Annotated in this window: 40 protein-coding genes, 1 tRNA gene and 1 pseudogene (1 of these 42 only partly in view); 15 read left to right on the top strand and 27 right to left on the bottom strand. The window is 63.9% G+C overall.

Translation table 11 applies throughout. The features are described 5' to 3' along the window. Positions 1 to 10: 10 nt before the first annotated feature. Entirely contained in the window at positions 11 to 1,591 is a 1,581-nt protein-coding gene (locus XH80_RS09420) for an ATP-dependent acyl-CoA ligase (RefSeq protein WP_271598354.1), read from the bottom strand. Positions 1,592 to 1,796: 205 nt separating this feature from the next. Between XH80_RS09420 and XH80_RS09415 the strand changes: the two genes are divergently transcribed. The 4 genes from XH80_RS09415 to XH80_RS09400 all read left to right on the top strand — a co-directional run bounded on the left by XH80_RS09415 (position 1,797) and on the right by XH80_RS09400 (position 4,427). Continuing rightward, on the top strand, positions 1,797 to 2,771 hold the full coding sequence (locus tag XH80_RS09415; protein WP_271598353.1) for a Bug family tripartite tricarboxylate transporter substrate binding protein: 975 nt from the start codon (positions 1,797 to 1,799) through the stop codon (positions 2,769 to 2,771). Between the two features lie 103 nt (positions 2,772 to 2,874). Further along, complete coding sequence (locus tag XH80_RS09410) at positions 2,875 to 3,327, top strand: ArsR/SmtB family transcription factor (RefSeq protein ID WP_271598352.1); 453 nt, start codon at positions 2,875 to 2,877, stop codon at positions 3,325 to 3,327. Continuing rightward, on the top strand, positions 3,327 to 3,671 hold the full coding sequence (locus tag XH80_RS09405; protein ID WP_245317233.1) for an SRPBCC family protein: 345 nt from the start codon (positions 3,327 to 3,329) through the stop codon (positions 3,669 to 3,671). The genes XH80_RS09410 and XH80_RS09405 overlap by 1 nt, the downstream gene beginning before the upstream one ends. Before the next feature lie 21 nt (positions 3,672 to 3,692). Beyond that, positions 3,693 to 4,427 carry a DUF899 domain-containing protein gene (locus XH80_RS09400; RefSeq protein WP_271598351.1) on the top strand — a complete coding sequence of 245 codons (735 nt, stop codon included), beginning with the start codon at positions 3,693 to 3,695 and terminating at the stop codon, positions 4,425 to 4,427. Positions 4,428 to 4,615: 188 nt separating this feature from the next. On the opposite strand, the gene XH80_RS09395 is transcribed toward XH80_RS09400, so the two are convergent. Then, positions 4,616 to 5,866, bottom strand: coding sequence for a S1C family serine protease (locus XH80_RS09395; RefSeq protein ID WP_271598350.1), 1,251 nt, complete (start codon positions 5,864 to 5,866; stop codon positions 4,616 to 4,618). A gap of 201 nt (positions 5,867 to 6,067) precedes the next feature. Between XH80_RS09395 and XH80_RS09390 the strand changes: the two genes are divergently transcribed. The 4 genes from XH80_RS09390 to XH80_RS09375 all read left to right on the top strand — a co-directional run bounded on the left by XH80_RS09390 (position 6,068) and on the right by XH80_RS09375 (position 8,409). Beyond that, on the top strand, positions 6,068 to 6,685 hold the full coding sequence (locus tag XH80_RS09390; RefSeq protein ID WP_057753989.1) for a hypothetical protein: 618 nt from the start codon (positions 6,068 to 6,070) through the stop codon (positions 6,683 to 6,685). Beyond that, positions 6,672 to 7,046 (top strand): transcriptional regulator, encoded by a 375-nt coding sequence (locus tag XH80_RS09385; protein ID WP_057754138.1) that lies wholly within the window; start codon positions 6,672 to 6,674, stop codon positions 7,044 to 7,046. The genes XH80_RS09390 and XH80_RS09385 overlap by 14 nt, the downstream gene beginning before the upstream one ends. A gap of 30 nt (positions 7,047 to 7,076) precedes the next feature. Then, positions 7,077 to 7,817 carry a di-trans,poly-cis-decaprenylcistransferase gene (locus tag XH80_RS09380; RefSeq protein WP_271598349.1) on the top strand — a complete coding sequence of 247 codons (741 nt, stop codon included), beginning with the start codon at positions 7,077 to 7,079 and terminating at the stop codon, positions 7,815 to 7,817. Between the two features lie 106 nt (positions 7,818 to 7,923). Further along, the gene (locus tag XH80_RS09375) at positions 7,924 to 8,409 is read left to right on the top strand and encodes a Crp/Fnr family transcriptional regulator (RefSeq protein WP_271598348.1); all 486 of its coding nucleotides are present in this window, start codon (positions 7,924 to 7,926) and stop codon (positions 8,407 to 8,409) included. Here XH80_RS09375 and XH80_RS09370 read toward each other — a convergent pair. After that, positions 8,348 to 9,175 (bottom strand): metallophosphoesterase family protein, encoded by an 828-nt coding sequence (locus tag XH80_RS09370; RefSeq protein WP_271598347.1) that lies wholly within the window; start codon positions 9,173 to 9,175, stop codon positions 8,348 to 8,350. The two genes, XH80_RS09375 and XH80_RS09370, sit on opposite strands and share 62 nt — an antisense overlap. Positions 9,176 to 9,377: 202 nt before the next feature. Between XH80_RS09370 and XH80_RS09365 the strand changes: the two are divergent. Continuing rightward, positions 9,378 to 10,065, top strand: a pseudogene (locus XH80_RS09365) (DNA-3-methyladenine glycosylase I). A 234-nt stretch (positions 10,066 to 10,299) separates the two neighbouring features. Further along, positions 10,300 to 10,593, top strand: a complete 294-nt coding sequence (locus tag XH80_RS09360; protein WP_057753974.1) for a hypothetical protein — start codon at positions 10,300 to 10,302, stop codon at positions 10,591 to 10,593. Positions 10,594 to 10,686: 93 nt separating this feature from the next. Here XH80_RS09360 and XH80_RS09355 read toward each other — a convergent pair whose 3' ends face one another. The 4 genes from XH80_RS09355 to XH80_RS09340 form a co-directional block, all read right to left on the bottom strand. After that, complete coding sequence (locus XH80_RS09355) at positions 10,687 to 11,280, bottom strand: TadE/TadG family type IV pilus assembly protein (RefSeq protein ID WP_271598346.1); 594 nt, start codon at positions 11,278 to 11,280, stop codon at positions 10,687 to 10,689. After that, positions 11,277 to 11,837 (bottom strand): TadE/TadG family type IV pilus assembly protein, encoded by a 561-nt coding sequence (locus XH80_RS09350; RefSeq protein WP_271598345.1) that lies wholly within the window; start codon positions 11,835 to 11,837, stop codon positions 11,277 to 11,279. The genes XH80_RS09355 and XH80_RS09350 overlap by 4 nt, the downstream gene beginning before the upstream one ends. 9 nt (positions 11,838 to 11,846) lie before the next feature. After that, positions 11,847 to 13,229: a TadE/TadG family type IV pilus assembly protein gene (locus XH80_RS09345; protein WP_271598344.1), complete on the bottom strand. Its 1,383-nt coding sequence runs from the start codon at positions 13,227 to 13,229 to the stop codon at positions 11,847 to 11,849. A gap of 336 nt (positions 13,230 to 13,565) precedes the next feature. Further along, positions 13,566 to 14,105: a DinB family protein gene (locus tag XH80_RS09340; RefSeq protein WP_271598343.1), complete on the bottom strand. Its 540-nt coding sequence runs from the start codon at positions 14,103 to 14,105 to the stop codon at positions 13,566 to 13,568. Between the two features lie 92 nt (positions 14,106 to 14,197). Here XH80_RS09340 and XH80_RS09335 point away from each other — a divergent pair, with 92 nt between their 5' ends. After that, positions 14,198 to 15,073, top strand: a complete 876-nt coding sequence (locus XH80_RS09335) for a LysR substrate-binding domain-containing protein (protein WP_271598342.1) — start codon at positions 14,198 to 14,200, stop codon at positions 15,071 to 15,073. 13 nt (positions 15,074 to 15,086) lie between these two features. Here XH80_RS09335 and XH80_RS09330 read toward each other — a convergent pair whose 3' ends face one another. The 3 genes from XH80_RS09330 to XH80_RS09320 are packed head-to-tail and all read right to left on the bottom strand — an operon-like array spanning position 15,087 to position 17,521. Next, positions 15,087 to 15,893 carry an ABC transporter permease gene (locus tag XH80_RS09330; RefSeq protein ID WP_271598341.1) on the bottom strand — a complete coding sequence of 269 codons (807 nt, stop codon included), beginning with the start codon at positions 15,891 to 15,893 and terminating at the stop codon, positions 15,087 to 15,089. Continuing rightward, entirely contained in the window at positions 15,890 to 16,486 is a 597-nt protein-coding gene (locus XH80_RS09325; RefSeq protein WP_271598340.1) for an ABC transporter ATP-binding protein, read from the bottom strand. Before XH80_RS09325 ends, XH80_RS09330 begins: the two co-directional genes overlap by 4 nt. 3 nt (positions 16,487 to 16,489) lie before the next feature. Next, a complete protein-coding gene (locus XH80_RS09320; protein ID WP_271598339.1) occupies positions 16,490 to 17,521 on the bottom strand; it encodes a Cj0069 family protein in 1,032 nt (343 codons plus the stop codon). Between the two features lie 279 nt (positions 17,522 to 17,800). Between XH80_RS09320 and XH80_RS09315 the strand changes: the two genes are divergently transcribed. Beyond that, entirely contained in the window at positions 17,801 to 18,205 is a 405-nt protein-coding gene (locus XH80_RS09315) for an ester cyclase (protein WP_271598338.1), read from the top strand. Beyond that, on the top strand, positions 18,202 to 18,672 hold the full coding sequence (locus XH80_RS09310; RefSeq protein WP_333931755.1) for a MarR family winged helix-turn-helix transcriptional regulator: 471 nt from the start codon (positions 18,202 to 18,204) through the stop codon (positions 18,670 to 18,672). Before XH80_RS09315 ends, XH80_RS09310 begins: the two co-directional genes overlap by 4 nt. 213 nt (positions 18,673 to 18,885) lie before the next feature. On the opposite strand, the gene XH80_RS09305 is transcribed toward XH80_RS09310, so the two are convergent. The 16 genes from XH80_RS09305 to sthA all read right to left on the bottom strand — a co-directional run bounded on the left by XH80_RS09305 (position 18,886) and on the right by sthA (position 41,957). After that, positions 18,886 to 18,962 (bottom strand) — tRNA-Arg (locus XH80_RS09305). A gap of 66 nt (positions 18,963 to 19,028) precedes the next feature. After that, the gene (locus tag XH80_RS09300) at positions 19,029 to 20,096 is read right to left on the bottom strand and encodes a sensor domain-containing diguanylate cyclase (protein WP_271598337.1); all 1,068 of its coding nucleotides are present in this window, start codon (positions 20,094 to 20,096) and stop codon (positions 19,029 to 19,031) included. 1 nt (position 20,097) lies between these two features. Further along, entirely contained in the window at positions 20,098 to 23,208 is a 3,111-nt protein-coding gene (locus tag XH80_RS09295; protein WP_271598336.1) for a bifunctional diguanylate cyclase/phosphodiesterase, read from the bottom strand. A 184-nt stretch (positions 23,209 to 23,392) separates the two neighbouring features. Then, a complete protein-coding gene (locus XH80_RS09290) occupies positions 23,393 to 24,478 on the bottom strand; it encodes a branched-chain amino acid ABC transporter permease (protein ID WP_271598335.1) in 1,086 nt (361 codons plus the stop codon). After that, a complete protein-coding gene (locus tag XH80_RS09285) occupies positions 24,475 to 25,485 on the bottom strand; it encodes a branched-chain amino acid ABC transporter permease (RefSeq protein WP_057753931.1) in 1,011 nt (336 codons plus the stop codon). Before XH80_RS09285 ends, XH80_RS09290 begins: the two co-directional genes overlap by 4 nt. Beyond that, the gene (locus XH80_RS09280) at positions 25,482 to 26,204 is read right to left on the bottom strand and encodes an ABC transporter ATP-binding protein (protein WP_271598334.1); all 723 of its coding nucleotides are present in this window, start codon (positions 26,202 to 26,204) and stop codon (positions 25,482 to 25,484) included. The genes XH80_RS09285 and XH80_RS09280 overlap by 4 nt, the downstream gene beginning before the upstream one ends. After that, the gene (locus XH80_RS09275; protein ID WP_271598333.1) at positions 26,201 to 26,977 is read right to left on the bottom strand and encodes an ABC transporter ATP-binding protein; all 777 of its coding nucleotides are present in this window, start codon (positions 26,975 to 26,977) and stop codon (positions 26,201 to 26,203) included. Before XH80_RS09275 ends, XH80_RS09280 begins: the two co-directional genes overlap by 4 nt. Positions 26,978 to 27,145: 168 nt before the next feature. Then, positions 27,146 to 28,330: a substrate-binding domain-containing protein gene (locus XH80_RS09270; protein WP_271598332.1), complete on the bottom strand. Its 1,185-nt coding sequence runs from the start codon at positions 28,328 to 28,330 to the stop codon at positions 27,146 to 27,148. A 111-nt stretch (positions 28,331 to 28,441) separates the two neighbouring features. Further along, positions 28,442 to 30,469 (bottom strand): acyl CoA:acetate/3-ketoacid CoA transferase, encoded by a 2,028-nt coding sequence (locus tag XH80_RS09265; RefSeq protein WP_271598331.1) that lies wholly within the window; start codon positions 30,467 to 30,469, stop codon positions 28,442 to 28,444. Positions 30,470 to 30,587: 118 nt separating this feature from the next. Then, a complete protein-coding gene (locus XH80_RS09260) occupies positions 30,588 to 31,889 on the bottom strand; it encodes an MFS transporter (protein ID WP_271598330.1) in 1,302 nt (433 codons plus the stop codon). Positions 31,890 to 32,084: 195 nt separating this feature from the next. Beyond that, positions 32,085 to 33,527, bottom strand: a complete 1,443-nt coding sequence (locus XH80_RS09255; RefSeq protein ID WP_271598329.1) for a sigma-54 interaction domain-containing protein — start codon at positions 33,525 to 33,527, stop codon at positions 32,085 to 32,087. Positions 33,528 to 33,743: 216 nt separating this feature from the next. Then, positions 33,744 to 35,480 carry a putative bifunctional diguanylate cyclase/phosphodiesterase gene (locus XH80_RS09250; protein WP_271598328.1) on the bottom strand — a complete coding sequence of 579 codons (1,737 nt, stop codon included), beginning with the start codon at positions 35,478 to 35,480 and terminating at the stop codon, positions 33,744 to 33,746. Positions 35,481 to 35,783: 303 nt separating this feature from the next. Continuing rightward, positions 35,784 to 36,749, bottom strand: coding sequence for a sensor histidine kinase (locus XH80_RS09245; protein ID WP_271598327.1), 966 nt, complete (start codon positions 36,747 to 36,749; stop codon positions 35,784 to 35,786). Between the two features lie 559 nt (positions 36,750 to 37,308). Further along, entirely contained in the window at positions 37,309 to 38,685 is a 1,377-nt protein-coding gene (locus tag XH80_RS09240) for a cytochrome P450 (RefSeq protein WP_271598326.1), read from the bottom strand. Between the two features lie 240 nt (positions 38,686 to 38,925). Continuing rightward, the gene (locus tag XH80_RS09235) at positions 38,926 to 40,161 is read right to left on the bottom strand and encodes an LLM class flavin-dependent oxidoreductase (RefSeq protein WP_057750066.1); all 1,236 of its coding nucleotides are present in this window, start codon (positions 40,159 to 40,161) and stop codon (positions 38,926 to 38,928) included. A gap of 404 nt (positions 40,162 to 40,565) precedes the next feature. Further along, a complete protein-coding gene (gene sthA, locus XH80_RS09230; protein WP_271598325.1) occupies positions 40,566 to 41,957 on the bottom strand; it encodes a Si-specific NAD(P)(+) transhydrogenase in 1,392 nt (463 codons plus the stop codon). Positions 41,958 to 42,144: 187 nt separating this feature from the next. On the opposite strand from sthA, the gene XH80_RS09225 reads away from it, so the two are divergent. Further along, positions 42,145 to 43,557 (top strand): MFS transporter, encoded by a 1,413-nt coding sequence (locus XH80_RS09225; protein ID WP_271598324.1) that lies wholly within the window; start codon positions 42,145 to 42,147, stop codon positions 43,555 to 43,557. 140 nt (positions 43,558 to 43,697) lie between these two features. Next, entirely contained in the window at positions 43,698 to 44,894 is a 1,197-nt protein-coding gene (locus XH80_RS09220) for an extracellular catalytic domain type 1 short-chain-length polyhydroxyalkanoate depolymerase (RefSeq protein WP_271598323.1), read from the top strand. A gap of 12 nt (positions 44,895 to 44,906) precedes the next feature. On the opposite strand, the gene XH80_RS09215 is transcribed toward XH80_RS09220, so the two are convergent. After that, positions 44,907 to 45,569: the 3' portion of an MBL fold metallo-hydrolase gene (locus XH80_RS09215; protein ID WP_271598322.1), read on the bottom strand. The gene runs 21 nt beyond the window's last position; only the last 663 of its 684 coding nucleotides appear in the window; its start codon lies beyond the right edge, outside the window — the gene reads right to left on this strand; the stop codon is at positions 44,907 to 44,909.

Genomic DNA, 45,569 nt, shown 5'->3' with positions numbered 1-45,569 from the left:
ACCTACGACCTCACTCCACCAGCTTCCTCAGCTCCGCCTTCGCCACCTTCTCCAGGGTCGAGCGCGGCATGTCGTCGACGAGCCTGATCTCGCGCGGCACCTTGAAGTCGGCAAGGCTGTTGCGGCAGGCGGCCATCACGCGGTCCTGCAGATCCGGCGGCGCAGCCGCGACGCCGCCATGCGGGATGATGAAGACGACTGGCACCTCGTCCAGCATCGGATGCTTCTTCGCCACCACCGCGGCCTCGCGCACGCCTGATACAATTGCGATGACCTGCTCGATCTCGGAGGCCGCGACGTTCTCGCCGCCGACTTTCAGCATGTCCTTGGCGCGGTCGCCGAACCTGATGAAGCCGTTCACCAGCCGCGTGACGCGATCGCCGGTGAGGAAGAAGCCGTGCTTGTCAAAGCTCTCGCGCGTCGCCTTCTCGTTGTGCAGATATTCGGCGAACAGCGACAGGCCGGGGATGCCCTTGATTGCGAGGTTACCGGTGTCGCCGACTTCGGTCGGCCGTCCGTCGTCGTCGGTGATGCGGATCTGATATTCGGGCGCGGCGCGGCCGATCGACATCGGAATGTTGGGCTGGTCGACCTCGCCGATGATGCCGTGGGTGATGGTCTCGGTCATGCCCCACCAGCCGATGATCTTGACGCCGAACGCGGCAAAGGCCGGTGGCTCGTTCACCGCCGTGCCCCATAGGCGGAATCTATGGTCGCGCGGAATCTCCTGCTCGAGCAGCGCCTTCATGCAGAAGGGAATGGTCGAGGTCCAGGTCGAACCATGCTCGCGCGCAACGTTCCAGAACCGGCTCGCGGAGAAGCGCGGTTGGATCACGCAGGTCGCCCCGACCCACAACGTCGCCAGCATGGAATAGGCCAGCGCATTGGTGTGGAATAGCGGCAGATAGGTCTGGTGCACGTCGCTGGCGTGAAGGTCCTCATGCGCCGCATTGATCTTGGCACCCCACAGCGCATTGGCGTGGGTCCACAGCACGGCCTTCGGCCGCGATGTCGTGCCCGAGGTGTACTGCACACTGCACGGCGCCAGCGGATCGGTCGCGCGCTTCGGCCGATCGGCGCTGTCGGAAAACAGCGCCTCAAAACCGTCGCTGCGTGAAACGGCCTGTGCAGGCGCCGCGCCCGCATCGTGCGACGTCACCGCCATCCAGCTGACGTTGCGGCAATTCTGCGCGACCATCTCCGCATAAGCCGGTTGCGTGATCGCAGCGACCGCGCCGCAATGATCGGCGAAATATTCCATCTCCGCCGGCGCCGAGCGGGTGTTGGTGGTGACCGCAATGGCCCCGAGTTCGACGCAGGCAAACCAGGCCAGCAGCGCCTCGATGCAATTGTCCAGGTGAATGAGCACATACTCGCCCGGCTTCACGCCGCGCTTGGCAAGCCCGGCCGCGAGCGCGCCGACCCGCTCGTGAAACTCGCCATAGCTCCAATGCCGCGCCGGCGCATCGAACGGCGCCCAGATCAGGAACGGATGATCCCGGCGCACCTCGGCGCGCATCCTCAGCAGCCAGGGCACATCGAGCCCGTCGAACGGGGTCACGATACCGGCCGCGGTTTGTTGGATAGCCATGAAACCTCCCGTGCAGCCTGCATCTTGATGGCGGCTGCCTCTTTATGATTGCGTCTTCCTGCCATCGGACAGCACCGGCATGCCTTATCCTTTCGTCGCCGAGGACCTTGCGTACTTTCCGCAGCAGATGAGCTTTGTTACAACGCCGCCGCCGCCGTCTTCAAGACGTCAGGCCTTCAAGAACAACACTGGGAGAACCCTCGAAATGATCACTCGCCGTACCGCGCTGGGCCTGCTCGCCGCGACTCCGCTTGCAGCCAGCCCGCTGTCGAAGGCTCTTGCGGCGGATTATCCGTCCCGGCCGGTGAAGTTCGTGGTGGGTTATCCGCCCGGAGGCGCCACCGACATTCTGGCGCGGCTGATCGGGCAGCGGCTGTCAGAACGGCTCGGCCAGCAATTCGTGGTCGAGAACAAGCCGGGCGCCGGCAACAATATCGGGACCGAATCCGTCGTGAATGCCGAGCCCGACGGCTACACCGTGCTGCTGGTCAATCCGGCGAACTACATCAACGCGACGCTCTACGCCAATCTCAAGTTCAACTTCATTCGTGACATCGCGCCGATCGCCGCGTTCCAGCGCGTGCCGAACGTGATGACCGTCAACAAGGACGTGCCGGCCAAAACCGTCGCCGAGTTCATCGACTATGTGAAGGCCAATCCCGGCAAGGTGAACATGGCTTCCTCCGGCAACGGCACCTCGGTGCATCTGTCCGGCGAGATGTTCATGGCCATGACCGGCTGCAAGATGCAGCACGTGCCCTATCGCGGCGCCGCGCCCGCGATCACCGACATGCTCGGCGGCCAGGTGCAGGTGATCTTCGACAACATGCCCTCGATCATCCAGCACATCCGTTCCGGAAGCTTGCGTGCGCTCGGCGTCACCACGGCGCAGCGCTCGCCGCAACTACCTGATGTGCCCGCGATCGGCGAGACCGTGAAGGATTACGAGGCGAGCGCACTGTTCGGCATGGGTGCGCCGAAGAACATGCCCAAGGACCTGATCGCCAGGCTCAACAACGAGATCAACACGATCATGAAGGAGCCCGAGATGACCAAGCGCCTGGTCGAACTCGGCGGCGATCCGCTGGTGGAGACGCCGGAGGCGTTCGGCAAGGAGATCGAGGCCGAGACCGCCAAGTGGAAGAAGGTCGTCGAGTTCGCCGGCCTCAAGGTCGAATAGTGATCGCGTAATTGCGTGCGCATGAAGCCCCGCCGAAACGCGGGGCTTTTTTCTTGCGTGGTTCCAGCTTGACGAGCCGCCGTTTGCGCCTATACTAAACCTTATGGTTAAGTATCTTGACGAGACGCTCGATCGCACCTTTGCGGCACTGTCCGATCCGACACGGCGCGCGCTGCTGGCGCGTCTCGGCGAAAAGGATGGCCTATCGGTGAGCGAGCTCGCCGCACCGTTCCCGATCTCGCTGCCGGCAATCATGAAGCATCTCGACGTGCTTGACGATGCGGGCCTGATCGTGCGCGAGAAGACCGGGCGTACGGTGTCCTGCCGGCTCACCGCGCAGCCGATGGAGCAGGCGATGAACTGGCTCAATCGCTACGCACAATTCTGGTCCGAGAGCTTCGACCGCCTTGCCGCCTTTGTGGAGGACAAACCATGGTCAACGCAGTCGCCGGCGCCGCCGAACGCGCAAACGAAGGTCCAAGCCTCACGCTCACGCGCCGGCTCCGCGCGCGGCCGGAAAAGGTCTTCGCCGCCTGGACGCAAGCACCGCAGCTAGTGCAATGGTTCGGGCCGCCGAACATGAAGCCCGCGACCTTGAATGCGGAACTCGACGTGCGCACCGGTGGGCGCTACCGCATCTCATTCACCCGCGACGACGGCGAATATTTCGAGGCCGGCGGCATCTACCGGGAGGTGGTGCCGAACGAGCGGCTGGTTTTCACCTGGGCCTGGCACTCGACGCCGGAGCGCGAATCGCTGGTGACGATCACGTTGAAGCCTGACAGCGCCGGCACGCTGATGATCTTCCATCATGCCCAGTTCTTCGACGAGACCGCGCGCGATAACCATCAGCGTGGCTGGAATTCGTTCTTCGACAAGCTCGACAGCTTCGTCGCCTGATCTCTGTCAAAGGAGGATACCATGCAGCAACATCAGATCGTCTCCCGCGAGCAATGGGTCGCAGCCCGTAAAGCGCATCTGGCGCATGAAAAGGAATTGTCGAGGGCGCGCGAGCGTCTGGCCGAGGAGCGTCGGGCCTTGCCCTGGGTGAAGGTCGACAAGACCTACATATTCGACGGGCCGAACGGCAAGGTAACGCTTGGCGATCTGTTCAAGGGGCGCCCGCAGCTCGTGGTCCAGCACGTGATGTTCGCGCCGGATTGGGAGGCTGCCTGCAAGAGTTGTTCGTTCTGGGCCGACGGCTTCGAGCGCATGGTGCCGCATCTGGCGGCGCGCGACACCACGATGGTCGCGATCTCACTGGCACCCAGCGCAAAGCTCGAAGCGTTCAAGAAGCGCATGGGCTGGACATTCGACTGGGTATCGTCTGGCAATAGCGACTTCAACCACGATTACGAAGTCTCGTTCACGCGTGAAGAGATCGACAGAGGTGTGCCAAAGTACAATTTCGGCACCACGCCGTTCTATGGCCCGGAGCTACCTGGCATCAGCGTGTTCTTCCGCAACGAGGCCGGCGAGATCTTTCATACCTATTCCTGTTTCGCCCGCGGCCTCGACATGATGAACGCGGCCTATCAATATCTCGACCTCACCCCGCTTGGCCGTCACGAGGAGGGCCTGCCCTATCCGATGGACTGGGTCCGTTTGCGCGACCAGTACGAGCCGGAGGCGAAGGGCGCGTGCTGCCACGGGTGAGGGGGCGGCGCTTCGCGCTCGTTTGCCAAGAGTTATCCCCGTCACCCTGAGGTGCTCGCCTTCGGCGAGTCTCGAAGGGCGACGGCCCCGGCTGCATCTCGGCCGTTCATCCTTCGAGGCTCCCCGCATGGCGCGTTGCGCCGCGCGGCTCGCACCTCAGGATGACGGGATCGAGCTGAGTCGATTTGCTATTTCTTCGCGTCGGCCTGCTCCGTGCCCTTGCACGAGATCAACATCGTGTAGGCCCGCGCGTTGCCGGCGATCTCGGGGGTCTTGAGCTCGCCCTTCGGTTCGGCGGTCTGATACGGCACCACCGAATTGTCGAGGAAGTCGCGCAGCGCGCCGGTCTTGATCGCGAAGTTGATGTTTTCGGGAATGCTGCCGGTGGCTGCGGCGACTCGCAACCCATCGAGCTTCCCGGTGACGACGCCGACAAGCTGACCGGTCGTGTCGAACAGTGGACCTCCGCTGTTGCCGGGCTGCACGGGCGCACTGATTTGCAGGAAACGCGAATCGTTGCGCATGCCGCTGAGCGAACTCACAATGCCGGTCGTCACGGTGAAGTCCGAGGTCAGCAATCCGTGAAATGGAAAGCCGATCGCGACGACGGAATCGCCTGACCGGATCGGGCGGTCACGGATCCGGGCAAACTCCTTGAACGACGCCGTCGACGGTGTCTGCAAAAGGGCCAGATCGTTGTTCGCATCAGCAGACACGACACGCAGCACCATCGCGGCTTCGCCAGTGAGATTGCCCTTGAGCTCGCTGCAGCCCTCGATCACGTGGTTGTTGGTGACGATGTGTCCGGCAGCGCTGACCACAAAACCGGTGCCGAAGCCACTCTTGGCACCTTTGCCGGGCTTGCTTGCCGGCGGCGCGCCTTGCTTGTCTGCCGTGGCGGCCGGCTTCGCCGCGCCCTTGGTGAAATCGCCGGCCTTGTCGAGCCCGTCGGCCTTCACTTTGGTCACGCAATTGGCCAACGCGGCGATCACTGGTCCGGTCGATCTCAGGTCGAAGTTCAGGACAGCGGGGCCGGCCGTCGCGACCATCAGGCTTGCCTTCTGAAACGTACGCACGACATTGAGCGGCATGACGGCCGTGAGCATGTCGGGCCGGTACGCCGTGGCGTACAGCCTGGCTTGCTCCTGCCCGTCAAAGGTCACGTCGATTGCGGCGTTCTCGCTCTTGTTGAAGTGATAGTTGGGACTCGCAAAGGCGAGCGACCATATGCCGGCGGCATTCTGGCTCACGACGAGGATGACGCCGTTCGCATAAGGCGCCGTCGCCGCGCAATGGGAGAATGCGCCCGTCTCGTCGTTGCTGAAGGCGCCGCCGACCCAGCCGCCGACATTGACGGTGCCGAATGGTCCTTTCGCATGCGCTGTCCCAACAAGACACACCTGCAGCAGAGCTGCAGCGACGAACGACCTTGACCGCATGACTTCCCCCAAGGGCAACCTTGGCCGCATCTTAGTCGGGCTGGTGGCCGGTGTGCAACCGGTAGTTGTCCGCGCGGCGCTCGTCCCTGGCAGGCGATTTCCCGGCTTGCGTTTACTTTGTAGCGCGGTATACTTTGCAGTACAAAGTGACCGGACAAGCCGGTCCGTGGGCGTGGGTGGAGCGGAGCTTTGGCATTGCCGATGCGCGATCTCGACAGGGCGCTGGCCGACATCGTGGCGATCCGCAGCCAGATTGCGGTCGGCACGGCGTTCCGCGGTTACGGCCCGGCAACGATGGCCGCGACCGGCGCGGTCGCGCTTGTCACCGCCATCCTGCAATTCTGGCTGCTCGGCGACCCCACCGGCGAGCCGCTCGGCTTCTTTCTCGGTTGGTTCGTCGCGGCGACCCTGTCGGGCCTGATCATCTGGATCGAGATGCGTGCGCGTTCGCGTCGCCATCATTCCGGCCTCGCCGACGCGATGATTCATCAGGCGATCGAGCAGTTCCTGCCCGCGGGCGTCGCCGGCGTCCTGCTTGCAGTGGTGATGTGGAGGTTCGCTTCCGAGGCGCTGTGGCTGCTGCCGGGACTGTGGCAGATTCTGGTGTCGCTCGGCATTTTCGCGTCCGTCCGCTCGCTGCCGCGCAGCGTGGCGTTCGCCGGGGCCTGGTACTTCATCTCCGGCTTCGCCGTGGTGGTGCTGGCGAGCCGGACCCACATGCTGTCGCCATGGACGATGGGGCTGCCTTTCGTGATCGGCCAGTCGGTGATGGCGGCCATTCTGTATTTCGCGTCCGGAGACAATGATGTCGAAGACTGACAGCGCACCTTTTTCCTATGAAGGGCTCGACCGTGTAATCCACGAGAAGGCAAGGCTCGGACTGCTGACGTCGCTGATGGCGCATCCGAAGGGACTTGCTTTCGCTGATCTCAAGCAGCTCTGCGGCCTCACCGACGGCAATCTCAGCCGGCACCTTGCCGTCCTCCAAGAGGCCGGCCTTGTCGAGGTGACCAAAGGTTACGAAGGCAATCGCCCGCACACGACCTGCCGCCTGACCAGGAGCGGCCGCCGGCGCTTCCTCGACTATCTCGCCGTGCTCGAACGTCTCGTGCGCGACGCCGCCAAGGCCGCCGGCCGCGAGGCGCCGCCGCTTGGCCGTCTCGGGATCCTTCCGATCTGATCGCCCCCCTTTTTGACCGGAGACTTTGCGATGCAAAGTGACGTCACGTCCCACAACGAAAAGCTCCATGTCGGCATCATCATGGACGGCAACGGGCGATGGGCGACCGGGCGCGGCCTGTCGCGTGTCCGCGGTCACGAGGCCGGCGTCGAGACCATCCGCCGCATCGTCGAGGCCGCGCCCAAGCAGGGCATCGGCACGCTGACGCTCTATGCGTTCTCGACCGACAATTGGCGCAGGCCCAAGGCCGAGGTTGCCGCGTTGATGACCTTGCTGCGCTTCTATCTCGCCAATGAAGTGCAGAGCCTGGTCAAAAATGGCGTGCGGCTCAACGTCATCGGCCGTCGCGATCGCCTGCCGGACGGGATCGCAGCCGCCATCGCGCGCGCGGAGGAGGCCACCGCAAACGGCAGCACGCTTCACTTGCGCATTGCCGTCGACTATTCCGCACGCGACGCCATCCTCAATGCTGCGGCCAAGGCGGCCGCGCTGACCAGCCTGACCCGCGAAGCCTTCTCGCAACTCGTCACCGGCGAGGCCGGCTTGCGCGACGTCGATCTCATCATCCGCACCTCAGGCGAAAAGCGGTTGTCCGACTTCCTGCTCTGGGAGGGCGCCTATGCCGAGCTGCATTTCACCGAGCGGATGTGGCCCGAATTCGACGCAGGCGATCTCGCCGCGGCGCTGGCTTCCTTCCACGGCCGCGAACGCCGATTCGGCGGTCTCCAGGCCATCATGCCGGAGGAGGTGCCCTCACTCTCGCGGGCGTGACAGGGCTACGGAGCTGCCTGTTTTTTTCAGCCGCACGAACAGGTGGTTGATTTGCGGGGTGCCACGGATCGTGCTCTACTATTTCTCCTGACGGGAGCTTTCGGCGATGCGCGCGGTTCTGGACTATTGCACCGGCGGAACGGAGCGGCAGGTTGCGGCCGGCACGCACCTTTTGACGGAAGGCGGCGCCTCCGGACATCTCTACGTGCTGATACAGGGCAAGCTCGAGGTGCTCAAGGGCGAGATGGTGGTCGCCTCCATTGCCGAGCCCGGTGCGGTGCTCGGCGAGATGTCGGTGTTGCTGGGAGTGCCGCATACGGCGACGGTGCGGGCCTGTGCCGACACGGTGGTTTACGAGTTCGAGGATGCCGCCTCGCTGCTCAAGCAGGAGCCGGAAATCGCGCTGCTGCTCGCGCGCATGCTGGCGCAGCGGCTCAATGTCGCCAACACCTATCTCGCCGATCTCAAGCGGCAATATGCCGGCCACGGCACGCATCTCGCGATGGTCGGTGAGGTGCTCCAGAGCATGATCAACCTGCCGCCGCTCGAGGTCTCGCCAGGCTCGGATCGGCAATCCGATCCAAGGACGTGAGCCAGTCCGGCGGTTCGTCGATATAAGACGCGGGCCGCTTCAGTGGTGCGCCGAGATCGATCCACTGCGCTTCGCCCGCTGCCAGCCAGAACGCCTTGTTCGCATCGAGATCCAGCACGATGTGCGTCGGCGGGCGTCCCGGCTGCAGGCCGGCGTTGAACACCCAGGTCTGGCCAAGCCGGTCGTACCACGAGCCGTCCTTGATGAACGGCGATTGATGCACATGGCCGGAGATGACCATCGACGGCTGATACTGCATGATCCACTGCACCAGCTCGACATCGCCGAAGAAGCGCTTGCCGCCCCAGCTCGTCGGCGAATTAGCCGGCGGCGCATGATGCGCCCAGATCCATCGCTGCGGATGGTCGAGCGAGGCATCACGCAGCTGATTGGCGATGCGCTGCTTGACCAGCGGTCCGTCCCACCATGGGCACACCGTGAACAGAGTGTTGCCGATGATCAGATTGTCCCCGTCGCAGGCGATGCCTGTTGCCCGCACCTCCGAGATCCAGCGCGAGATCTTCTCGCCTTCCGCATTGCGCTCGTCGAGGTCGTGATTGCCGGAGCAGAGAATGACCTTGGTCTGCGCCGCGATCAGCGCGAGGTACTTTTTCACCACCACGATCTGTGCGCGGAAATCCACCATCGAGCCGATGTCCAGCGCATCGCCGGCGAAGATCACCAGGTCGAATTGCGGCGCGGCGCTGACCAGCCAGTCGAGCTGCGGCAGCGAGTAGTGCAGATCGGCCACGACCAGGCAGCGCATAGAGAATCCGTCCGCGAGAGAATGAAAATATCTGGGAATTCCAAAATCTTATAAAGCAAGAAGCAGACCAGCATCGCTGCCGCCAATCCGGCAAAGCGCAGCATGCTGCGGCGGCCGGCGGCGCACAAGTGCCGATCGTGTCGCAGGGCTGGACCGTATCACCGAATTCTGCTGACGTGGCGGTTTCAATGCCGGTGATCGCATGACGTCCTTCAAGACCATTCGTGCCCGCGCCGAGAAGCGCAAGGGGGGACCCAAGGCGCTCGACAAGCTGATGCCTGACAAGCCGGACTTGAAGCGTCTGGCAAAGCTCGGCGACGACCGCATCCTCGCGGAGATGACGAAGCGTGTTTTGCGCCGGGTTTGCCTGGAGCGTGATCGAGGCGAAGTGGGACGGTTTCGAAGACGCCTTCCTGCGCTTCAAGCCAGCCAAGCTCAGCTTCCAGCCGGAAGACTATTGGGACGGCCTGCTGCGCGAAGCGCGGATCGTGCGCAATGGCGCCAAGATCATGTCGGTACGCGACAACGCCGTGTTCGTGCAGGAGATCGCGAGGGAGCACGGCAGCTTCGGCAAGTTTCTGGCGAAATGGCCGCCGTCCAACGAGATCGGCCTGCTCGATCTCCTGGCCAAGCGCGGCTCCAGGCTCGGCGGCAATACCGGCCAGATGCTGCTGCGCTTCGTCGGCTGGGACGGCTTTGTCACCTCAAAGGACGTCGTTGCCTGCCTGCGCGGTGCCGGTCTCGACATCGCCGAAGAGGTCAAGTCCAAGGGCGATCTTGCCAAGGTGCAGGCGCAGTTCAATGCCTGGGCCGAGGAGACGGGGCTGCCCTACACCTATCTGTCGCGCATCTGCGCGCTCTCGGTCGGTGAAAACAGGAGCGAGCATTAGCCCGCGACAAACAGCAGGCCGCAGCTTCGGTGACCGGATCGTGGACATGGTGTGGCAATCTCGCGCCGTCGGCGCGGCAGATGCCGCGCGCGATCACGAAATGCATTTCGCAGGAACATTTGTGCGCAGCACCCGTTCGGGACTTTGAACCAGGCAACACGGCGCAGGGAACACGCTCGCTCCGGCCAAACCTGGCTCAAGCCACGAAACTCGAACGACAGAACGGAGCAGCTCATGAAGCTCACATCCGAACAGGTGAAGCAGACCATCAACCAGCTCGGCGCCCAGGTGCTGCCCGACGAGCATCCCGCCATGCCCCAGCTCAACAGCATGTTCGGCGAGCACACCTTCTTCGTCGACGAGACGGGCTTGAAGGTCCTCGAGCCGACGCCCTCGCTCAGTGCGGAACGACAGACGGGTGAAGTCGTCAGCCTCGCCGACTGGAGCGATGCGGATCTGACGCGCCTGATGGCACACGAGCCCGAGCCGACCGGCGTGATCGTGGTGTTCGAGCACGTGAGGCACTGACGGGAGCGCACAAGCGACCACCCTTCCGCGGTGCCGAAGGGTGGTTGGATCGGGCGTATGATCCGTCGCGCAAATCAGATCCGGTCGCCGTCATCACGACGTCGGACAGGACGTCGTCGGGACGGGCGGCGTCGACCCGCTCGTGATGGTCGGGACAAAGTTGGTCTGGCGCGGGTACAGATAGTAGCTGTCGCGGAGCGTGACGGTGCCGCTGATGGTGTAGCCGAGATTCGGGGTATAGGCATAGGTTGCCTCACCGAGGATGAGCCCGCTGGTGGTCGGCACCCCCGTCAGGGAGGTCGGCAGGGTGACGGTGGAGCCGGCCGTCCTTGCGGCGCCGTTGAGCGACTGGCTCCAGATCACCTTGGCCGTAACGTTGTCGCCGGTCGGCTGCACCTCCGAGACGGTCACGACCGCTTTGGTGACGTCATACGGGGAGAGGACTTTCGATGATGCGTTGAGAATGCCGGTGACATCGCTCGTGGTCACACACTTGTTCTGCGACAGAATGTCGGCAATGGTATGTACCGTGGCCGTGACCTTGACGTTGATCGAAAGGGCGTTGCCGAGTTCGACGCCGCCCATGCACAGCAGCAGCATGAACGGCAGCACGATGGCAAACTCGATGGCCGCCACGGCATCTTCGCTGGCTCGGAACCGCCTCAGGCGCACGGGCAAGCGGGTCATTGATAGGGCTCATTCTGGAAAGCAGCGGACGCCGTGATCTGGCGATTGCCGTTCGGCAGGTTTGCCAGGGTAAAGCCGAGCGGTCCCCCGAAAACCGGCCATTGGTAGATCACCTCCAGGACGACCTTGTCGGACGGGCCGCCCGGATTGTAGGGCCAGTTGTTGGAGACAGTGCCGTCGGCATTGAACGTCAATGTCGGTGCAGCCGCGCTCAACGCCGACCAGCTGCTCGCCGACTGGACGCTGATCATCAGATTGTTGCAGCTGAAGATGATGCGGACCTGCGAGCAGACCAGGGTTGAAAACTGGGTCTGCGTCATCCCGGCCCCCTGCACCTGACCCGTCATGATCTGCCGGGCGGACTGCTGCACGACCTGCTGGAGCAATTGCTGGCCGAAGAAAACCAGGAAGATCTGGATGATTCCGACCAGCAACGCGATGAATATCGGCGCGACGAGGGCGAATTCGACCGCGTTTGCGCCGTTCTCGTCGTTGCGGAACGCTGCGAACGTCTGGCGAAGGCGTCGCTGTCCGGCTACCGCTCGCAACTTGGGCATGACACTCGCTCAGTTGGTCAGGTGAGGGGCCGTTTCCACGACCAACAGGAACAGTTGCCGGAGTGCCGCGGTGATGTCGCCGCCCGATTGCACGTCGTAGAACAGGCCGGGCGAGGCGCAGGATTTTGCGTTTTGAGCGATCTGTCCGGTCGACGACGACGGATTGTTGAACGGCGCGATATAGGAATTGTACCAGCCGTTGCTTGTGAGCGGCAGGTACTCGGTATAGAGCACCGCGATACGAATTCCCCGGTTCTTGATCGTCGTGCAGATCGAGGTGTTGATCGGTTGCTGACACCGATATTTGGAGCCGGTGGCAATCGGCGTTCCGCTGCAGGACGAGCTCATCGATACGATCTTGTCGTCGACCCCGTCGGTGACGAGGAACACCACTTCCTGAGGCGTATCCCCGGTTTGATTGCTGCCTCCGCCGGGAGCGGGCATGAGAGCGTTGACGCTCGTCAGCGCATTCTCGATGTCCGTGCCATAGTCGGTGCCGATGGGACATCCCGAGGCCACGCAGTTCTGGTGATCGACGGTGACAAGCGAAATATTATTGGCAGCCTGGCTCGCGGCCGTCGACAGGTCGGCGGACGGCAGTCCCGACGGCGCATAGATCGTGTTGAAGCCGTAGTCGAACGTGTAGATCGCGGCCTTGTAAGTGTTGTTCTGCTGCGCTTCGGTCTGTTGCGCCGTGCTCATCAGGCTCGCAGTTGCCTGGGCCACCAGGTCGATACGCAGCGTGATGTTGTTGTTGCGTGCAATGGTGAGGTTGTCCTTGGTCGAGGTGCTCGCGCCCGAGTCCTTCTCGGGATGCGATTCGTGACAGGCGAAGGCGCAGTTCCTCGAGCCGGAAGGCTGGCTCGCGGTCGCATTGATCATGTTGGTAATATCGGTCGACGTAGCCGCGATGCCCATCGACGGCGAATCGTCCAGCAGCAGATAGAAGTTGATGTTGGGCGCGCCCGAAGCGCTGGCCGTCGCGGAGCCCTTGATCGGCCACACGGAGGTGCCGAGCAGGCTCGGGAAGGCGTTGCTGGAGTTTGCGGTGTAAGTGACGGTCGCGGTGCGCACCAGGCCGACATTGCCGACATTGACCGTCAGCACGGGATTCCCCGATAGGCCGCCGGCGATCGCGTTTGCCGTCGCGTTGAAGATATTCGTGGCGGTGGTCTGGGCGACGGTCGTGCTCTGGGCCATCATCGACGGGGTCACGGCCGCGATCGCGGCGGCATCGGCTGCGGCGTCCAGCTGCGATTGCCGGCGCTGGGCCTGCGTGTAGTCGAGCGTCATGCCCAGCAGATAGACGGTCGGGAACAGCAGGATCGCGAATATGACGGCAACGTTGGCCTTGCGATCTCTGACAAAGCGACAAAGCGAGGCGCGCAGCATGACCCTTCATCCTAATCGCCGTTAACCACGGCACAGGCAATTCCCGTCAGTTCAGGTATTGCGTGCCGGAACAAGGCGGATCGAAAGGCCTCGCCTGTCTCCCGGCAGGGGAACTCTGAAGGCTGGCTGTTTAAGTAACACTTACTGGCACCGCGCGAATATGGAATGCCTGATGCCGCCAATGTCGGATTGAAGCGACGCAATTAACCGGCCGTAAAGACGTCACGCCAAAAGGGCGGTATTGAGAGCTGCGGCCTTGTCGGCCACTGGCGCACCCGACGCTATCAGGGCAATTTGAGCAGGCAAGGTGAAATCGCAACGGCCCGATTTGCACGATCACGCCGGCGTGGACGAGCCCAAACGCTCCGCGAGATCAGGCGGCGGAAGCCCCCGCTGCATCATGAGCAGATCGAGCGAGGGCGGCTCCTGCCTGGTCAAGATCGACAAGCATGCATGAGCCTGGCCGCGGTGGTGCGTCTGATGATTGAAAAGATGCAGCAGGATGTCCGATAGCGGCTGTTCCTGCGGCTTGCCCGACGTCGTCTGATAAGCGTGCGGCCGCGCCAGAGCCTCCTCGTCGTAACCGCTGACCACCGCGATGAGGCGCGCGTCCTCGGCAAGGCGCGCCAGCGTCAACTCCCGGCGATCCCTGTAGAGGATCTCGTCGAGTCGCTTTGGCTGCTGGCCCACACCGGTGAGCCGGGTCAGCCAAAGCCTGTCCGTCAAGAGAAGGTGGTTCAGCGTCCCATGCAGGCTGCGGAAGAACACGCCCGTGTCGGCGCGATAAAGCTCCTCCGGCAGCGCAAGCGCCGCTTCGTAGAGTCGGGCATTGGCCCAGGAATTATAGGCAGCAAGCTGTTGGAACAGATTCGGCATTGGGCGGTCCTCCCGTCTTGTCGGTAGCAGTTTCCCGTGGGATCGAAGCGTGAGATAATCTCACCTGTCATCACCAGTCGGTTCGCCCGGTCATGCTTCCGTCGCTCAGAGGTTTGCAGGCGCTTTCCCTGCTGTCGCAGACCGGCAGCCTCACGGCAGCGGCTGATATTCTCGGCGTCAGCCGCTCGGCGCTGTCCCACCGGGTCGCAGATCTCGAGCGCCAGCTCGGCGTTATCCTCATGCAGAAGCAAGGGCGCAGTGTCGTGCTGACCGATGATGGCGAGGCACTTATCGCGGTGATGGGCGACGCCCTCGACCGCATCGAGGCCGCTGTCGAACCGATCCGCCGGCGACGCTCCCAATTGCGCATCAGCACGGTCGCGACCCTGGCGTCGCACTGGCTGCTGCCGCGGTTGCCGGAATTCCGAGCCCTGCATCCAGACATCGAGGTTGCACTCACGACGACGCGTCGGGCTATTGACCTCGAGGCCGAGGATTTCGACTGCGCTATCAGGCATGGATTGGGAAACTGGCCCGGGCTGACCGCGACCTTGCTGTTTCGCGAGACCCTCGCGCCCGTGGCCGCGCCGGGCGCCGATCAGAACCTTGAAGGAAGCTCCATCATCCGTGCCCGTTCCCGCTTTCGGGACTGGTCGCGTTGGTGGACGGCATCCCGGCGCGCTGGAAGGCCTGATGACGGCGGCATGGTTGTCGAGTCACGCGCGCAAGCGCTCGAGGCGGCGCTTGCCGGCGGGGGCATCGCGATGATCGACATGGCCTATGTCGACGAGCACCTTTCGAGCCGGCGCCTACAGCTCCTCGCGCCACCGATCACGCTTGATGAGGGCTACTATCTCCTTGTTCGATCCGTTCGCCGAAACGATCGGCTGCTCGGCGCATTCGAGCAATGGATTGTTGCCGTCTCAGCGCGATCGAGGGCGGAAGCCGGCGCCGCGACATCGCAATGAAACGCGTGAGCCTTCAACTGAAATTGTCCAGGGTCATTCGATCGAGACGCAGCCGGTGTCGATGATCGGTCAGCAGGTGTGCACCACCCAGGACGGCAGCAAGCGTTCCGAGCCCGGTGCCGCCGGCGATCAGGAACATGATCAACAGTTGATATTTGACCGCATCGACCGGGTCGACACCCGCAAGAATCTGGCCAGTCATCATTCCCGGCAATGAAACCAGGCCGATCGCCGCCATGCTGTTCATGATCGGCATGAAGCCGCTTCTTAACGCGTCCCGTATGACCGGCAGCAGCGCCTGATACCGGGTGCCACCGAGTGCGAGACACGCTTCCACGGCGGCGCGTTCGCGCACCAGGCTATTCGTCAGCACGTCCAGGCCGAGGCTTATCCCGGTCATGGTGTTGCCGAGGATCATGCCCAGCAAGGGCAACGCATAGCGCGGGTGATACCATGGATCGGGGCGTAGCTCCGTCAGGAGCGCGAATATCGTGACCGTACCGGCGGCGAGCAGCATGCATCCCCCGCCGAGGCCATAGCTCCAGATGCGCGGCAGCCGCCGCTTCTGCCGCGCGACGATCTCCCGAGAGGCGAACAGGACCATGACGCAGGCGGCGACGGCGGTCCAGAGCGGCGACACTGCGGCGAACAGGAAGGTCAGCAAATATCCGACAAGGACGAGCTGAACCACCATGCGCACCGTCGCGATGGCAAGTTGTCTTTCAAGCTTGAGGCGGAGAACAATCGAGAGAACGCCATCCATGACGACAAGCAGAGCGGGGAGGGCGAGATCTCCATACGAAAGCTGAATGTAGGTCATGGCCGGCTTTCCTCGATGTGGCCGCCGGGCCTCATGGCAAATATCCTTGAGCTCACACGGCGGGCCTGGGCATCGTCGTGGGTGCTCCAAACGACGCTCGTTCCATCCGCGATGCGTGCGGCGATCAAGGATTCCACGGCCGCGGTGGATGCCGTGTCGAGCGCCGAGGTCGGCTCGTCCAGCAGAAGCACCCGCGAGCGCAGCATCAGCGCACGCACAAGCCCCAATCGCTGACGCTCGCCGGTCGAAAGTCTTTGCACCGGCCACGGTCCGCAGTCCTCCGGCAGTCCCAGGCATTTGACCAGCGACAGGGCATCATTCCAGGCCGTGAAGTGTTCCTGCACGGTCTCGGACCACCAACCAGGCTCGGTGGCCAGGTAGGTCACCCGTTTTCGCCACGCCGGGGCAGGCATCTGTTCTCTGAGCGCGCCATCGAGCCTGACCGTTCCTTCGTTGGGATCGAGGTCCGCGATGGCGCGAAGCAACACGGTCTTCCCGACGCCGGAGGGCCCCTGCAGGGCGACGCATTCGCCGTCCTGCAGGTCGAATGACACGGAGATGTGCAGGCGCTTGAGCCCACTGACTGTCAGCATGCGTCAAAGCTTGCGCTGTAGCCGGTCGGCAACCCATCTGGCGATGTGCACCGGCGCCTCGTTCGGGTAGGGGTGCACCGAGCTGACATTGATCTCGCCGAGCACGTAGCCGTCGCTCCCATCGGCCTCGACCGGGCCGAGCATGAAGTCGGCGTCCCAGATCGCGGGCAGGTCATCTCTCGCGATATCCATCAACGACGTCAACTGTGGCGTCCATTCGTCTTCCATCAACCGGCGCAGCCGCTGGAAGCGCGGGTCTGCGTTGGATGTATAGAGCCGCGGTCCGGCCCCGGAACGCGCGGCCGGCGTATCGACCAGGGCTTTGACCTTGTGGTGGCCGAAGCCGGCGCAGCGATCGCCTGCCATGTAGCAACGCACCACGCCCTCGCTCAGGCGAGGCTGGAAGGGTTGGTCGATCACGCTGCCGTTCTCGAAATACTCCGCGCAGCGACGGACAAAATCATCCAGCGTCAGCTCCTCGGGGACATCCTTGGTCGCGTCCAGCACTCTTATCATGGAGGAGGTCGGGAGCTTCTCGACCTTCCAGACGCCTTGGCCGCCATTGCCCCGGTTGCGCTTGATCACGCGGGGGCCGCTCGCGAGCCTGCCCGGCAGCGCGGCGCGCATTGCCGCGGCGCTCTGATACAGCGCCGTGTCGCTTCCCCATCCCATCGAGCGGGTCCGATAGAGTACCTCTTTGGTGCCCATCTTGAGGATGACATCGGGGTGCGCGCTCACCCACACGCCTTTGGCGGCGACGTCGCGCAGCAACGCGTCGAGACCGGCACGGTCTCGACCGTCCTGGATCGGGTTGACCCAGACGAGCACGCCGTCGACCGCGAGCAATTGTTCGCGGACTTGCTCGGCGAAGCTCTCGTCGTAGATCGCGGGGCGCCCTTCGATGCCAACAGCGGCGAGCGCTTCGAAGACGTCGGCGAAGCGGCTGTTCTGAGCGGTCGTATCCCGGCGGGCCGTGGCGTCGCCCCGCGAAAGAATGGTCACGGAATGCAGGGGAGGTGATTGACGTTCGATCATGCGCAAGCTCCACGAATTGCGTGCTGCGCAGAGCTTGGACCGAAGTCTCACGGGGAGTCTGCTTGTCCCCTCCGGAACATTCTACGTGAGAATATCAGGCCGTTTCAAGGTGGCTGATGGCGCCCCCGCGCCGCCGGAATGGCGCGCCATCGCCGGTGAAGATGGGACTATTCCTTCGCCATTCCCCTCTGATGCCCCAGCCTCAGCGTGCCCACCTCTTGATATATACAGTTTCACTGTATAGTGTCGAGCGCACGATGAACCCCTTACAGGTAGAACATGCCCGAGAACCAGGACGTCGTCCGTCGCTTCAATATCGAGGTCATCCAGAACGGCAGACGCGATGCGTTCGAGGATCTGATGGCGCCCGATTTTGTCAACCGGACCGCGCCCGCCGGCGCTCCCCATGATGCGGAAAGCATGTGGGCTACGTTCCAGTCCGTGCTCCGCCCCGCGCTATCGGACCTGACCGTGACCATCCACGACCAGATCGCGCAAGGTGACAAGGTGACGACCCGCAAAACGATCAGTGGCGTCCACACCGGGCCGCTCATGGGCATCGCGCCGACAGGCCGGGTCGTTTCGATCGACGTGATCGACATCGTGCGTGTCCGCGACCAGCGTTATGTCGAGCATTGGGGTATCAACAGCCTACCCGCCGTTCTGGCGGGGCTGAGAACGTGAAGCGTCGACAGACGAAGACCCCATCCGATCACGAGGCGCTTCTCACCCTTGCGGAACGCGTGCGGCAGTCCGTCAGCGATTTCGTCCGCACCACGCGCTCACTGGCCGAAACTCCAAGGACCGCTCGCTCGGAGACACTGGGGCTTCTCGATCGGGAAGGAGCGATGAGCACGGCGGCGCTCGCTGAACGACGCAACGTCAAGCATCAGAGCATGCGGCTGGTCGTCGTCCAGCTCCAGGAGGACGGGTTGGTCGAGAAGACCTCGGACGGCAGCGACCGCCGCACCCAAGTCGTAATGCTCACCGCGCAGGGTCGCGCCACGCTGCGTGCCGACCGCCGAGCGCGCTCCGAATGGATCGCCCAAACTTTACGCGATCATGCGACAGCCGAGGAGCGCCGCACGCTCGAAGCGGCGCTTGCCGTCCTCGACAAGATCGGCGCGCTTGCAGCCGCCTCCAAGCCATGATCTTCAGCTTGCCGTACAGCTCGGACAACATCGCGCGGTCAAGTACGGAGGGCCGGCCCGCCATCAGCCTTGTCGTAAGCCACCTCGGAATTACGGTAACAGTGAACTCAATTCCATTGCACGTCTTCGGAATCGCGATGGCGGCCTGTAACGAAACCCAATGGGTCGGGTACAGGAAACGTCGGCCTTCGGTGGTGACAGCGTATTTCGAGATGGCGCGCCCGACACGATTCGAACGTGTGACCTTTGCCTTCGGAGGGCAACGCTCTATCCAGCTGAGCTACGGGCGCAACAAGGCCTCATTTAGCCTAATGGCGAGGGGCGGGCAACGGTCTCGCCGCGGCAATATCAGCGCTTTAGGCCGATTTGCGTGGAGCGACGGCAGGAACTTGACCGCTAACCGGCTCGTTTTCCCGGCCAAGGCCGGTAAATTCGGCCAGCACCCGATCGGAGCAGACCACGCGGTTGCGGCCGAGCCGCTTGGCGGCATAGAGCGCCTGATCGGCCGCGTTCAGCAGGTTATTGGGGGTGCCATCGGCCTCGCCGGGAACGTGACAGGCGACGCCGACACTGAGGGTCACGCGGTCGCCGGCTCCACGCGCGCCATGGGCGATCTGCAAGGCCATCACGGCGCGGCGGATCTCCTCGGCGATGGTGCAGGCATCGTCGCAGCCCATCTCGGGCAGGATCAGAGCAAATTCCTCGCCGCCATAGCGGCTGGCGAGGTCGAGCGGACGCAAGGCGTAGCGCCTGACCACGCGGGCGACCGCGCGCAGGCACTCGTCGCCGCTCTGGTGGCCGTGCTCGTCATTGAACAGCTTGAAATGATCGACGTCGACGAACAGCAGCGCTAACGGCTGCTGCGTCCGCTGCGCGCGGGCCCATTCGCTCGTCAGCATCTGGTCGAATGCGCGGCGGTTCGACAGGCCAGTCAGCCCGTCCTTGGTGGCAAGCTCCTTCAGCGCCGTTTCGGCACGCTTCTGGTCGGTGAGGTCGCGCAGTGTCTCCACCACGGCAATCAGATTGCCGGCCTCGTCGTGGATGGGGCCGGCGTCGATCGCAAGATAGAGCTGGTTGCCGAGCTTCGGCATCACACACCAGTTTTCCGCGGAGAAGCCGAGCCCGTTATGGCCGCGCGCGGCATATTCCGAATAGAGCTCCGGCAGCTGCTCGGGCTGGTCGAGCGCGACCAGATCGGCAAGGCAGGGGCGCTTGGTCTCGTAGAACGCCTGCCAATGCTTGTTGGTGCCGATCACCTCGGAGGCGGCAACGCCCGTCAGCCGTTCGCAGGCCTTGTTCCAGATCACCACGCACCGCTTCGGATCGATCACGAAGGTCGGCACCACCAGATGCTGCATCAGCCGCACCGCGTAGGAATCGGCGACATCGACAGTCTTCGCGGGCGTCCTGCCGAGCTTTGCCATCTCAGGCCACCGCTGCCACGGGAATGGCACCGCCTGGGCCGAACAGCTCACGCACCTCGGCGGCCGGTCTCGGTCTGCTGAACAAATAGCCCTGCATCTCGGTGCAGCCGAGAGCACGCAGCATCTCGCGCTGGGCCTCGGTCTCGACGCCTTCGGCAACCGTGGTCATGTTGCTGGCGGAGGCGATGTTCACCACCGCCTGCACGATCACGGGCGCGCCGTCGGCGTCAGCGATGTCGGCGACGAAGCAGCGGTCGATCTTGATCTTGTCGAACGGGAACCGCTTCAAATAGCTCAGCGACGAATAACCCGTGCCGAAATCGTCGAGCGCGATGCGCACGCCGATCGAGCGGAGCTGGTGCAGGATCTGGAGCGCCGCCTCGTCGTCGCGGATCAGCACGGCTTCGGTGATCTCGAGCTCGAGCCGCCGCGGATCAAGCCCTGCCGCATCGAGAGCGCCGGCGATCCGGAGCGCCAGCGTGCCACATTTGAGCTGCACGGGAGAGACGTTGACCGCGAGGCGGACATGGGCGGGCCAGGTCGCGGCCTCGTTGCAGGCCGTGCGCAGCACCCAGTCGCCGAGATGGTTGATCAGGCCGGTGTCCTCGGCGATCGGAATGAATTCGGCTGGCGAAACCATGCCGCGTTCGGGATGGCGCCAGCGCAGCAGCGCCTCGCAGCCGGAGACCTCGCCCGAATGCAGATTGACCAGCGGCTGGTAGTGGATCTCGAAGCCGCCATTGACCAGCGCCTGGCGCAGATCCTGCTCCAGCGAGAGGCGCGCCTTGGCGCTCGCGTCCATCTCCGGCACGAAGAAGCGGTAGGTGCGCCGCCCCTCCGCCTTGGCGCCGTACATGGCGAGGTCGGCACTCTTGATGAGCTGATCGAGGTCGGCCCCGTCCTGCGGCGCAAGCGCGATGCCGATGCTGGCGTCGGTGGAGAGCTGGTGGCCGAGGCAGTGATAGGGACGGCGGATCGCTTCCTGGATCTGGCTCACGAAGGCCAGGACGTCGGTGGATGATTCGATTCCGGTCTGGATCACCGCGAACTCGTCGCCGCCGAGCCGCGCGATCAGATCGCCCGGCTTTAGGCAGGCGCGGATGCGGCCGGCGATCGCCATCAAGAGCTCGTCGCCGACATGATGGCCGAGCGAATCGTTGATGCCCTTGAATTCGTCGACATCGATATAGAGCAGCGCAAACCGGGCGCCGCCGGCGACCTTCTCCAACTCGCGCTCGATCTGCTCGCGGAACAGCACGCGGTTGGGCAGGTCGGTCAGCGCATCGTAGTGCGCCATATGCGCGATCTTCTCGGCGGTGTTGCGCTGCTCGGTGACGTCCTCGATGACATTGATGATGTAGCGAGGGTCGCCGGCCTTGTCGCAGATGCCGATGCGCTTTGAAATGGTATGGCGCTGGCCTTCGGTCGGGGTCTTCCAGCTCTGCTCTTTCTGCAGCAGCCGGTCCGGCGATTGCAGCACCGCATCATCGTCGCGCGTGACGATGTCGGCGTCCGCTTCCGGCAGGATATCGGCCGCGGTCTTGCCGACGATGGTCTTGCCGCCTTCCCCAAAAATGTCCTCGGCAATCCGGTTGACCAGAAGGTAGCGCCGCGTGTGAGCGTCCTTCACCGTGATCTGCGAGGGAATGTGGTCGATGATCTCGCGGAGGAACGTGTAGTTGCGGTCGCGCTCCTGCTCCAGATTGCGCCGCTCGGTGATCTCCTCGACCGTGGCGACCCATCCGCCTTGCGCGAGCGGCGTGTTGATGACCTGGAAAGTGCGCCCGTTGGGCAATTGATGCAGCTTGGCGGCGACCTTGCCGTCGGCGACGCCCCGCATGACGTCGGCACAAAACTCTTCGACGTTGCCGCTGAACGCGTTGCGCTCCTTGCGATGATGCATCGCCTCGTGGATATGACAGCCAGGCTTGATGATGTCGTGGGAGAGGCCGAACATGTCGGCGTAGCGGCGATTACAGGTGACGATATAGCCGTCGGCGTCGTACAGGATCAGCCCCTGGGACATGTTGTTGAGGGCGGTGTCCAGCCGCAGCCGTTCCGCCTCCAGCCGCTGCTGCGCCTCGTGGTTCTGCCTGACGATCTGGCGGATGATCAGGAAGAGAATCAGCGCGATCACCGCCGCCGACACCGTCGCGGTGGTGACCATGAAGCCGGTTTGTTGCCGCCAGTCGGCCAGTGCGGCCGACGTGGTGTTGGTCGCCACGATGACCAGCGGGAAATGGGTCAGCGCAACCGCCGAGCCGAGCTTCTCCGTGCCGTCGACCGGGCTCTTGACACGAAGCGTGTGCTGACCGCCGCGGGCCAAAACCGTCTGCATCAGCGGTCCGCCCTTGTAGCTGGTGCCGATCATCGATTCGACGTGCGGGTAGCGCGCCAGCATGACACCTTCGCGGTCGAACAACGTGATGGCGGCGCCTTCGGCGAGCGCGACCGAAGCGAAGTAACGCTGATAGCTGTCGGGATCGATCCGCCGGACCATCGCGCCGACGAAGGTGCCGTCCGGCAGGCTCAGCCGGCGCGCGACGATCGTGGTCCATTTGCCGATGAGAAAGCTGCGCACGGATTCCAGCAGCACCGGCTCCGACATCGGGTTGGTCTTGAAGGTCTGGAAATAAGCGCGCGAGGAGATGTTGATCTTGGGCAGCGGTTCCGCGCGTGACCAGGCGATGATCTCACCGTCGGCGTCGTAGATGGCGATGTCGCCGAGATAGGAGACGGGGCTGATCTTGCCTCTCAGCATCCTGTTCGCTTCGGGGCCGGACATGCGCTCGCGGAACATCTGCGGCGAGGTGATCTCGGGCAGATTCATCTGCCTGATCAAATCGGCTGCGACGACGTCCGAATCTTCAAACTGCTGATCGAAGTGACGTGCAATCAGCTGAGCGGTGTTTTCCAGCTCGCGCTCGCGGTTGGCCAGCGTGCGCTCGCGAAACTCGCCGACCGCCATGGCTGTTGCGCCGAAAATGCCGACGACCAGCAACATGCCCGAGAGGGTCAGCCACAGCACCGGCCCACGACGCATGGCGGCGTCCCAGCCGCCCTTCGCGGCCCGGACCATAGCAGCTGCCATCTGTTGAAAAACCTGGCGCATCCCACCCCCTGCAGGAACAGAAATACTACCGACAGATGGCGCAATGCTTAGGAAAGCCGGTTACTCATGGCTTAAATCGGTTGCGGGACTTCTAGGGATATAAAGCAAAGCGGGAACCGCTTGGCATTGCGTCGCGGTCGCGCAACGCCTGCGAGGGACGCTGCGCCGCATCGTTAATCGAAGCCTAATGCGACCTGCCAGCACTCTTGTCGCCACGGCTGTGACGGAGCCGCCCGACCACGCCGGTCGGGAAGAAATACACGCTGGCAATGAAGAGCAACCCGAGCCAGAGCAACCAGCGGTCGGGATGCAGCAGCCCCGGCAGCAATGGCAGGCCGGCTTCGCTCGCGGCTTTGGAGGCGACGCCCATGAGCGATTGCAGATAATTCTGGGCAAGAATGAAGATGGTGGCGCCGATGATCGCGCCGTAGATCGTGCCCATGCCGCCGATCACCACCATCAGGAGAATGTCCAGCATGATGGAGAAACTGAGCGAGGTGTCCGGCCCGGCATAACGCAGCCACAGCGCGTTCAGGATGCCGGCGCTGGCGGCGACCAGGGCCGCGAGGCAGTTGGCATAGGTCAGATGGAACACGGTGCGGAAGCCGAGCGCCTCGGCGCGAAAGCGGTTCTCGCGGATCGCCTGCAGCACGCGGCCGAACGGGGAGTTCACCACGCGCAGCAGGGCCAGGATCATCAGGGCCGAGATCGCGAACACCAGATAGAAGGTCAGGATGCGGCCGTTGACCTCGAAGCCGAACAGGTTCTTGGAGATCAGCACCGTGCCGGGGCGCAGCAGCTCCGGCAGCTGGAAGCTGCGCCCGTCCTCACCGCCGGTGAGCCATGACAATTGCGAGGCCAGGACCTGGAAAGCGGAGGCGACGGCGAGCGTGATCATCGCAAAGAAGATCGCGGCCACCCGCAACGAGAACAGCCCGATCGCAAGCGCAAGCAGCGCGGCCAGCGGCAGGCCGATGACAATGCCGGTGGCGACCGCGGCCCAGTTCGCGCCCATGCCATACAGCGCGATCGCGATCGCGTAGCTGCCGATGCCGTAGAACATGGTGTGCGCGAACGACACCGTGCCGGTGTAGCCGAGCAGCAGGTCATAGGACGCGACCAGCGCGGCAAAGACGCAGATCTTGGCCGCGACGTTCAGCGCCTTTGCTCCCGGAAACAGAAACGGCGTTGCCGCCAGCGCCAGGATGATGACGACGAGAATGAGCGTGAGCACGCGGCTGCGCGGCGGATCGCCTGAGAGAAGCATCATCGGCTGGTCACCGCATAGAGGCCGCGCGGGCGCCACATCAGAACGGCGACCATCAGCAGGATGTTGGAGACGAGGGCGAGTTTAGGCACCAGGAAGCCGCCGTAATTGGCGACCATGGCCACCAGGATCGCGCCGATGAAGCAGCCGCCGATCGAGCCGAGGCCGCCGATGATGACGACGACGAAAATCAGGACGGTGAGCTCGTCGCTCATGGAGGCATGGACCTGCTCGCGATAGAGCGCCCACATCACGCCGCCGAGGCCCGCCAGCGCCGACCCCGTCATGAACACGCCCAGGAACAGCCGGCGGATGCGATAGCCGAGCGCCTCGACCATCTCGCGATTCTCGACGCCGGCGCGGATCAACAGGCCAAGCTTGGTGCGGTTGAGCACCAGCTGGATGGCGACGAAGACGGCCAGGCCAATCAGCATGGCCAGCACGCGGTATTTCGCGATCGCGACGTCACCAAGGATGAAGGAGCCCCGCAGCGAGGCCGGCAGCGGCATCGGAATGATCTGCGGCCCCCACAGCGCATACAGCGTCTGCTCGGCAACGATCAGCCCGCCTGTTGTCATCAGGATCTGCTTCAGGTGCTGGCCATAGACGGGCAGGATCAGCACGCGTTCGACGACGAGGCCGAGCGCGCCTGATACCGCCATCGACAGCAGCGCCGCCGGCGCCAGCACGGCGAGGTTCAGCCAGAGCGAATCCGCCTGCACCGAGGCCGCAAATGGCGCAAAGACCAGCGTTGCAACATAGGCGCCGACCGCGATGAAGGCGCCGTGGCCGAAATTGAGCACGTCCATCAGCCCGAACACCAGCGTCAGCCCCGAGGCCATGATGAAGATCATCATGCCCATGGCGAGGCTCGCCGCCGTCAGCGTCAGCCAGGTCGAGGGCGAGCCGACCAGCGGGATCATGGCTAGCGCGAGTGCGACCGGCAGCAGGATCGGCGCGAGGTCGCGCTTCGGCTTCGGCAGCGGATCTGATGCAGCGAGTTCAGTCACTGATGCGCCTCCAGGCTCAGGCCGAGCAACCGTTCCTGCAGCGGCACGTCGGCGGCCAGCGCCGCCATCTCGCCGCGATGGACGATGGTGCCGTTGTCCATCACCAGCACGCTGTCGCCGAGCTCGCGCGCTGCAAAGAAATTCTGTTCGACCAGGAGAATGGTCGCGCCCTTGCGCTTGATCTCCTTCAGGCACTCGATCAGCGCCATCACGATCGCCGGTGCCAGACCCTTGGTCGGCTCATCGATCAGCAGCAGCTTGCGCGGCTCGATGATGGCGCGCGCAATCGACAGCATCTGCTTCTGCCCGCCGGAGAGACTTCCGGCGCGCGACAGCCAGAACCGGCGCAGCGCCGGGAAGAAGCCAAAGATCCATTCCAGCTGTCTGTCGTCCATCGCCGCATCGCGCGCCGCGAGAACGAGATTTTCCTTCACCGTGAGATCGGAGAACACGGCCATGCTCTCGGGCACGTAGCCGACGCCCAGCCGCGCAATGTCGGGCGTGGCGAGGCTCTCGATGCGCATCCCGCCGAGCGTAATCTCGCCTGAGGAGGCCTGCCACAGGCCCATGATGGTGCGCAGCGTCGTGGTCTTGCCGGCGCCGTTGCGGCCGAGCAGCATCGTGACCTGCCCCTGCGGGACAGCGAGATCGATGCCCTGGAGAATATGGTAGCGGCCGATATGGGTATGTACGCCGGACAGTTTGAGCAGGTCGGTCATGCGGCGCCCCCTGCAACCTTCCTGGGGGCTACGCCGAGATAGGCTTCCTGCACGATCGGCGAGGCGATCACCTCGGCAGGCACGCCGTCGGCGACGAGCTGGCCGTTATGCAGCACGATGATGCGGTCGGCGAGCGAGCGCACCACGTCCATCTTGTGCTCGACGAGGAGGATGATCTTGCTCTTGTCCTGCTTGAGCTGAGCGATCAGGTTCAGCACGACAGGCACCTCGTCGATGCTCATGCCGGCGGTCGGCTCGTCGAACATGAATACTTTTGGTTCCAGCGCGATCATCAGCGCAACTTCGAGCTTGCGCTGGTCGCCATGCGACAGCGCGGTCGCGGCGACGCTGCGGCGGGTGCCGAGCGCGACCTGGTCGAGGATGGCATCCGCGCGGGCGATCAAATCGCGGCGGATCATCCAGGGCCGCAGCATGTCGTAATGGGTGCCGCTCGCCGCCTGCACCGCGAGGCGGACGTTCTCTTCCACGGTCAGATTCGGAAAGAGGTTTGTGAGCTGAAACGCCCGACCGAGACCTGCGCGGGTGCGCAGCGGCGCGGAATGCTGAGTGATGTCGGCGCCGTCGAACAGGATGCTGCCGCTGGATGCGCGCAGCTGGCCCGAGATCAGATTGAAATAGGTGGTCTTGCCGGCGCCGTTCGGCCCGACAATGGCCGTGAGCTCGCCCGGGCGGAACGTACAGCTGACGTTGTTGACCGCGACATGCCCGCCGAAGCGGATGGTGAGATCACGGGTTTCGAGGGAGAGGGGCATTGGCCTGGCAAATGATGAGAGAGCAATAATTCCACGATCTCGCTGCGCTCCCTCCCCCGCTTGCGGGGGAGGGTCGGGGAGAGGGTATCTCCTCTGGGCGAGAACCCCCAAGAGGTTAGAGCCCTCTCCCGGCCTCTCCCGCGCGCGGGAGAGGTGAAGGAAGAAAACTCACCGCTTGTTCTTGATCGGAACGTCCATGTCCTCGATCTTCAGCTCGCGCACCGGCTCGAGCACGGCCCAGGCGACGTTCGGATCGACCTTGACCTTGAAGTGATACATGCTCTGCAGCGCCTGATGGTCCTCCTTGCGGAACACCATCTTGCCCTTCGGCGTGTCGAACTCCATGCCTTCCATCGCCGCGATCAGCTTCTCGGTGTCGGTCGACTTCGCCTTGGTGACGGCGGCCACGACGGACATGGCGGCGGCAAAGCCGCCCGCGGTGAAGAAATCCGGCGGGGCGTTGAAGCGCTTCTGGTGCTCGGCAACGAGCCAGTCATTCACCGGATTCTTCGGGATGTCGTAGTAATAATAGGTCGCGCCTTCCATGCCGGGCAGGCTCTTGTAGGCGGCGAGCGCGGGCAGGATATTGCCGCCGGTCGAGAGTTCGATGCCGTAGCGCTTCGGATCCATGTCCTGGAGTTTTGCCAGCGGATTGCCGGCGCCGGCCCAGATCACCCAGATCACCTTGCGGCCCGGCTTGTCCTTCAGGGCATCGAACAGGCGCTGGCCGACCGCGGTGAAGTCGGTGGTGCTGGTCGGGGCGTACTCTTCCGCGGCGAGCGTCGCGCCGGTCTTGGCGAGGGCCTCCTTGAAGGCGGCGACGCCGTCGCGGCCGAAGGCGTAGTCCTGCGCCAGCGTGGCCACTGTCACGCCCTGCTTGCCGATGGCGACCGCGTTCGAGATCGCGTCCTGCGATGAATTGCGCGCGGTCCGGAAGATGTAGCGATTCCATTTCTCGCCGGTAATCTGGTCCGCGACCGCCGGCTCGACGATCAGGATCTTCTTGTTCTCTTCCGCAACGGGGAGAATGGCGAGCGCGGCGGCCGAGGAGGTGGTGCCGATGGCGATATCCGCCTTGTCGTCCTGATAGGCCTCCGCGAGCGCAGCCTTGGCAAGGTCCGGCTTGCCCTGGTCGTCCTTGGTGACGATGACGATCTTGCGGCCGTCGAGCGTCATGGTGCCCTTGGTGGCGTATTCAAAACCCATCTGCAGGCCGGTCTCGGTCTGCTTGGCATAGGCTTCAAGCGGGCCGGTCTTGCCGTAGATCAGTGCGACCTTGAGATCGTCGGCGTGCGCGGCAGTCGCCGCAGCGAGGGCGAGAACGGTTGTTGTTATGATGAGTGATCGACGCACGATGGTCCCTCCTGACTTGATTTGTTGGGCAATAGCGATTTGCACAGCCTGACGGACATTGCAATTCGACCTTACGGCTGAGGCGGCTGCTCGCAAGCTCTGCATCATTTTTTAACCCAGCCGCGCCGCGCGCCGCGCGCCGCCGGCCTCGATCTGCCAGTCCGACCGCGCCTCTTCGGCGCTCTCGAAGATGTGCGGCGCGACACCGCGCCGCTCCAGCGCTTCGCCGAGCTTGATGCGCAGGAAACCGGAGGTCGTGTAGCGCGACACGCCGGTATAGAAGCGGTCGACCAGGCTGCGCACCATGGCCGAGTAATCGTCCAGCAGTTCGGGCAGGATCGAGAAGTTGTCATAATTGACGATGGCGTAAACCTTGCGGCCGAGCGGGGCGAGCCTGGCCTCGACGATGCGCGCGATCGCGTCGATATCGGCCTTGCTGCGCAAGGGATAGCGCTCCAGGTTGATGAAGAACAGGTTCTGCTGCTCGTCCAGCGCAAAACGCTGCTCGAGCGGAATGGTCAGCAGCCGCTCGCGCAGATCCATGGGACCGTCGCGGAAGATGCGGGCATCCATCAGGCTCGGCTCGCGCGGGATCAGCGGCTTGAAATCCATCAGGCGCAGGATGTCGCGGTCGATGTCGATGCCGGGCGCGACCTCGGTGAGCTCGAGCCCGTCGGGCCGCAGCGCAAAGACGCAGCGCTCGGTGACATAGAGCACAGGTTGCCCGCGCGCCGCGGCAAAGCGGCCGCTGAAGGTCACATGCTCGACCTTGTCGACGAACTTGCGCGACTTCGCCTCCTCCACGATGGCGAGCTTGCCGTCGTTGACGGCGATGCGTTGCCGGCCGGCGGCAAAGGTGCCGACGAACACGACCTCCTTGGCATTCTGGCTGATGTTGATGAAGCCGCCGGCGCCGGCCAGCTTCGGCCCGAACTTGCTGACATTGAGATTGCCGGTACGATCGACCTGCGCAAGCCCGAGGAAGGCGGCGTCCAGCCCGCCGCCGTCATAGAAGTCGAACTGATAGGGCTGGTCGATCACCGCCTGGGTATTGATCGCCGCGCCAAAATCGATGCCACTTGCGGGGATGCCGCCGATCACGCCGGGCTCCGCCGTCAGCGTGATCAGGTCGATGATGCGCTCTTCATTGGCGACGGAGGCGATGCCCTCGGGCATGCCGATGCCGAGATTGACGACGCTGTTGGCCTTCAGCTCGAAGGCCGCGCGGCGGGCGATGATCTTGCGCTCGCTCAAGGGCATCTCGGGCAGCGATGTCGTCCGCACCTTGATCTCGCTGGAATAGGCCGGATTATATGGCGTGCCAAAGGTCTGCCAGTGATGCTCGGGCTTGGCCACGACGACGCAATCGACCAGCACGCCGGGGATCTTGACCTGGCGCGGATTGAGGCTGCCGCTCTCGGCGACGCGCTCGACCTGGGCGATGACGATGCCGCCGGAATTGTGCGCGGCCATGGCAATCGCCAGCGCTTCCAGCGTCAGAGCTTCCTTCTCCATGGTGAGGTTGCCGTCGGGATCGCCGGTGGTGGCACGAATGATCCCGACATTGATCGGGAACGTCCGATACAGCAGGCACTCTTCGCCGCGCAGATTGATCAGCTCCACCATGTCCTCGGTGGTGCGCGGATTCAGCTTGCCGCCGCCGTTTCGCGGATCGACGAAGGTGCCGATGCCGACGCGGGTGACGTGAGCCGGACGGTGGGCGGCGATGTCGCGGAACAGATGCGTGATCACACCCTGCGGCAGATTATAGGCTTCGATCTGGTTCGCGATCGCGAGCTGCTGCAATTTCGGTGCAAGGCCCCAGTGTCCGCCGATGACGCGGCGGACCAGGCCCTCATGGGCAAAATGGTTGAGGCCGCGGTGCTTGCCGTCGCCCTGGCCCGCGGCATAGACCAGCGTGAGGTTGCGCGGCTTGCCTTGCGTGTAGGGCGCATCGCCCTCGTTCGCCAGATAGAGCTCCTCCAGCGCGATCGCGATCTCCTCGGCAAAGCCGATGCCGACGAAGCCGCCGGTGGCGACCGTGTCGCCGTCGCGAATCAGCATGACGGCTTCAGCCGCCGTGACGATCTTGCCCTTCTCTGAATGGGGCAGGTAAGCCAAGGCTGGGTGCTGGCTCATCGCATTTCCTCACATGTTTTCTGCGGATCCTATGGTCCGCTTGTCTTGCTTTGTTTGATCTGTATCACGGGAGCGGCGAGCCGCTCCCGTGCCGTGAGCGCCGGCTCATTCAGGGCTGTCAGGCCTTGCGCGTTTCGGTGGCGAAATAGACCGAGACCACCGTGATGATCGCGAGCCCGATCATGTAGAGCGAGATCGGCCAGGTCGCGGGCGCATAGGCTGTCATCAGCCCCGTCGCGATCAGCGGCGACAGCGCGCCGGCGAAGATCGAGGCGAGGTTGTAGCCGAGCGAGACGCCGCTATAGCGCACCTTGGTGCCGAACAGCTCCGACAGGAAGCTCGCCTGCGGGCCGTACATCGCGGCGTGCCCGACGGCGAGCCCCAGCGCGATCGCGATCCAAGCGAGGTGCGGATTCTTCGTCGCCAGCAGCATGAACAGCGGGAACGACATCAGCGCCGAGAACACCGCGCCGAAGATATAGACCGGCCGGCGCCCGACCTTGTCGGACAGCGCGCCGAAGGCCGGAATGGTGAAGGTCTCGATCGCGGCTGCGATCAGCACCCCGTTCAGCATGTCCTGCTTTTGCATGCCGAGCGATTGCGTCGCATAGGCGAGCACGAAGGTGGCGTAGATGTAGAAGAAGCCGTTCTCAGCAAAGCGCGCGCCCATCGCCAGCAGGATGTTCTTCGGATACATCCTGATCGCCTCGAGGATCGGCATCTTCACTTCCTGCTTGGTGTCCTTCACCTTCTGGAATTCGGGCGATTCCGCGATGGTGAAGCGGATCCAGAGGCCGACCAGCACCAGTGCGATCGAGAACAGGAACGGGATGCGCCAGCCCCAGGCCAGCAGCTGCGCGTCCGTCAGCATCGCCGAGACCACCGAGAAGACCAGCGTGCCGAGCACGAGGCCGAGCGGCGCGCCCAGCTGCGGCCAGCTGCCGTAGAAGCCCTTCTTGTCCGCTGGCGCGTGCTCGACCGCCATCAGCACCGCGCCGCCCCATTCGCCGCCAAGGCCAAAGCCCTGGACCAGGCGGCAGGTGATGAGCAGGATCGCGGCCCAGATGCCGGCGGTGTCGTAGGTCGGCAGGAATCCGATCGCCGCCGTCGCCGCGCCCATGATCAACAGCGTGAGATAGAGCATGGTCTTGCGACCGATCTTGTCGCCGTAATGACCGAACACGACCCCGCCGAGCGGACGGGCGATGAAGCCGAGCGCATAGGTCGCGAACGCCAGCAGCGTGCCGATCATCGGGTCGAAAGTCGGAAAGAACAGCTTGTTGAAGATCAGCGCAGCGGCGGTGCCGTAGAGGAAGAAGTCGTACCACTCGATCGCCGTGCCGATCAGGCTGGCGGTGGCGACGGTGACGTGTGACGGGTGTCGTGCTTGAAGCTGATTGACGGCGATCGCTCCACTCATCTGGCATTCTCCCTGGTTGCGAATGCGCATGTGCAGCATGCGTCATTGTGCAAAGCGAAGAGCAAGCTCTGCGCCAGATGCCATAGGTTTGCGCAAATGGGCGGAAAATCCAGCAGATTCAGCGTGGGCGGCGCCGCCAAGGCACAATGCGCCATGTCAGGAATCCGAGACTCCGGACACGCGGTGTCTCGAAACTCAGACGGGTGTGGCGCCCGAGGCGAGGCCGAACTTGGCGAGCTTCTTGTAGAAGGTAGCGCGCGAGATCTGGAGCATCTTGGCGGCTTCCGAGATCTGGCCGTTGCTCGCGGCAAGCGCCTGCTCGAGCGTGTGCTTCTCGAACTCGGCTTCGGCCTCGGCATAGGGCAGGACGAGACCGGTCGGCCGCGACGGTGCCGCCGGTATCATCTCCGCGCTCACGGGAAGAATGCGATCGAAATCGTCGCTGGTGAGGCGTCCCGAATCGCTCAGGATCAGCGCGCGTTCCAGGATGTTGCGCAGCTCGCGGACATTGCCGGGCCAGCCGTACCGCGCCAGCGCAGTCAGACCGCTCGGCGTGATCCTGGCGTTGAGATAGTCGCCGGATGCGCTGATGTCTTCGAGCAGCCGGCCGCAGATCTCCGGCAGGTCGTCCAGGCAATGACGCAGCGGCGGCAGCACGATCGAGAGCACGTTGAGCCGGTAGTAGAGATCGGCCCGGAACGTCCCCTCGCTGACCCGCTTGTGCAGGTCGACATTGGTGGCGGCAATCACCCGTACGTCGACCTTGGTGACCTTGTCGGAGCCGAGCGGCTCGATCTCGCGCTCCTGCAGAACGCGCAGCAGCTTGGCCTGCAATTGCAGCGGCATCTCGCCGATCTCGTCGAGAAACAGCGTGCCGCCGTCGGCGATCCGGAATTTTCCGTCGCGGCCCTTGCGGTCCGCACCGGTGTAGGCGCCCGGCGCCGCACCGAAGAACTCCGATTCGATCAGCGTGTCCGGGATCGCCGCGACGTTGACGCTCACGAAAGGCTTCTCGGCGCGCGCGGACGCATTGTGGATCGCCTGCGCCAGCATCTCCTTGCCGGTGCCGGTCTCGCCCGTGAGCAGGACGGTGACGCTTTGGCGCGCGGCGCGTGCTGCGAGTGTCTTGGCCTGCGCAATGCCTGCGGTGCTGCCGACATAGTCCTCGAAGGTGAAGCGCGCGGCGCGCGCGTGCGACAATTGCCGTCGCGCCAGCCGCAAATCGTTCTCGAGCTGGGCGACGCGACCGAGCAGCGGCTTCAGGCCTTCGAGGCGATCATAGAGCACGAAGCCGATCGCACCGATGATGTTCCCTCTCTCGTCCTCGATCGGCATCCGGGTCACGACCAGTTGCTGGCCGCCGAGCTCCATGATGTCGAGGATGATCGGCTCGCCCGTTTCCACGACCCTGCGCAACAGGCTGTTGGGGATCACCTCTTCGATCGGGCGGCCGAGCGCCTCGGATTCATGCGAGAGGCCGATCGCGGTGACGTATTTTTCGTTGACATAGACCACGCGCCCGCTGCGATCGATCGCGATGGCGCCCTCGCACAGATGCTCCAGCCGCTCGAACAGCGTCTCCATGGCGCGTGCGCGGATATAGGCGGGGTCGCTGACGACGGAAGAGGGACCGGACATGGCGTACCTCGGGAGGCCTGCCTGTGTATTACCAAAAGGGCAGCGATTTCAAAGGGAGAAATGGATTGGAGGCGGGCCTCCCCTACACTGTCATGCCCCGGCTTGACCGGGGCATCCAGTACGCCGCGGCCTCTCGATTCGACAACGACCGTCTCTGGAATACTGGGTCGCCCGGTCAAGCCGGGCGACGACACCGAGATTGTTGCGCTGCGTCAGTTACCGCCGATACCGGCTCGCCCGTGAATAGCCCTGGCGGTTCTGCTGCATTGGGCGGGCGGAGACGCTGGCGCGGGATTCGCTGGAGACGGGGCTGGCGAGCTTCAGCTCCTCCAGGAAGATGGGCCGCGCGAAATAATAGCCCTGCGCGTAGCGGATCTTGGTCGCGGCCTGCAAATAGGCGAGCTCCTCATAGGATTCGATCCCTTCGGCAATGACCGTCATGCCGAGCGCTTCGCTCAAGGATTCGATCGCGCGCAGAATGCCCTGGCTGCGCGGCCGCTTATGGATGTCGGTGATGAAGGAGCGGTCGATCTTGATCTCGTCGGCGGTGATGTCGGCGAGGGCCGACAGCGAGGAATAACCGGTGCCGAAATCGTCGATGGAGATGCCGACGCCGAGCTTGCGGAATATCGGCAGGATCTCGGCCTGGAAGTGGTTCTTGGCGACAAAGGCGTCTTCAGTCACCTCGATCATGAACCGCTGCGGGAAGCCGGTGTCATCCAGTGCCTGCGCAAAGCTGCGCATGAAGTCTGGATTGCCGGCCTGCTTGGCGGCGACGTTGATGCTGATGGTCGCTTCCGCACCGAAGGTCTCGTTGATCAGGTCGATCGACTTGACGATCTCGGCGAGCACGAGATGAGTGAGCTCATCGATCAGGCCGAGCTCGCCCGCCAGGTTGATGAACGAGCCCGGTGCCTGGATGACCCCCTCGTCGTCGCGCAGGCGCACCAGGGCCTCGATGCCCTTCACGGCCTGGGTGCGGATGTCGACCTTGGACTGGAAGGCGCAGCAGAAGCGCTTCTCGAGGATGGCCATCCGCAGCGACTGCTCGATCTTCATCCGCGCCAGCGCCTCGCGCTCCATGCCGGTATCGAAAAAGGCGCAGGATCCCTTGCCGTTGTTCTTGATGCGGTACATCGCGATGTCGGCGTTCTGGCGCAGCGTTTCGAAGCTGCTTCCATGGTCGGGATACAGGCTGACACCGACCGAGGTCGAGGCGAACACTTCCGAATTGTCGATGAAGAACGGAGCCGTCAGCCGCTGCAATGTCGTTGACATGAATTCGGCGACTTCCTCCTGGCTCCGGATGGGCGAGAGCAGCAGCAGGAATTCGTCGCCGGAGATGCGAGCCAGCATGTCGGACTCGCGCAGGTCTCGCGCCAGCCGTTTCGAAAGCTCGACCAGCAGCGCGTCGCCGACGGCGTGGCCGTAATAGTCGTTGATATGCTTGAAATTGTCGACATCGAGAAATGCCAGCGCGAAGCGCTCGTCGCTGCGATCGCGCCAGAGCAGGCTGTTGGCGTGATGTTCGATCACGCGCCGCGAGGGCAGTCCGGTCAGCTCGTCGAAATAGGCCGAGCGAAACAGCTGGTCTTCGAAATTCTTCTGCTCGGTGATATCAGCGGACGCCGAGATCAAGAGCTCGCGGCCGGCGAAGCGGACCGGTCGATGGGTGGTGAGCAACACCTGGCGTGCGGCGCCGTCTTGAAGCGCTTCTTCGGAGACAACAGGATGTCCGGCCCTGAGCGCGCGCTCGCAGGCCTCGCGGCGCTGCGCGAGATCCGGCGAGGGACGGCTGCCGTCCATGCCGAGCTGGGCGGCGGCGACATCGTTAACCAGCAGAAGCTTGCCCTGCGCGTCCTGCACGGTGAGGCCGGCAGGCAGCATTCTAACGATTTCCTTGAGAAATCCGAGCTCGGCTTCGCTCGCGCCGTCATATGCATCGTCGTTCATAGAATTCATGAATCTTGTTGTTCAGCGCGCCTTTGCAATGGGCGCGATCATGCGCAGTTCCCTCTTAGGTTTGGTTAAGGGGTCCGCTGAAATACGGGGGTGTTCCGGGGAGAAACGTGGTGCCGCGGGGCGCGCCGTCGATCGTCATTAACAGAACGTCAACGGCATCTGCGAAAGCGCGAGCGAAACGCGTGTGATTCGCTTTCGTTTGCGTGCGTATCATCGCGTTATGAGCATTGATTGAATTGATGTCAGCTCCGGGATCCGCTTCACCTCTCCCCGTCGGGGAGAGGTGACCCAACTCTACTCGCTCCTGGGAATCCTGCATTGCATGATGCAATGCAGGCCGGTCTTCAAATACGAGATCTCGCTCTTGCCGTCGAAGGCGGACAGCGCCGACTTCAACAGCTTGGTACCGAAGCCGGGCGTGGAGATTTCGCCAACGGTCGGGCCCTCGGTTTCGTCCCAGGTGATGGTCAGACGGTCGTCATTGACGGTCCATGACACCTGCAACAATCCGCGTGGTGAGGAGAACGCGCCGTATTTGCCGGCATTGGTGGCGAGCTCGTGAAACATCAATGACAGTGTCACCGCGAGCTTCGGCGGCAGGAACAACCGCTCTCCATTGAGGGTGAAGCGGACATGGCCGTACGGGCCGAGCTCGGAGATCAGGAGATCGCGGATGTCGCAACCGCCCTTGTCGATCCGCGAGATCAGATCGTCGGTCGCGGCCAGCGAGCGCAGCCGCGGGTCGATACGGGCCCAGACCTCCGGCTGGTCGTGCAGCACCTGGTGCATCACTGCGTGCACCGTCGACAGCTTGTTCTTCAGCCGGTGCTGCAGCTCGTCGACCAAGAGCTTGCGATACTCTTCCTCTTCGATCAGTCGCCTGGAGATCCGGCGCTGCTCGGCAAGCATCGTCCGATAATGCTCGACGCCCCAGATGGTCAGCGCGCAGACGCCCCAATAGAGCGTCAGCAGCACGAAACGCGCACGATCGGCAAACGCATCGCCGAAATTCAGGACGAAGCCGAGCACGCCGCCGACCAGCGCGGTCACGATGCCGACCCGGAATCCTCCGAAGGCGGCCGCAAAGAACACGGCGGGGAAGTATGGCGTGAAGTAGACGTCGGGGCGCACTTGCGCGAGCCCCCAGCGTGCCAGGGTCGAAAGCAGCAGGCAGGCCAGCGCGAACGCAAGGCTCAGGCCGAGCGGAGGTGTCGCAACGCCCTGCCAGCCCTTGCGGAATTCCTCGATCAGCTTCCCCATGCGCAGCCCGGTTGCGATCTTCGTCCGAAAATCGAGAGGCAGGCCACGATGTTACGCATCCCGGATGCGCAAGCAAAGCTTGCCTTGTCGCCAGGCAGAAGGAACAGTGACGGTTGCGGCGCCCGATGTCGCAGTGGCGTCATCGTTAGGTGTCCGCCATAGGCATCAAAATCATTCGAAAACAAGCACATTCGAGGGCAGGCTTGACGGCCAGGTCGCGGGAATCGCGGGGAGTGACGAGCGGGCTGGATTCCGTGGAAGTCTTCGTTGCCGAAGGTGCCAAAATTGTGATCGCGGGCGGCCGCATACCGGAGGGCGAGGTGAGATACCGTAGGGTGGGTTAGACAGCGGCTGCGCAAAGCGCAGTCGCTGGCGTAACCCACCATTTCTATTTCCGCAGAGATGAAAGAGGTGGGTTACGCCATGCGAACCGCGCTTCGCGCAGTGCCGTAGGGTGGGCAAAGGCGCGCCCTTCGCGCGCCGTGCCCACCAATTGCTCCCAAGTGAAAGATGGTGGGCACGGCGCGGCGCGCCTTTGCCCACCCCACGAGACCGGCGGCTAAACCGCCTTCATCCGCACCCTCAACCCATCCCGCGGCTTCGGGATCGGCCACATCTGCCACTCCGGCTTGTAGCCAGGCTCGAGCGAGACCTCGATGTTCTGCAGGAAGTGCCGCGCAAAGCATTTCGCCTGCATGTAGGCGAAGTGCAGGCCGAGGCACATATGGGCACCGCCGCCGAATGGAATCCAGGCGAAGCGATGCCGATTGCGCTGGGCTTCCTCGGTGAAGCGCAAGGGATCGAAGCGATCCGGCTCCGGCCAGATATCCTTCATGTGGTGCGTGTAGAGCGGATTGACGCCGACAGCGGTGCCGCCGGGAATCGCAAAACCCTTGAAGCTGAAATCGCGCATCGCACGCCGCGGCATCGAGGGCACCGGCGGCTTGATCCGCAGCGCTTCCTTGAAGGCCATTTCCGACAGCGGCATCTTCTCGAGAGCGTCGAAGCTGCTGGGCGCATCCGGCGCGAGCCCGAGTGCGAGAACTTCGTTGCGCAGCCTGCTCTGCCAGTCGGGGTTGGCGGCGAGCTCGCCGATGAAGGACGTCAGCGACGAGGTCAGCGTGTCGTGCGCCGCCATCATGAGGAAGCTCATATGGTCGATGATGTCCTGGTCGGACAACAGCGCGCCATCCTCATGGGTGGCGCGGCAGAGATGCGAGAACAGGTCATCGCCGCCGTGATTGCCACGGCGCAGCGGAATCTGCTCACGGAAATAGGCGATGATGCGCTTGCGCCCCGCAACGCCACGCGCCATCTGCGTGCCGGGCAGCGGACGGCGGATCGGGGCGACCGCAGCCGCCACCATATCGACGAAGGCGCGGTTGATCTCGTCGACCTCGGGTCCGATGTCGGCGCCGAGAAAGGACGTCGCGGCGAGATCGAGCGTGAGCTGCTTCATCGCCGGATAAAGCCGCATCTCGCCGGGCCCGGCCTTCCATTGCGCGACGCGCGCGGAGATGCCGCGATCGAGATCGCTCAGATAGGACTTCATCGGTCCGGACTTGAACGCGACCGACAGCGCCTTGCGATGCAGCCTGTGCTCGTCGAAATCGAGCAGCATCAGGCCGCGCGGAAACAAGAGCCCAAGCACGTTGTTCCAGCCATGGGTCGACGAGAACAGCTTTTGCTGGTCGAACAGCACGAGCTCGTTGGCCTCCGGGCCGAGCAGCACGATGTTGGTCTCGCCGAAAATATGGGTGCGGTAGACCGGACCGTATTTGGCGCCATTTCGCTCGATATGCCCCTTGGGATCGGCGAGCACCTGAAACGTCTTGCCGATGATCGGCCAGCCTTCGTCGCCGGGAATGTGCGTCAGCGCATTTCGTTTGGGCGCGGTGTACGCAAGCGCCGACGTGGCCACATTCTGCATCGACATGACGATTGCTCCGGATGGCTGACCCAGAGGATAATAGCACAATACTGGCACGATACGCGCCGGTTGTTTGGCGCGCGGATTACCGCAAGCGAGATCGTCGTCCCGGCGAAAGCCGGGACCCATAACCCCAGGGCGTGGTTGTAGGACGAACTGGTAACTCCGAGTCTTCGCAAAGCTATTGCTGCGGCGTATGGGTCCCGGCCGTCGCCGGGACGACAATGGAGACTGGCCTTCAGCGCCCTACCGCTTCGCCGCTTCCTTCTGCAAATCCGGCGCGTTGACGGCGGGAATCGCGACGCGGCCGGGGCCGGTCACCTTCAGCGCCTCGGCGGCCTTCTCGTTCTCCATGATCTTGGCCATCACGGCCTGGCCGGCACGCTCGAAGATCGCGCGGTTCTCGATCACGAATTTCTGCGACTTGCGCAGGCCATCGATATAGCCGTTGATTTCAGGCACGACATAGCGCGCCACCATGTCCCAGCTGCGGCGCGTGGCTTCCGGATTGGCCCAGTCGTGCACGAAGCCGATGATGGCGCCGACGCCCCCGGACACTTCCATCACGTTCTTGATGGTTTTGACGAGATCGTCGGGGGTGCCGATGGTGGAGGCGGCGCCGTCGACGAAGGCGGTCTTGTCCACGGCTTCATCAGGCGAGGAGAACGCGGTCAGGCCCGGCCGTTGCAGCGTGCCGACATTATATTCGTTGTGCCAGCGCATCAGCCCGGCGCCAGCTTCTCTCCGCGCCTGCTCGCGGCTCTCGGCGATGTGGAAGGTCAGCAGAACGCGCCAGTCGGCGCGGTCGACCTTCGTGCCGTGCTTCCTGGCGGCATCCTCGGCGAATTGCCATTGCTGTTGCAGCGACATCAATCCCTGCGTCGTCATCGAGCCCAGCGAGATGATGCCGATGCCGTATTTGCCGGCCAGCGTCATGCCTGACGGCGAGATCTGCGAGGCCACCACGAACGGCATCTCCTCCTGCAACGGCAGGAGCTGCAGCGCGGCGTCGTTCATGGTGAACCAGTCGCTCCTGGCGGTGACACGCTCGCCGTTGAAGAGGCGGCGGATCACCGCGATCGCCTCGTCCTGGCGGTCGCGCTGCGTCATCGGGTCGATGCCGAGCGTATGTGCGTCCGAGGCCAGTGCGCCGGGGCCGGAGCCGAAGATGGCGCGGCCACCGGTCATGTGGTCGAGCTGCACCATGCGCTGGGCGACGTTGAAGGGATGGTGATAGGGCAGCGAGATCACGCCGGTGCCGAGCTTGATCCGCTTGGTGCGCTCGCCGGCCGCGGCCAGGAACATCTCGGGCGAGGCGATCATTTCCCAGCCGGACGAATGGTGCTCGCCGCACCAGAACTCGTCATAGCCGAGCGCATCGAGCTGCTCGACCAGGTCGAGATCGCGCCGGAACTGGAGCATCGGATGCTCCCCGATCGGGTGATGCGGGGCAAGGAAAGCCCCAAACTTCAGGCGCGCCATGGCGTTCTCTCCGGTTGAGTTTTTTTGTTCGTTGGTTGTGTCAGGCTACGTGCCCGATGCCACGAACGCAATCGCGCGATGTCCCGCGCGGCGGAATGAAAGGCATGCGTGTTTCTTCTTCCTCGCCCCGCTTGCGGGGAGAGGGTCGGGTGAGGGGGGAGTCTCCGCGGGGACGCAGGTCGTTGGGCTGTCGAGGGGCTCCCACAGCGTCATTGCGAGCGCAGCGAAGCAATCCAGAATCCCTCCGCGAAAAGACGCTGGATTGCTTCGCTGCGCTCGCAATGACGCGTTGAGAGGGCATTCGCGCCAGTGGACAGACGGCTCGCGGAAGCTCCCCTCACCCGAAATTCAAACTGCGTTTGAATTCCGACTTCTCCCCGCAAGCGGGGCGAGGCGAAGAAAGATCACCGCATCATCCTGTTCCACGCATCGAGGCCGGCGATCTTGTACGCTTCCGCCAGCGTCGGATAGTTGAACGTGTTCTGGATGAAATAGTCGATCGTGCCCTTGAGGTTCAGCACGGCCTGGCCGATATGGATCAGCTCGGTGGCGCCTTCGCCGAGGATGTGCACGCCGAGCAGGCGGCGGGTCTTGGTGGAGAAGATCATCTTCATCATGCCGCTGTTCAGCCCCATGATGTGCCCGCGCGAGGTCTCGCGGAAGCGGGCAATGCCGACCTCGTAGGGAATGCCGCGCGTGCGCACCTCTTCTTCCGTCAGGCCCGCGGTTGAGATCTCCGGTACCGAATAGATGCCGTAGGGAAAGAATTCCGGCGGCGCCAAGGGCTCCATGCCGAGCGCGTGGCAGGCGGCGACGCGGCCCTGCTCCATCGAGGTCGAGGCGAGGCTCGGAAAGCCGATCACGTCGCCGGCCGCATAGATATGTGGCACGCTGGTCTGCAAGGTGACAGGGTCGACCTTGATGCGGCCGCGATGGTCGACGGCGATGCCGGCCGCCTCCAGGTTGAGCCGGTCGGTGGCGCCGACGCGGCCCGCCGCGAACAGCAGCATCTCGGTGCCGACGTGCCGGCCATCAGACAGATGCGTGACGATGCTGCCCTGCGCATTCTTCTCGATCGACGTCACCTTGGAGCCGAGCCGCAGCGCGACGTTGCGGTCGCGCAGCTCGTGCATGAATTCGTCGATCAATTCCTTGTCGATGAAATCGAGGAAGGTCGGCCGCGGCTCGATCAGCGTCACCGGAACGTCGAGGGCGCTGAAGATGGTGGCGTATTCGACGCCGATCACGCCGGCGCCGATCACGGCGAGGCTGCGCGGCAGCTTCGTCAGCTCGATGATCTCGTCGCTGTCGAGCACGGAATGGCCGTCGAACGGCACGTCGGCGGGCCGGAACGGGCGGGTGCCGCAGGCGATCAGGATGAAGGCGGCAGACACGATCTTGGTCTCGCCGATGGCGCTGGTGATCTCGACCTCGTGCGGCGAGACCAGGCGTGCTTCGCCATTGGCGGTGCGGACCAGGTTGCGGCTGAACTGATGCTCGAGCACCTCAACCTCGTGGTCGAGTGTCTTCTGCAAGCGGATCATCAGATCGCTCGCGGCGATGTCCTGCTTCACCCGGTAGGAGCGGCCATAGAAGCCGCGCTCGCGCCAGCCGGAGAGATTCAGCACCGTCTCGCGCAGCGTCTTCGAGGGGATCGTGCCGGTGTGAACGGAGACGCCGCCGACGCGCCGGCCCTTCTCCACCACCAGCACGGCCTTGCCGAGCTTGGCGCATTGCACCGCGGCCCGGCGCCCCGACGGGCCCGAGCCGATCACCACCATGTCGTAGTCGTACATCGGATTCGCTTCCAAACCGACTTGCCTTCAAAGCCTTGCAATCTCAGCGGGAACCGACATGCAGCAATCGGGCCAAGGCGACACGGAGGCGGCAAGAGGCGGCCAGTCCTACCTCCGAGGTAATCGCGCCGATGACGGCGATCTGCGAGCTTTGCGCGCAAGTAAATCGCGGAAGGCTCGCGCGAAAATGCATCAAACCGTCACAAAGCCCGTCGATTCGACCCGCCGCTGGTGGGTGCTGGCGATCGTCGTCGCCGCGCAATTCATGTTCGGCGTCGACGCCTTCATCGTCAACGTCGCGATCCCGACCATCGCGGCCGACCTGCACGCGAGCCCGGCGCAGATCGAATCCGTCATCGCGATCTACCTGATTTCCTATGCGACGCTGGTCGTCACCGGCGGCCGGCTCGGCGATATCCACGGCACCAAGACGATCTTCCTCGCCGGCGTCCTCGGCTTCACCGCGACGTCGCTGTGGTGCGGTTTGGCGCATTCAGGCCTGGAGCTGATCATCGCGCGGCTGGCGCAGGGCGCGACCGCAGCGCTGATGGTGCCGCAGGTGCTGGCGACCTTGCATCTGCTCTTCACCGACGAGTCGCGCAGCCGCGCCTTCGGCATCTATGGCATCGTGCTCGGGCTTGCGGGCGCTGCCGGCTTCTTGCTCGGCGGTCTGCTGGTCACGCTCGACCTTGCCGGTGCCGGCTGGCGATCGGTCTTCTTCGTCAACGTGCCTTTCGGCCTCGTGATCGCGGCGGCTGCGTGGCAGATCATGCCGACAACGCCGCGCCGAGCGGGCACCAGGCTCGACATCAAGGGCAGCATCGTGCTGTTCGCGGGGTTGCTGTGCCTGATCGGGCCGCTGCTGTTCGGCCACGATGTCGGCTGGGCGCCGTGGCTGTGGGCGGTAACGGGGAGCGGCGGCGCGATCCTGTTCGCATTGGTCAAGCTCGAGCACGTCGTCGCGCATGCCGGCGGCATGCCGCTGATCGATCTGACGCTGCTGGCGGATGCCGCGTTCCTGCGCGGGCTTGGTGCAGCCCTCTTTTTCTTCGCGGCCAATCTCTCGTTCTATCTTGTCGTGACGCTGTTCATGCAGCGCGGCCTGAAGATCGCGCCGCTCGCGGCCGGCCTTACCTTTGTTCCGCTCGCGCTGGCTTTTGTCGTCGGCTCGCGCCACAGCGGCGCGCGGGCAAGGCATCGCGGCACCAGGGTTTTGCTCGAAGGCTGCGCGTTGCAGATTGCGGGCCTCGCCGCGCTCGCGCTTGTCGTGGGCGTGCGCGATGCGCCAACACCGGTCGCGCTCGCACTCATCATGCTCATCTTCGGCTACGGCCAGGGCCTGGTGATGGCGCCGCTGTCAGGCGCGGTGCTCTCGACCGTCAAGCCTGTCGCGGCAGGCTCGGCGTCCGGCATGTACGGCACGACGGCGCAGATCGGAAATGCGGCCGGAGTGGCCGCGATCGGCGCGGTATTTTTCGCAATCGAATCGTTGCAATCAGCGCGCGCAGGATTTCTCGTCTCGCTCGCGCTGTTTGTGACATTAATCATGATGTCAGCCGCATTCCTGACGTGGATGCGCCGCGTATCTGCACGAAGTTGAGGCATTGCGGTTAATACGTGCGGAAATCTGCGGGAATCCGCGCGATTCCTGCGAGGTCGACAGCACGCGGCCTTTTCATTTCGCACTGCAGCAACTATCTGGTCGGGTAAACGTTGAAAGCCGCCCACCAGGAATTTGCCGTGTCGCTAGCCAGAAATGTCGATCTGTTGAGACGTCTGCCAAGATTAGATCGAGGCATGGATGGTCTGCGCCTGCCCGACTTCGGCGCAAGCGCTGATTCGTCCAGTCCGTTGCAGGAGATCACCGGCTTCGGCGACAATCCCGGCGCCTTGCGCATGTTCGCGTTCGTGCCCGCGCAACTGCAGAAGCCGCGCGCGCTCGTCGTCGTGCTGCACGGCTGCGGCCAGACGGCAGCGGCTTACGACCTCGGTGCGGGCTGGTCGACGCTCGCGCGTCACTACGGCTTTGCGCTTGTCATGCCCGAGCAGCAGCGCAGCAACAACGGCAACACCTGCTTCAACTGGTTCAATCCTGATGACACCGCGCGCGACTCTGGCGAAGCGAAGTCGATCCGCGAGATGATCGCGCATATGGTTCAGGCGCATCGCATCGATCCCAGGCGCATCTACATCACCGGCCTTTCCGCCGGCGGCGGCATGACCTCGGTGATGCTCGCGACCTATCCGGAAGTGTTCGCGGCCGGCGCGATCATCGCAGGACTGCCTTACGGCATCGCCTCGAACTTGCGCGAAGCGCTGGACGGCATGTTTCATTCGCCTGCGCGGCCTGAGCGCGAGCTCGGCGACTTCGTGCGGCGGGCCACCGACCATCGCGGGCCCTGGCCGAAAGTGTCGGTGTGGCACGGCAGCGCCGACCGCACCGTCAATCCCGGCAATGCCAACGAGATCGTCAAGCAGTGGCTCGATCTGCACGACCTGCCGCTGACGCCAATGGCCGAGACCAATGTCGACGGCTATCCGCGCCAGGCCTGGTGGAACAGGGACGGCGAGACGCTGGTGGAGTCCTACACCATCACCGGCATGGCCCACGGTACGCCGCTCGGCCTTGCCGACAACGACCAGCGCTACGGCCTCGAAGGCGCCTTCCTGATCGAGGCCGGCATCTCCTCGTCCTACCACATCGCAAAGTTCTTCGGCCTCACCGGCTGGATCCAGGAGGCAAAGAAGAAGGCCGAGGCGAAGCCCGCCGCTCCAGCAAAGGCAGTTCCCGTCCGCCCGCCGGCGCCGCATCTTGCCCGCACGATCCGTGTGAAGGTCGCCGAGGAGAAGGCCGCGCCGAAGCGCGAGCAGGCCAGCCGCTTCGATCTCGGCCAGATCATCACCCGCGCGCTGACGGCGGCGGGATTGATGAAGTAGCGCGTCGCGACCTCACATCTCGCCGGTAATGAACGGATTGGTCATCCGCTCCTGGCCGATGCTCGAGCCGGCGCCGTGGCCGCAGATGAAGCCGACATCGTCGCCGAGCGGCAGCAATTTTGTCTTGATCGAATTGATCAGCGTGGCGTGACTGCCGCCGGGAAGGTCGGTGCGGCCGACCGAGCCGGCGAACAAGACGTCGCCGACATGGGCGAAGCGCAAATCCCCGTTGAAGAACACCACGCTGCCGGGCGAATGGCCGGGGCAGTGCAGGATGTCGAAGCTCAAGGCGCCGATCGAGACGCTGTCGCCCTCGTCGAGCCAGCGGTCCGGCGCGAAATTGCGCACACCGGTCATGCCGAAGCGCGCGCCGCTCTCGACCACGTTGTCGAGCAGGAATTTGTCCGCGACGTGCGGACCCTCGATCGGCACTTTCAGCGCATCGCGCAAGTCGGCGGCGCCGCCGACATGGTCGATATGGCCGTGGGTCAGCCAGATCTTCTCCACGGTCACGCCGGTCTGCTTGATCGCGTCCAGGATCTTCGGCACGTCCCCGCCGGGATCGATCACCACGGCCTTCTTGGAAGGCTCGTCCCAGATGATGGTGCAGTTCTGCTCGAACAGCGTCACGGGGACGATGATCGCGCCGGCCTTCGGCGCTTCAGATCTGGCTGT

This window comes from Bradyrhizobium sp. CCBAU 45384 (assembly GCF_028128665.1).
Taxonomy (GTDB): domain Bacteria; phylum Pseudomonadota; class Alphaproteobacteria; order Rhizobiales; family Xanthobacteraceae; genus Bradyrhizobium; species Bradyrhizobium manausense.
Note: the sequence above shows the minus strand (reverse complement) of the source record. Positions and strands in the feature narration are given on the sequence as shown.

What these genes read in the sequence shown, in the direction of transcription:
- XH80_RS09420 (WP_271598354.1), bottom strand. Translation starts at nt 1,591, where the DNA reads ATGGCTATCCAACAAACCGCGGCCGGTATCGTGACCCCGTTCGACGGG.
- XH80_RS09415 (WP_271598353.1), top strand. Translation starts at nt 1,797, where the DNA reads ATGATCACTCGCCGTACCGCGCTGGGCCTGCTCGCCGCGACTCCGCTT.
- XH80_RS09410 (WP_271598352.1), top strand. Translation starts at nt 2,875, where the DNA reads ATGGTTAAGTATCTTGACGAGACGCTCGATCGCACCTTTGCGGCACTG.
- XH80_RS09400 (WP_271598351.1), top strand. Translation starts at nt 3,693, where the DNA reads ATGCAGCAACATCAGATCGTCTCCCGCGAGCAATGGGTCGCAGCCCGT.
- XH80_RS09395 (WP_271598350.1), bottom strand. Translation starts at nt 5,866, where the DNA reads ATGCGGTCAAGGTCGTTCGTCGCTGCAGCTCTGCTGCAGGTGTGTCTT.
- XH80_RS09390 (WP_057753989.1), top strand. Translation starts at nt 6,068, where the DNA reads ATGCGCGATCTCGACAGGGCGCTGGCCGACATCGTGGCGATCCGCAGC.
- XH80_RS09385 (WP_057754138.1), top strand. Translation starts at nt 6,672, where the DNA reads ATGTCGAAGACTGACAGCGCACCTTTTTCCTATGAAGGGCTCGACCGT.
- XH80_RS09380 (WP_271598349.1), top strand. Translation starts at nt 7,077, where the DNA reads ATGCAAAGTGACGTCACGTCCCACAACGAAAAGCTCCATGTCGGCATC.
- XH80_RS09375 (WP_271598348.1), top strand. Translation starts at nt 7,924, where the DNA reads ATGCGCGCGGTTCTGGACTATTGCACCGGCGGAACGGAGCGGCAGGTT.
- XH80_RS09370 (WP_271598347.1), bottom strand. Translation starts at nt 9,175, where the DNA reads ATGCGCTGCCTGGTCGTGGCCGATCTGCACTACTCGCTGCCGCAGCTC.
- XH80_RS09360 (WP_057753974.1), top strand. Translation starts at nt 10,300, where the DNA reads ATGAAGCTCACATCCGAACAGGTGAAGCAGACCATCAACCAGCTCGGC.
- XH80_RS09355 (WP_271598346.1), bottom strand. Translation starts at nt 11,280, where the DNA reads ATGACCCGCTTGCCCGTGCGCCTGAGGCGGTTCCGAGCCAGCGAAGAT.
- XH80_RS09350 (WP_271598345.1), bottom strand. Translation starts at nt 11,837, where the DNA reads ATGCCCAAGTTGCGAGCGGTAGCCGGACAGCGACGCCTTCGCCAGACG.
- XH80_RS09345 (WP_271598344.1), bottom strand. Translation starts at nt 13,229, where the DNA reads ATGCTGCGCGCCTCGCTTTGTCGCTTTGTCAGAGATCGCAAGGCCAAC.
- XH80_RS09340 (WP_271598343.1), bottom strand. Translation starts at nt 14,105, where the DNA reads ATGCCGAATCTGTTCCAACAGCTTGCTGCCTATAATTCCTGGGCCAAT.
- XH80_RS09335 (WP_271598342.1), top strand. Translation starts at nt 14,198, where the DNA reads ATGCTTCCGTCGCTCAGAGGTTTGCAGGCGCTTTCCCTGCTGTCGCAG.
- XH80_RS09330 (WP_271598341.1), bottom strand. Translation starts at nt 15,893, where the DNA reads ATGACCTACATTCAGCTTTCGTATGGAGATCTCGCCCTCCCCGCTCTG.
- XH80_RS09325 (WP_271598340.1), bottom strand. Translation starts at nt 16,486, where the DNA reads ATGCTGACAGTCAGTGGGCTCAAGCGCCTGCACATCTCCGTGTCATTC.
- XH80_RS09320 (WP_271598339.1), bottom strand. Translation starts at nt 17,521, where the DNA reads ATGATCGAACGTCAATCACCTCCCCTGCATTCCGTGACCATTCTTTCG.
- XH80_RS09315 (WP_271598338.1), top strand. Translation starts at nt 17,801, where the DNA reads ATGCCCGAGAACCAGGACGTCGTCCGTCGCTTCAATATCGAGGTCATC.
- XH80_RS09300 (WP_271598337.1), bottom strand. Translation starts at nt 20,096, where the DNA reads ATGGCAAAGCTCGGCAGGACGCCCGCGAAGACTGTCGATGTCGCCGAT.
- XH80_RS09295 (WP_271598336.1), bottom strand. Translation starts at nt 23,208, where the DNA reads ATGCGCCAGGTTTTTCAACAGATGGCAGCTGCTATGGTCCGGGCCGCG.
- XH80_RS09290 (WP_271598335.1), bottom strand. Translation starts at nt 24,478, where the DNA reads ATGATGCTTCTCTCAGGCGATCCGCCGCGCAGCCGCGTGCTCACGCTC.
- XH80_RS09280 (WP_271598334.1), bottom strand. Translation starts at nt 26,204, where the DNA reads ATGACCGACCTGCTCAAACTGTCCGGCGTACATACCCATATCGGCCGC.
- XH80_RS09275 (WP_271598333.1), bottom strand. Translation starts at nt 26,977, where the DNA reads ATGCCCCTCTCCCTCGAAACCCGTGATCTCACCATCCGCTTCGGCGGG.
- XH80_RS09265 (WP_271598331.1), bottom strand. Translation starts at nt 30,469, where the DNA reads ATGAGCCAGCACCCAGCCTTGGCTTACCTGCCCCATTCAGAGAAGGGC.
- XH80_RS09260 (WP_271598330.1), bottom strand. Translation starts at nt 31,889, where the DNA reads ATGAGTGGAGCGATCGCCGTCAATCAGCTTCAAGCACGACACCCGTCA.
- XH80_RS09255 (WP_271598329.1), bottom strand. Translation starts at nt 33,527, where the DNA reads ATGTCCGGTCCCTCTTCCGTCGTCAGCGACCCCGCCTATATCCGCGCA.
- XH80_RS09250 (WP_271598328.1), bottom strand. Translation starts at nt 35,480, where the DNA reads ATGAACGACGATGCATATGACGGCGCGAGCGAAGCCGAGCTCGGATTT.
- XH80_RS09245 (WP_271598327.1), bottom strand. Translation starts at nt 36,749, where the DNA reads ATGGGGAAGCTGATCGAGGAATTCCGCAAGGGCTGGCAGGGCGTTGCG.
- XH80_RS09240 (WP_271598326.1), bottom strand. Translation starts at nt 38,685, where the DNA reads ATGTCGATGCAGAATGTGGCCACGTCGGCGCTTGCGTACACCGCGCCC.
- XH80_RS09235 (WP_057750066.1), bottom strand. Translation starts at nt 40,161, where the DNA reads ATGGCGCGCCTGAAGTTTGGGGCTTTCCTTGCCCCGCATCACCCGATC.
- sthA (WP_271598325.1), bottom strand. Translation starts at nt 41,957, where the DNA reads ATGTACGACTACGACATGGTGGTGATCGGCTCGGGCCCGTCGGGGCGC.
- XH80_RS09225 (WP_271598324.1), top strand. Translation starts at nt 42,145, where the DNA reads ATGCATCAAACCGTCACAAAGCCCGTCGATTCGACCCGCCGCTGGTGG.